The sequence below is a fragment of the Pseudomonas koreensis genome, assembly GCF_036668835.1.
GTDB lineage: Bacteria > Pseudomonadota > Gammaproteobacteria > Pseudomonadales > Pseudomonadaceae > Aquipseudomonas > Aquipseudomonas koreensis_I.
Map to the genome: position 1 here is coordinate 1 of NZ_JAZEVW010000002.1, position 56444 is coordinate 56444.

Genomic DNA, 56444 nt, shown 5'->3' on the forward strand with positions numbered 1-56444 from the left:
GCCAGGACACAGGTCATCTCCTTGATGATGAGCAATGTGCCTATTAAAAAGTGTCCACCATGTCTCCGAACACCTGTCCACCATGTGTCCGGTACATACAGGGAGAGGGCTAGGGTGAGGGGCTTTTTTGATATTGATTGCTTAAATTTTCTCCTCCTGCTTCGTTTCTTCGAAAGGCTCATTGCGCGTGGGCGCGTGGGTATTGCAGAGCGGGGCCTCTTTGCGCGGTGTTTTGCGCACGGTGCTTGATCCGCTCTTTGGCATGTCGATCAGGAGCGAGCGTGATTATTTCCAGACAGTTAACCGGGCTGACGTTGGCTGGCGTGTTGCTGGGCTTGAGTTGTTCAGTCCATGCGTTGAGCCCGCCAGTTGAGGCGAGTGCGGATATTCGCCGGACCGCTTTTGGTGTGCCGCATATTCGCGCGCAGGACGAGCGGGGGCTCGGGTTCGGGATTGGTTATGCGTATGCGCAGGACAATCTATGTCTGCTGGCCAATGAGATCGTTACAGTCAATGGTCAGCGTTCGAAGTATTTCGGGCCGGATCAGTTCACGGTCGAGCAACGGGAAAACCGGGTCAGCGATGTGTTTTTCACTTGGCTGAATACGCCACAGGCGGTTGAACGCTTCTGGCAGGCGCAACCTGCGACAGTGCGTGATCTGGTCGAGGGCTATGCCGCCGGCTACAACCGCTATCTGGCCGAACGTCGCAAGCAGGGTTTGCCGCCGCAGTGTCAGGGGGAATGGGTGCGGGATATCGCGCCGCAGGATCTGGTCAAGCTCACCCGGCGGCTGTTGGTCGAGGGCGGGGTCGGGCAGTTTGCCGAAGCCCTGGCCGGCGCCACCGCGCCGCAAGCGACGGCTGACATTCGCCAGGACTTGCAGGCTTATCGCCTGGCCGAAGCCCGTCAGCAACGTTTCGCCCTGGATCGCGGCAGTAACGCCGTGGCCGTGGGCAGTGAGCGCTCGTTCAACGGCCGTGGGATGCTGCTGGCCAACCCGCATTTCCCGTGGGTCGGCGGCATGCGTTTTTATCAGATGCACCTGACCATTCCCGGCAAGCTCGACGTCATGGGCGCAGCGTTACCGGGGCTGCCGATGATCAATATTGGATTCAACCAGCATCTGGCCTGGACGCACACGGTCGACTCGTCGAAACACTTCACGCTGTACCGTCTGCAGCTTGACCCAAAGGATCCGACGCGTTATCTGCTGGATGGCCAGTCGGTGCCGATGCACAAGCAGGCCGTGACCGTGCAGGTCAAACAGGCCGACGGCCAGGTCGTACCGGTTGCCAAGGATATCTACAGCTCACAGTTCGGGCCGGTCGTGCAGTGGCCGGGCAAGCTGGATTGGGACCATCAATACGCCTATAGCTTGCGCGATGCCAACCTCGAGAATGATCGCGTACTGAAACAATGGTATGCGATGAATCAAGCCTCGACGCTGCGGCAGTTGCAGGATTCGGTGCACAAGATTCAGGGCATCCCTTGGGTCAACACGCTGGCCGTCGATGACCAGGGCCAGACGCTGTACATGAATCTGTCGGTGGTGCCCAACGTCAACGCCGAGAAACTGGCCAAGTGCAGTGATCCTCGAATCGGCACGCAAATGATCGTGCTCGACGGTTCCAGCAGTGACTGTGCCTGGGACATCGATCCGCGAGCCGCGCAGCAGGGTATCTACGCGGCCAGCCAATTGCCGCAACTGCTGCGCAAGGACTTCGTTCAGCACTCCAACGACTCGGCGTGGCTGGCCAATCCAGCGCAACCGCTCACCGGTTTCTCGCCGCTGATCAGTCAGGACGGTCAACCGTTGGGCTTGCGCTCGCGTTTCGCCCTCGACCGCCTGGGTGTGCTGAGCAAAGGTCCGCTGGCAATCAAGGATCTGCAACAGATGGTGATGGATGACCAGGTGTATCTGGCGACTCAGGTCCTGCCGGATCTGCTCAAGTTCTGCAGCGCTGACGTTGGCGCCGACGCGCAGGCAGTGAAACCGGTCTGTGCCAGCCTCAAGGCGTGGGACGGCCGGGCGAATCTGGACTCGGGCGTGGGGCTGGTGCACTTCCAGAACATCATGCAGACGTTGCAGTCCATGCCGGATGTCTGGCGCGTCGGCTTCGATCCGAAGAACCCGTTACAGACGCCGCGCGGTCTGGCGGTCGATCAACCGGCAGTGGCCAAGGCACTGCGCGAGGCGATGCTGGCGTCGCTGGAAACGAGCACGAAAATGGGCCTCGATGCGAAAACCCGCTGGGGTGATATCCAGGTGGTCAGCAGCGGCGGGCGGCAAACGCCGATTCATGGCGGGCCGGGTACGCTGGGTATTTACAACGCGATGCAGAGCGTGCCGCGCGATGACGGCAAACTCGAAGTGGTCAGTGGCACCAGCTATCTGCAAGTGGTGAGCTTCGATGACAAGGGACCGCACGCTCAAGGGCTGCTGGCGTTCTCGTTGTCGAGCGATCCGGCCTCGAAGTACTCACGGGACCAGACTGAAGCGTTTTCGAAGAAGCAGTGGAGCGTGTTGCCGTTCACTGAACAGCAAATCCAGGCAGACCCGCAATATCAGGTGCAGACCGTTCGCGAGACGCTGGACAAGGCAGGGAAGGTGGCCGCTCAGTAATCCGCAATTCGAAGTGCTGCAAATGGAGGCCGCATCCCGCAAGGGACGCGGCCTTCAGCTTTTCGGCGGTTGTTGCGGTATCGAGTTGATCACCGGATTGCCTTCCTTGTTGCGCGTCAGGTAGACGGGCAGTACCTTGGGCAGGCTGTCGGGCAAGTTGTTCAGCGCTTTGATGCTATAGATGCCACCCACGCGAATGGAGCCGGTTCGCGTGTCAGCCAGTTCCAGTGGCTTGTTCAGATAGCGGTTGATCATTGGTAACGCTTCGCTCAACGCGAGATTGTCCAGCACCAGCCTGCCATCGCGCCAGGTCAACGAGGTGTCGCTGGGGTAGGTCTGGCTGATCTGCGGCATGTAATCGCCGTGCTGGTAACGCGCCTGCATCGACGGGCCAAGGCGCAAACCGTCGCCCGGTAATGATCGATTGCTGGTGACCAGCACCGAACCTTCGACGAGGTTCACGCGCACCTGATCCTGATACATCCAGACATTGAAGCGCGTGCCGGTGACGCGAATCTCGCCTTCGCCTGCACGCACCACAAACGGGTGCGATACATCGTGGCTGACGGTAAAGAACGCCTCACCGTGTTTGAGGGTGACGCGCCGCTCGTCCTTATAATTGCTGAACGTCAGGTCGGTGTTCAGGTTGAGTTCCAACTGACTGCCGTCGCTGAGGGTGACCTGGCGGATTTCGTCCGTAGCGACGAAGTGCTGATAGCTGTTGGGCAGCCAGCCCAGATTCCAGCCCGAATACGCCGCCAGCGGCAGCGCGAGGGCACAGACACCTGCGGCAACCGCGAATTGGCGCCACGGCCGCGAAGTTTTCGCCACAGGCCTGACCGGCACAGATTCCGGGCGCGGCAGGTGTCCGGCCACGTCCCAGATTTCCAGCATGGCTTGGTATTCGAACGCATGCAGAGGGTGCGCGTCATGCCATTGCTGGAAGTCGCGCTGCTCTTCGGCTGTGCAGTCGGCAGCGTGCACGCGCATGCACCAATGCGCGGCGGCATCGGTGATCGCATCGTATTCGGCTTCCGAAAAGGTGTCTTGGGTCATGGACTCGTCCTGATTTCGCACATTCTAACCTTCTCGGGAAGTGGCCGAGAACTGCGGTCATGGCATTTACCCATCAAAGTGGAACTTATTTTTCGCCCAGGCACCCAAAAAACAGGACGCCAATGACCACTATCCATAAATGGAGTGAAAAAATGATCAAACACACATTTGCCGCATTGATTGCCACTGCCGCTTTGCTCAGCACAGGGGCAGCAATGGCCGACAAGCCGGGAGCGGGCTGGATTACCATCGAAAAAGCCATCGAGATTGCCAGGACCAAAGCAGGCTACGTCGAAGTCTACGAGATCGGCGCCGACAATGACGGGTACTGGGAAGGGGAAGGGCGCAAGGCGGACGGCGTCGTCTACGAGTTCCGCATCGACGGCGCCTCGGGCAATGTATTGCGCGATCAAAAAGACTGAATCCGACTGCCGCCGATTATGCCGAAGGCCAGTTGGTCTGGCTTGAGGTTGGCGCGGGCGACGGGATGGGCGTCGGCAACGGGTCGAGTTGCCGGCCCATTTCGCTGATCAGCCAGGCGATCGAATCGGCATTGGCCATCATTACTTCAATTCGGGCATCTGCCGACACTCTACTTCTAAACGCATTGCGCGCATCAGCGAGGTTTTGGGTTTTCGTCAGAGCAAAGAGTTTGTCCAGTACCTTGACTCGCTTGGGCAGTGTGTCCAGATCGACCCAGGCCCCGTTGTCATCGATATCCAGGAACAATTGCGCGGCCGGCGTGGAGCGGGAAAAGGTTCTGCGCAAGCGATCCATTGTGGCTTTGAGTAATTGTCCGTTTGCGGTGGTTGTATTGATCAGATCAGGAAACGGTGCCAATGCTTCCACCGAACCATAGTCCTCGGTTTTGAACAGCAGATGCGAAAGTTCGTGAATCAGTGTTACCGCGCGGGCGTGTGAATCCACGTTGAACCGCGCAGGCAAGTAAGGCGTGTATGCGTCCAGGCCAGGATTGAAGAACAGCTCGGTCAGGTGGACAATTTTGCGCTTGTCCTCATTGAAAACGAAGGCGACCGTATTGTCGCCGTACTTCGCATTCAAACCCGCGAAAAAGCGCTCTGTGTAGAGCAGGTCATCTTTGGGATCGGTCAACTCACGGCACAGCGGGATAATCACCTCCTCGATTTTTCTTAACAACGATGGCGTTATCTGTGTGACCTCGAACACATCCCTGAATATGCGTTCCAGCCGGGTGCCACCCAGGTTTTCGCGATGAATGACGTAGTTATGCAGGCAATTGAGCGCGTAAGTGCGTGCGCGCACGACCGCTTGCTGAATGACGAACGCGCGGGCGGGATAACGTTTGTTGATCTGCGCCATTCCCTTGGCCTGAATACGCATGACATATGAGCGGCTGCGTTCGACATCGGCTTGCTCGCGGTCGCGTTGCTTTGATCGACAGCGATGAACACGCGTGCTGCGACGGGCAACCACCAGTCTGTCGTTTTTTTGCTCAAGCTCCGGTCCTTGTCCGTCTTCCTTATGGTGCAAGTACCAGGTTGTTTCGGATTGACTGACCGGGTAGACCTTGCCGGCGATCGCCGCGTATTTTTCTGTGCCGGAAGCATTTCGATACACCAGTTTGTTGGCTTCAAGGGTCAAGTCTTTTAGCGCGGTGCTGGATTCAAACGACTGCAAATGCAGCCGGGAAGGCGTGACGGGAGAAACCTTGTTCCAGCGCGGTGCAGCTTTGACCGTGGTTTTGCTGGAGGTCGAGGTCGTCGGTGTCACGGACTCGGAGGCAAATTCCTCGGTGGCTTCTTCAACGTCGGTTTCCCACGACAACTGGCCGAGACTGAACAGGGAAATCGCCCCGCTGATAAAACTTTTCAACGCGTTCGACCAATGGTGCTGCTGCAAGTCTTCGGCGGAGTCCTTGAAGTCGTTGTAGCTTTGCCACAGATAAAACAACGAGGCGAGTCTGCCCGGTAACAAATGGGGGACGAGTTGCACACCGTGGCTGAACAGGAATTTCGCCGCTTCCCAGTCCGATTGCGCGTCGATTTGAGCCTGGCAACCGAGCAGTCGCGGCACCAGGCCGAGGGTGTCCTTATGCAGTTGCTCCAGCAAATTGCCACCGATGGGTGTGCTTTGCAGGGTGATTTCGCTGACGGTCCCAAGGGTGGTTTGCAGCAGGTTCCTGAACACGGCCTGATGTGCGGAGGGCAAGCGGCGGATCAGCAAATCCTGAAAATACCCAGGCGAATTCAACTCTGCGATCAACTGCGCTTGATCTTCGAACTCACGAAAGACGAACCGCGAGTAAGGCGCGTAGAGCACACAGGGCCCTGTCTGTCCGACGCCGGGGCCGATGACATACAGGCCGAGTGCATCGACGGCGTCGGTTCCGGTGGTCTTGATCAACGACAGCGGACTGACCACGGCGTGCGCCTGCGCCACAGTGGCGCGTGCGATGGCGTCGGGCATGTCCAGAACCTGACTGATCAAGTCGTAGCCAGTGTCGGAGAGTTGCTGTTGCAACTTCAGTGAGTGCGCTTGCTGCATCAAGTGCCAGGGCAACTGGCGCAGAAAGCGTTCTTTACTGACACGCGCCGACGCTGTGTCAGCGCTCAGTGCATCGCTGACTTTGCGTGTGTAAGTGGTCGTTATTTCCAGCGATTGCAGCAATTGCTCGACCGCCGACTGATCGAATTTCGCCGGTAACGGCGTGGCGCTGAGCGAGGCGACCTTGAACCCGGTGCCTTGCCCGACGTTGTAATGTCGCAAGGCAAAATCGAGCAGATGGCAGGCGGGCCCGGCCAATGTCAGATTCGGCGTGACCAGGATGTCCTCTGGCTTGAGCCCGTTGTCGGGGTATCGGGTGTCGAGTAGCGTCTTCAGCATCTGCGCTACGTAAGTGGGCAAGGCGGGCACGTCGTCAAGAAAGTCCTTGCCATCGATAAAGCTGCAACGCAGTTCATCAAGCAGCGCAATATGCGTGGTCTGCTCTGCGACCGGTGCCATGTGTAACCAATCGGGATAGTCCCGCTGACGGGCCAGGGCCTTGGCGAGCTCGATGGCTCGACCGAGGTTGGTGTTGATGCCAGTATTTTTCATGTGGTCGAGAAAACGATCAAGCGTGTCCCTGTCCGTGATGCACTTGCGCAGAGTCTGGCAATGGTCGAGGAAATGCCCGATGGCCGAACTCATGCGATCGCTCGCCACGCTGCCGTCAATCAACTGGAAGCTGCCGAGCGTGCAAGACTCGTCCAGCCTCTGCTGCGCGATAGGCAGGTTCTCCAGCAGCGACTGGCACTGGTTGTTGTCGTTGAGGCGGTCCTGCAGGGTTTTTTGCGCAAAGGCGATATCGTCGAACGTCTCCAGGCCGGTGGCCGGCGTCCACAAAATTGCGCGACCGGAATGCGCAACGTCCAGGCCGCCGCGTTCGGTCAACAGAACGCAGTGGGCGAGCGCCATCGTGGTCTGGTCGGGACCGGTCAGTGTGAGCGACCATGCATCGGGACGGAAACCGTTGAGCGATTGGCGCTCCATACGTGTCGGGCGCCTGGGGTCGAACACCGTGTCGACAATGGCCCGCTCGACTGCCAGCCAGCTACCGCTGAGCTGGTTGATATGGGCCTCGGCGCGAATACCGTCTTCAAACGCCTTCGCCAGTTTCCACAGAATGCTTCGCAGAAACTCCGCTTGTTTGGCGTTGTTATCGCTTGGCTGAGCGCGAAAATTGCTGCTGAGGTTGTCCTCCTCACGCTCGAGCTTCAACACCAGTTGCGCGACTCTGTCAGCCTGGACAACTGAAGAAGGCGGCGTGCTGGAAAACAGCGGTCGGGTGCTCCAGCGCTCGTTGACCTCGAGCTTGAGCAAGCGCTCATGAAGCATCGAGCGGATATCCAGCGCTTTGTCGAACAGCGCATGAATGTCGGTGGAGGACTCGCTCTGTCGAAAACACAGCAGGGCGAATTCGACGTTCTGGCGTTGCTTGGTCAGGATCGCTTCGAACAGCGTCGCGATGATATCGCCGCCGATGTGTTCGCCGAATACCTGGGGGGCGACGAAACCCAGATAGCGGTTACGTTCTTCAAGACTCATGAGGCCGTACAGCTCGTCTTCATGGCCGCTGGCATCGAGCTTGGCGGTCAGCGTTCGTTTGAGGTGAGCGTAATCGTCGAGTACTTGCAGGCCTTGGGTGGGGGTGTAGAGGTAGGCATTGTCGTGTTTGATCATCAATGAGCCGGCCAATTCCACCGAGGCCGCCCCATCGCGCACGCATACCGTTTCGAACGTGGGCCGGCGCACCGCCGTGTCCAGCTCGCGGATCAAACTGTGCACGGCCTCGAACTCCTTGGCACTGAGAATGTTTGTTTCACGCTTGATCATCAGCTCCGCACGTGTCTGATCCTTCAGCGTCTGGCGCAAGAATGCGCGTCTTGGCGAGCCTTCGAAGGAGGGCGCATTCCAGTAAGCCTCCAGCTGTCGAAACAGCAGCATGGTCAGCTTTCCCGATGCGTAATTGAGCGCGTCTGCCCAGGCCTTCTGGTCGTTATCGTCACTGGAGCGGGCGGGGTGCGAGAATTCGGCTGACTGACCACGCGGCCAGCCCTGACGACGAAAATGCACCAGCAGTGCCTCACTCAACGACAGTGAATGTGTCCGTTGCCGGCGATTGCCGGCGGTGGCGGAATACAGGCTGACGCGGGTCTGCGACTGCTGCAGCCCGGCAAAATGCGCGGCCAGCAGTTCGGCGAGAATCTTGTCCAGCAGCGTCGTCAGGGACGGCAGTCGTTTAAGCTCATCAAGCACATCGCGCATGCAAGTATTGCGGGCGTTGTCGATTGCGGATTGCTGATCCAGGAAAACGTCGCCGTCGATCGTTTCGCGGGTAAAGGTGATATCGCGTTTCTCCACCAACTCTTTGCGCAGGGATACGCTGATGAAGGCCAGCAGATCATCGTGTTCATCTGCCTCGTCGAGCCGCGTTTGCAAGGCCTCGGTCAGTGCGTCTTCATCGCTGTACTTTTTCAGGCCGTCATAAGGTGTATAGAGAAACACGCCGCCGTCATCCGGGCCGGCGCTCAGGATAAAGCTCCCGGCCAGGGGTACGGCCAATTGCTTGTCGGCGTTGAGCAGAATGCGTTTAGCGAGCATCGGGGGCGTCTGTTCCTTGCGCAGGGCGTGTGTCGCCAACTGCACATGGGCAAGCCAATCGAAGTCTTTGCTGTTCAAACCGTGCGTTTTGCCAAGTTCGGCATGCAGACCGGTGGATTGCAGAATTTCGGGAAAAAGCAGGGGGGCTGTGGTGCTGGACATCGTCATAGCTCTAAGCGGAAGCCGTGGGCAGGGACCTCACGATAAGTACGCCACTCGACGCATTGGCGGTACAGGGTTACCGCACCCACCGCGTTGAAACCTGTCACGCACGTGCGCGCGTCATCGCTGAATCAGCCAAGGGTTGACAGCCGACCGCTGCGCCATGGTTAATCGCTGGGCAAGTCGTCCGTACGCTGTTGTTCCCTCCAATAATCATTCTGGAGCTTCAGATGTCTGCGCCACACGATCATGTGTCCTCCGCTGTCTCGTCGTCTTCGTCGTTGTCGCTCGAAGCGCTGACGCAATTGCTTGAAACGATTTTTTTGCGCCACGGCACCTCCGTTGACGTCGCCCGGGTGCTCGCCGCCAACTGTGCAGCGGCCGAGCGCGACGGCGCGCACAGTCATGGCGTGTTCAGGATTCCCGGATACGTGTCGACGCTGCAAAGCGGCTGGGTCAATGGCCACGCCGTGCCTGAAGTTGAAGACGTCGCCGCCGGGTTCGTTCGCGTCGACGCCGGCAACGGGTTCGCCCAGCCGGCATTGGCAGCGGCGCGCCCATTGCTGGTGGAGAAGGCCCGCCACGCCGGGATCGCCGTGCTGGCGATCCGTAACTCGCACCACTTCGCCGCGTTGTGGCCGGATGTCGAACCCTTCGCCGATGAAGGGCTGGTGGCGCTCAGCGTGGTCAACAGCATGACCTGCGTCGTCCCCCACGGCGCCGACCGCCCACTGTTCGGCACCAACCCGATCGCCTTCGCCGCCCCCCGCGTTGGCGCCGCACCGATCGTCTTCGACATGGCCACCAGCGCCATCGCTCATGGCGACGTGCAGATCGCCGCCCGCAAAGGCGAACGCCTGCCACCCGGCATGGGCGTCGACAGCCTCGGCCAACCAACCCAAGACCCCAAAGCCATCCTCGAAGGCGGAGCGCTCCTGCCATTTGGCGGCCACAAAGGCTCGGCATTGTCGATGATGGTCGAACTGCTGGCAGCGGCACTGACTGGCGGCAACTTCTCCTTCGAATTCGACTGGTCCAACCACCCCGGCGCAAAAACTCCGTGGACCGGCCAACTGCTCATCGTCATCGACCCCAGCAAAGCCGCCGGCCAGAGCTTCGCCGAACGCAGCGGCGAACTGGTCCGCCAGATGCACAGCGTCGGCCTCAAACGCCTGCCGGGCGACCGCCGGCATGGGCAGCGCAGCCGCTCACTGGCTGAAGGCATCGTGATGGATGCGCAGACGCTGGAGCAATTGCGCGAATTGGCCACAGAGTAAGTCAAGATCAAAAGCCCCTCACCCTAGCCCTCTCCCGGAGGGAGAGGGAACTGACCGTGGTGAATGAGAAAGGTACGCCGACCTGAAATACCGAGTCGTACACAAATATCGAAGCCAACGCAGATCGGCTCCCTCTCCAGGGCAGAGGGCTGGGGTGAGGGGCGAATCCATCGAAAATTTCAAGCCATGCGGCGCTTCTAACCCACTCAACAATGAGCGTTAGCTCGAGTGCCCTTGATCTTGATCTTGCCTAACCAGCGACATCGGAAGGAACCCGAGCCTGCGAGGGCCGTATGCAGGAGCAAGCCTTTTCGGTTACCTTTTCGGCGTCTGGAAAAGGTGACTCGCCGTAAGGGCGAAACAACCTGGTCGGCCCAGAGGCCGCCAAATCCAAAAACCAAACACAAAAAAAAGCGAACCCAAAGGTCCGCTTTTTTCCAAATCAAAAAAACCTCAACGTCGGCCAAGCAACAACCCCACCACCAAGCCGAACCCTGCCGAAATCGCCACCGTCTGCCAAGGATGCCCGCCAATATACGTCTCGGTCGCCTCGACCGCCGGCTTGGTCCGATCCCGCACACTCGACACCGAATCCAGCGCCTGCTGCAATTTCAGCGCGATTTGACCACGCAGCGTCTCCGCTTCCTCGCCCACCAGTGAAGCACTGCTCTTGAGCAGCTTGTCCGACTCTTCAATCAGCGCCTGAAGTTCGCTGAACGCCTGATCCTTGATTTGCTCTTCAGCGGCTTGCACGGCAGATTTGCGGGCCATGGGTGACTCCTTGCAGATGAATGGACAGTGAGCAATGGAGTATGGCGCAACGCAAAAAGTTGCACGCCAACGCTCCACAAAGAAAATCCTGCGCCGGAGTTTTCGGTCGAGCGTGTAAGATGTCGCCATTTTACGCAGCAGGATAATTCCCCATGAGTTTCAATCTGGCCGACAAATCACTCGCAGAGCGCGCCGCGCTGGAAGATGAGAAATCCCGTCTGTTCGAACTCTGGCAGAACAATCTGGGCAAAGCCAAAGGCGAGGCTGCGCGGTTGTTCGGCGAGCGCGCCAAGCGCAAGGGCAAGTGGGCCGAGTGGGTCCGCGCGGAACTCGACGGCATGTCGCCGCCTGAATTCGCCAACATGGTCCGTAGTGAAGTCAACCGATTGATGGCCGCGAACAAGTAACGTTCAGTTGAAGGCCGCGGCAATCACCTCGCGAACCTTGACCAACAGCGGATCGATCTGCGTGCTGGTACGCCAGCCCAGTTCGATCGGGTAACGTGGCAATGGCAGCGGGCAGGGCAGCAACGCCAGGCCGCTGAGCGCCGCGATACTTTCGGCGGCATGCGCCGGGATCGTCGCCACCGCACGGCTGCCCTTGAGCAGCCAGGGCAGCGCGGCGAAATGCGTGGTCGACGCGCAGACCCGGCGACTCAAGCCCACGGCCGCCAGCCCTTCATCGGTGATGCCGATAAAACCGCCGGACGACACCAGAATGTGCTCACGGGCGACAAACTCTTCCAGCCCGATCTGCGCCTGACCGGGCGCAAGGCTCGACGGGTCGACCAGGCACGCATAAGCTCCTTCGCCCAGCACTTGCCGGCTGAGCAGGCGCTCGGCAAAACCGCCAGCGGTGATCGCCAGATCGATGCTGCGCTCCATCAGCGCACGGGCGACGATCTGGCTGTGGGTCTGGCGGAATATCAGGCGCAACTTCGGCAGGCTGCGGGCAACTTCTTCGATCAGACGCCGACCGTAGGCAATCTCGAAATCATCGGAAAGCCCGATTGTCACCGAGCGTCCGTCGTATTGATTGGCCGCCGGGTCGACCATCGCCAGGCTTTGCCGACATTTATTCAACGCTTCGCTGACCACCGGTTTCAATTGATTGGCCTTAAGGGTTGGGGCGAGGCCGCGCCCGGTGCGCACGAACAATTGATCGCCATACACCTCGCGTAACCGGCGCAGCGCTGCACTCACGGCTGATTGGGTGACGCCCAGACGCAGCGCGGCGCGGCTGGCGCTGGATTCTTCGTGCAGCGCTTCGAAGACTTTCAGCAGATTGAGGTCGACGTTGGCGATATTCATTTGGCTCATATCATTCAGCAGTGATCGGGGCTTTATTGATGATCGCGTGGCGCCGCAGAATCGGCAACTACTGAACCTGACGGAGTTACTTCAATGCCCAAATCCATTGTCGCTGCGCTGCAAATCGGCTCATTGCCCGCCGGCAAACAAGCCACCCTTGATCAGATTCTGAGTTGGGAAGCCGCGATCAGCGAATCTGGCGCGGCGCTGGTGGTCATGCCCGAAGCGTTGCTCGGCGGTTACCCGAAAGGTGAGGGCTTCGGCACGCAACTGGGCTATCGCCTGCCCGAGGGCCGCGAAGCCTACGCCCGCTACTTCGCCAATGCGATTGACGTGCCGGGCGCAGAAACCGAGGCGCTCGCCGGACTGTCCGCGCGCACCGGGGCCAATCTGGTGATCGGCGTGATCGAGCGCGCGGGCAGCACCTTGTATTGCACCGCCCTGTATTTCGACCCGCAGGCCGGGCTGCTCGGCAAGCACCGCAAACTGATGCCGACCGGCACTGAACGGCTGATCTGGGGCAAGGGCGACGGCTCGACCTTACCAGTGTTCGACACCCAGGTCGGCAAGCTCGGCGCGGTGGTGTGCTGGGAAAACATGATGCCGCTGCTGCGCACGGCCATGTACGCCAAAGGCATCGAGGTCTGGTGCGCGCCGACGGTGGACGAGCGCGAGATGTGGCAAGTGAGCATGCGCCACATCGCCCATGAAGGCCGATGCTTTGTGGTCAGCGCCTGCCAGGTCCAGGCCTCGCCGTACGAACTGGGCGTGGACATCGCCAACTGGCCGGCGGACCGCCCGCTGATTGCCGGCGGCAGCGTGATTGTCGGGCCGATGGGTGATGTGCTGGCAGGACCGTTACGCGGCGAAGCGGGGCTGCTCACCGCAGAAATCGATACCGATGAACTGATTCGCGCACGTTACGACTACGACGTGGTCGGCCACTATGCACGGCCGGATGTGTTCGAGTTATCCGTCGATGAACGCGCCAAACCCGGAGTGCGCTTCAACAATTGACTGCCGGCATACTCAAAATCCGGTGGGAGCGAGCCTGCTCGCGAATGCGTCAGCACATCCAACACATACGTTGCCTGACACCCCGCTTTCGCGAGCAGGCTCGCTCCCACAGGCGTTGGGGCTTTCGTTACCACGTTGCGGCACTCGCCTTGGGTAAGCTCAACGTGCCGCTGTCCACAAAACGCAGGGTGCCGAACAGCCCCCCGGCAAGTTTCCCGCGCAGGATGTAAGGCAGGTTATCCAGGGTTTGGGTCTGGCTCAGGCCCAGGGTCTGGCGCAGGACCGAGAAAGCGGAAATGCTCACCGGCACGCTGACGATGGTTTCGGAAAAGCGCGGGATCGAACCGCTTTGATCGCTCACGCCGGAGGCCAGTGAATGGCCGTTGACGTCCAGATCGAGGGCGATGCCGTTGTAGTCGATGGCGGTTTCGTTGGGATTCTGTACGCGCAGTTTGATCGCGAAGCGTACTTCCAGATCCTGGCTCGGCAACGGTTCGAGGCCGACCACGTTGATATTGACCGGATCTCGATTGGGGAACAGCGCACAGGCGCTCAGAGATAACAGCAGCAGCGACAGAATCAGGGCGTGAAGGCGGCGCATAAACGGTCTCTCGAAAAAAGGGCTGAACCGGCCTGTCGGTTCAGCCCTTTTTTCAAGGCCGGACGTCAGCGGTTCTCTTGTGCGACAGCCACCGCTGGGCCAGGTTCAGCTTTGGCTGGCACGTCCGGGTTTTCCATGACCTGAAGAATAGAAGCTTCGGGGTCAAAGTCGTCTTCTTCCAGCTCGATGAATTCCTCCGGCAGGAAGATATTCAGCACGATCGCGCACAGCGCGCCGATGGTGATTGGTGATTCGAAGATGTTGCGCAATGCCTGCGGCAGTTCGCGCAGCACTTCCGGCACCGCCGCAATGCCCAGGCCCATGCCCAGCGAGATTGCGACGATCAGCATATTGCGCCGATGCAGGCCGGCTTCGGCGAGGATCTTGATCCCGGCCACGGCGACGGTGCCGAACATCACCAGTTCGGCGCCGCCGAGCACCGGTTTCGGCATCAACTGCAACACCGCACCGATCATCGGGAACAAACCGAGGATCACCAGCAACCCGGCAATGAAGAAAGCAACGTAGCGGCTGGCCACGCCGGTGAGCTGAATCACCCCGTTGTTCTGCGCGAACGTGACCATCGGCATGCTGTTGAACACCGCAGCCATGGCCGAGTTGAGACCGTCAGCGAGCAGGCCGGATTTGATCCGGCGAATGTACAGCGGACCTTTGACCGGCTGCCGCGAAATCATCGAGTTGGCGGTCAGATCGCCGGCCGCTTCCAGTGGCGAGACGAGGAAAATCACCGCCACCGGCACGAACGCCACCCAGTCGAAATTGAAGCCGTACTTGAACGGCACCGGCACACTGACCAGTGGCACAGCCGGCATCGTGGTGAAATCCACCGTGCCCATCAGCCAGGCGACGACGTAGCCGAGGGTCAGGCCGATGACGATCGCGCCCAAGCGCAGGAACGGTACGTCGACCCGGTTCAGCACGACGATGGTGCCGATCACCAGCGCCGCCAGAAACACATGGCTGGCCGCGCCGAGGTCCGCCGCGCCAAAGCCGCCGGCAATGTCGGTCATCGCCACTTTGATCAGCGACAGGCCCATCAGCGTGATGATCGTGCCGGTGACTACCGGGGTGATCAGCATGCGCAATTTGCCGATGAACTGGCTCAGGACTACCTCGATGAACGCAGCGAAAAAGCACACGCCGAAGATCGTCGAAAGGATTTCATCGGTGCCGCCACCGCGCGCCTTGACCATGAACCCGGCGCTGAGAATCACGCTGATAAAGGAAAAACTCGTACCTTGCAGGCACAGCAGCCCGGAACCGACCGGGCCGAAGCGCTTGGCCTGGACGAACGTGCCGAGCCCGGAGACGAACAGCGCCATGCTGATCAGGTAAGGGATTTCACTTTGCAGGCCGAGGGCGCCGCCCATGATCAGGGTCGGTGTGATGATCCCGACGAAACTCGCCAATACGTGTTGCAGCGCGGCAAACACGGTGGCGGTCAGATGCGGGCGGTCGTTGAGGCCGTAGATCAGGTCGTTGTTGCGCGGAGCGTTTTCAGAGGCGGTCATGGTGTTTTTGCGCGCTGCGAGGCGGGGCCGGGTCAGAAAATGGAGGCGCAGGATGCCGCAAGCGGGCGGCGAGGGCAACGAGCAATAACTGCCCGAAAGGTCAGCTTTTAAGGGGCGCTGCCGGCTAAATCAATTCATGCGAACGGGCGGCCCGCACTGATCGTTCCCACGCAGGAACGCGGGAAACGATCTTGCTGCACCTCAAGCTCCTGCCATTTTCTGACGTCAACCTCTGCTAATCTCCGACATCTTTCCGACCAGAGCCCGCCCATCGTGTCGCGTACCACCCGACTGTTGACCCGACTGACCGGATCAGCGCTGCAAACCCACAGGGCGAGGCTTATCCGGGCCGGCGTAGCGATCTGTTGCGTATCTGGCGCAAGCAGATGCAACTGGACGAGGATGGCCGTTTCACTCCTGACAAAAACTGACACAACGCTGTTTTAGGATAGTCGCAGAACTACACAACAAGGAGCTGCCACCATGTCCCATCCCGCCTCAACACTGGCCCCGGCGATTGCTGCGTATATTGATGCGGCCAACGCACGCGACACGTCGCAGGTCGCCAGTTTTTTCGCCGAGGATGCCAACGTGTTCGATGAAGGCCTGCATCAGGTCGGCCCGCAAGCCATCGCCCAATGGATGCGCGATACCGGGCAACGCTCTCAGCCTCGTGTTGAAGTGCTCGACGTGCAGCAGCGCACCGGGAAAGTGCTGGTACAAGGGCTGATCTCCGGCACGTTCTCCGGCAGCCCGGCACAGCTGCGCTATACGTTCCGGTTGAACGAACAGGGGAAAATTGCCCGGTTGGATATTTCCCTGTAGCCATCGTGGCATACTGCAGCGCATGACTTTCGACTCCCCCTTAAGCGCCTGGCAACACGCCGTTCAACGCAACGGCTTCGTCCAGGATGAAGCCCAGGAACACGCGGTCTGGGCCCTGCAAAAATGTCACGAAGCCCTGCACGCCGGTGCCCGTTCGGTTACCGGCGTTTATCTGTGGGGCCCGGTCGGGCGCGGCAAGACCTGGCTCATGGACCAGTTCTACCAAAGCCTGCGGGTGCCGGCGCGCCGGCAGCATTTCCATCATTTCATGGGCTGGGTGCATCAGCGCTCGTTCCAGTTGACCGGAATCGCCGATCCGCTGCGGGCGCTGGCCAAAGAGCTGGCGGCAGAAGTCAAAGTGCTGTGTTTTGATGAGTTGTTCGTCAACGACATCGGTGACGCGATCATTCTCGGGCGGCTATTTCAGGTGATGTTCGATGAGGGCGTGGTGATCGTCTGCACCTCCAACCTGCCGCCGGTCGAGCTCTACGCCGATGGTTTCAACCGTGACCGTTTCGTTCCGGCGATTGCCGCGATCAAGGCGCATATGCGGGTGGTTGCGGTGAATGGCGCTGAGGATCATCGCCTGCATCCGGGGGTGGGCCTGCAGCGTTACTTTGTGGCCTCGTTATCGGTCAGTGCGCTGGACGATGTCTTCTACGCGGTGGCCGCCGGTGAGCCGGCCACCGCCGAACCGGTGTCAGTCGGTCATCGCCAACTGAACGTAGTGCGGGCCAGCGAATCGGTGTTGTGGTGTCGTTACGCCGACCTGTGCGAGCAACCGTTCGCCGCCATGGACTTCATCGCGCTCTGCGATCGCTATCGGGCTATTCTGTTGAGCGATGTGCCAAACCTCAGCGCACGCAAACGCGAAGGGCGCATTGCCCGTGGCACCGAGGATGGCGCCGAGCGCGTGGTCGCGGGCGACCGTGAACTGCCGCAGTTGTCCGTCCACGATGACGGCGTGCGGCGCTTCATCGCGCTGGTCGACGAGTGCTACGACCGCAAGGTGCCGCTGTACATCGAGGCCGAAGTGCCGATGGACGCGCTGTACACCGAGGGTTATCTGGAATTCCCGTTTCGCCGCACCTTGAGTCGTTTGCAGGAGATGCAATTGCAGCGCTTTGCCGAAGCTTGAGCGAGGAGGGGGCCGAGATGAGCCAACCGTTGTCCCATCATTTACTGACCATGGCCTATCAGAATGCCTGGGCCAATCATCGTCTGGCCAAAGCCTGGAGCCAACTTGACGTGGCAGATCTGTCGGCATCGCGGGTGAGTTTCTTTCCGAGCATACGTTTAACCCTCAATCACATCCTGACGTGCGACTGGTTTTACGTCGATGCACTGGAGCGCGAACTGCGTGGGGCTGAACCGCATCCTGACTGCTATGTTTTTTTCAATGCAGACGAACCGTTTACTGACGCCGTTCAACTGCGTGAAGAACAGGCTCACGTTGACCGTCGGCTGATCGCCTACTCCGAGCAATTGCGCGATGCCGATCTGAACCGCATCGTCACCATCGCCCGCGACACTCCCCAGCACGACAGCCGCCTGCGCGTGCTGTCGCACCTGTTCGAACATCAGATCCATCACCGCGGCCAGGTGCACGCCATGCTCAGCGATACGTCGGTGAAGCCGCCGCAACTGGACGAGTTTTTCTGCGCCGGTGAAAGCGCTTTACGTGCCGCCGACTTCGCCGAACTCGGCTGGACCGAGGAATTGATCTGGGGCCACGCCTGATCCTGCAGATTTGCCGGTTGCTCACCGGTATGTGGCCGCGTTAAGGTCAGGCAGCCTATCTGCGCGTACCTTGCGCGCCGGGGCTTTTGTCTGTTTGGGGATGGAAATGGATTCCGCAGAAATTCTGGTACTTCAGGCCAGCTACACTAACCCAACGCACGCCGAAGCCCTCGGCCTTGTGCTCAACCACTACGCAGAAGACCCTATGGGCGGCGGTCACTCGCTCGACCCGGACCTGCTGCGCCGACTGCCCGAAGAACTCGCCCGCCGCCCACACGCCTTCAGCGTACTGGCCTTCGTCGGCGGCGAGCCGGCGGGGCTGGTCAACTGCTTCGAAGGCTTCTCGACCTTCGCCTGCAAACCGCTGGTCAACGTCCACGACGTGGTGGTCATGAGCCAGTTCCGCGGCTTGGGCCTGAGTCAGAAAATGCTGCAGAAAGTCGAAGAAATCTCGCGCCAGCGCGGCTGCTGCAAAATTACCCTTGAAGTGCTGGAAGGCAATGCCATCGCGCAGCAGTCGTACCGCAAGTTCGGCTTCGCGCCGGGCATGTTTGATCCGGATCATGGGCGGATGTTGTTCTGGATCAAGAATCTGCAGGCCTGAAAAGCCTGAAAAGACCCTCACCCTAACCCTCTCCCGGAGGGAGAGGGGACTGACCAAGTTGACTGCAGTAGCTACGCTGACAAGAAATATCGAGTCGATCTCAGGTTCTGAATACCACGCAAATCTGCCCCCTCTCCCTTTGGGAGAGGGCTGGGCGGGCGGCGTTCCGATGAGGGGAAGATTCACCACACATCTCAAGCCGAACAAGCAACCACCCAACCAAAAAAAAGGCGCCCCAAAAAGGGCGCCTCAACTGTCATCTCCCGGGCCAGAGCGGAGCCACGGAAGGTCCATCGGTTGCTCGGTCAATTCCGGTCGCGATACGTCTCGGTCACTTGCGCGGTCTGGTCGGCGGGAACGCGAATTTCTTTCGCGCTGGCGTCGCTCTGTTGCGCGCTCGGGCTCTGGTGAACCGGGAAGTTGTCGTAGTAATAGCGCATGCGCTCAGCGCCGCCTTCGGCGAAGACGCTGGCAGAACCCAGGGCAAACAGCCCGGCAACGATTAGGGTAGAGATTTTCATGGTGCCTCCTACTGAACAAGTGGGAGCCGTTTCATCCATGAAGCAAAACTCGAAAGGAGTTTCTGCCGTGCGAATTAACGCGAGGTTAACGCCTGCTCAGGGTGAGTTTTGCAGCATGTTGCAGAGTGCTGGATACACACAGCGCCAGAGCATGATCGTTCCCACGCTTCCGCGTGGGAATGCCTCAAGGGACGCTCCGCGTTCCAGCTTCCCGAAGGAACGCGGAGCGTCCCGGGCTGAATTCCCACGCAGAGCGTGGGAACGATCAGTGGGAGCGGGTCAGAGCTTCCAGTCGAGGCTCAGAGTCAGTGACCTGGGCGGTGACGCTTGTGGACGCCAGTTCAAGCGCCGATCCGGCCGGCGAAGGTTGCTCTTCAGTCTGGTTTTGCGCCAGCAGATCGGAACTGATCGCCGCGCCGCAAAGGCCGAGCGTGAGGGTCATGGAACGGGTAATGGGCGCGAACATCGCAGCCGACTCCTTGTCTTCGAAGGGAAAAATTCCGTTGGTTCAAAGACGAAGGGTGGGGCGGGGATTTAGGGTTAAACGAGAAATATTGTTATTTGCAAATGTATCAGAGACGGAAAAAAGGGGCCGCTGAGGCCCCTTCGGTTTTATTGCTCTGCCGCTTGTGCAACATTCGCATCGGGCTTTTTCGGCTTCATCAGACTGAAGTCGATCAAGGCGCGTTGCGTGGTCTGGTACGGGTCGCCGATCAACAACGGCCGTTCCTTGAAGCTGTCGCTGACCAGGCTCTTGCTGCGGTCGAGTTCGTCAAAGCTCAACCCGGCCATGTCGGCCCAGGTGTGGATCAGGTGCGAACTGCTGTAAGGGCGGTCAAGGTCGCCGGCGAAGTTCCAGTCGTGGTTTTCCTTCCACTTCGGCGAGGCCCAGGCCATGAACGGGATGGTGTACATCGGCGCGGTCGGTTTGTTTTCGTTACGACCGAGGGTCTTGTGGCCGACCGAGTCGAACACGTCTTCACCGTGGTCGGAGAGGTACAGCAAAAAGCCGTTCGGATCGGATTTGGCGTAATCCTTGATCAGGCTCGAAACGACGAAGTCGTTGTACAGCACCGCGTTGTCGTAACTGTTGTAGGTCGGCACCTGATCGTCACGCACGCCGGCCGGCACGCCGTCGCGGTCCTTGAACTTGTCGAAGGTTGGCGGATAACGGTACTGGTAGCTCATGTGCGTACCGAGCAGATGCACGACGATCAATTTGCGCGGAGCGGCGTCGGCCAGGGCCTTGTTGAACGGCTCGATCACGTCGCCGTCGTATTGCGCGGCGTTCTGGTTACGGTTGTTGTTGAGGTACACCTGCTCGTCGGCCTGTTCGGAAAAGGTCGTAAGCATGGTGTTGCGCTTGGTCATGGTCTGCTGGTTGGTGATCCAGAACGTCTTGTAGCCGGCCTGTTTCATCACGCTGACCAGCGATGGCGTCGACAGGTACAGATCCGGATGCAGTTCGTCAGCAAAGGTCAATACCTGTTGCAACGCCTCGATGGTGTACGGGCGCGGGGTGACGACGTTGTCGAACACCGCGAGTTGATCCTTGAGCTTGTCCAGTTCCGGCGTGGTGTTGCGCGGATAGCCGTAGAGGCTCATGCGCTGACGGTTGGTCGATTCGCCGATCACCAGCACCAGGGTCTTGGGCTGATCGCCCGAGGCATCCTGCAGGTTTTTCAACGGTGGGATCTTGCTGACGTTGTGCAGCATGCCCTGCATGTCGGCGAGGGTTTCCTGATAGCGGTGATAAGCCACGACCATCTGCCACGGCACGGCCGGCTCGATGCGGGTTTCAAACTTTTCGAAGCCTTGTTCAAAGGTACCCATGCGCAAGGTCTGTTTGACCAGCGGGTAACCGATCACGGCAATCAGGATCGCCATCGCTGCGACGAAGGCGCGGCCGCGCGGCATGTACACCGGGCGCAGGCGGGTCCACAGGAAATAGGCAAACGCGGTATGTGCAAGGAACGCCGGTACCATCCACCAGGCGAAGTACTGCGTCATGTATTCGCCGGCTTCGGACACGTTTGACTCGAACATGATGAAGATGACGCTTTGCGAGAATTCCTGCTCGTAAATGAAGAAATAGCCAAGGCTGGCCATTGAGCAGGCCCACAGCACCACACCGATGATCGCCGCGAGCAATTTGGTGCGCTTGGGGAACAGCAGCATCGGCGCCAGCCAGATCGCGCTCATGACGAAGGCCTGACGGAACCCGGTGAAGCCCGAGGTGCCAGTCAGTTGAATCAGCAGTTGAGTGATACCCGAGAAGTACCAGAAGAATACGAACAGCCAGAGAAGTCCGGCCCAATCAAAACCTGTCGCAGTCGTTGTGCTGCGTTTGAACAATGCCATTCGGCGCTCCAGCTCTGGTTACAACCACCGCCGGGACATCCGTGAAACCGACGAACGGAGGCCGTACGCGCAGGTACGGCCAGAATGCGGCGCAGTATCACCAAGCTGTTGTGAAAAGTTTGTTATTTGACGCGCGTTCAGCCCGTTGATGGGCAGGGGCATCATGTCGGGAACCGCGGCTGCCGTTCCCGAATCAGGCGGGGATCAGGCGTGGGGATGACGCTGAACGACCGGCAACGGCTGTGGCTGCGAGCCCTGGGTCAACAGGCGCATCTGCGCCAGCTCTTGCTTCAACTGGTCGCGTTCGTCTTTCAACTGACGCAACTCATCGCGACGGATCGTGACATACAGGGTTTGTGGCGGCATTGCTGTGTGTACTGTGCCCATTGCTCACCTCGCAAATGGCGTGCATCAACTGTAAGCCACCCCTGATCTGAGGTGGTGACTTGCTATCGGCGCCAATTTTGATTTCTTTTGCCCATTTATGGAACTTTTTTATTTTTCATGGTCGGTGTGTCTTCGGCGTGATTTGCGGCGTTATCAGTCTGGATCGGGCACAATGCCCGGAAACTTCATCGCAACGCTCTGGACTAACCTCCATCAGTCGCGTTGGGCTATAACCAATGACACATATTTATTTGTAGTAAGGAGCATCAGCACATGCAACTCGGGATTATTGGACTGGGCCGCATGGGCGGCAATATTGCGCGACGTCTGATGCTCAACGGTCACACCACCGTTGTTTACGACCGCAATACCGCTTTCATCGATAACCTGGTCGCCGAGGGCTCCACTGGCGTCGCCGATCTGCCGGCACTGGTTGCCGGGCTGGCCAAGCCTCGTGCGGTCTGGGTCATGCTGCCGGCCGGCGCACCGACCGAAGACACCATCAACACCCTGAGCGATCTGCTCGAAGCCGGCGACACCATCATCGACGGCGGCAACACCAACTATAAGGATGATATTCGCCGGGCCAAAACGCTGGCCGAGAAGGGCTTGCACTATATCGACGTCGGCACTTCCGGCGGCGTCTGGGGCCTGGAGCGTGGTTATTGCATGATGATCGGTGGCGATGCCGAAACCGTGCAGCGCCTCGACCCGCTGTTTGCCGCACTGGCGCCGGGCATGGGTGACATCCCACGCACCAGGGACCGCAAGTCCGACGATCCGCGCGCCGAGCACGGTTACATCCATGCCGGTCCTGCCGGTGCCGGGCATTTCGTGAAGATGATTCACAACGGTATCGAGTACGGCATGATGGCCGCGTTCGCCGAAGGCTTCGACATTCTCAAGACCAAATCCAGTGAACGCCTGCCGGAAGATCAGCGTTTCGATCTGAACGTGGCCGACATTGCCGAAGTCTGGCGCCGCGGCAGCGTGGTCTCGTCGTGGTTGCTCGACTTGACTGCGGATGCGCTGGCCAGCGACCCGAAGCTCGACGGTTTCTCCGGTTCCGTAGCGGACAGCGGCGAAGGTCAATGGACCATCGAGGCAGCCATGGAGCAAGCGGTGCCGGTACCGGTGCTGTCGAACTCGCTGTTCTCTCGTTACCGTTCGCGCGGGCAGGGCACGTTCGGCGACAAGATTCTTTCCGCGCAGCGCTTCGGCTTCGGCGGCCACGTGGAGACGCCGAAAAAATGACCCGAACGATCCGTAGAAAGTCCAAGGCAGAACCCGCACCACCGACCACGCTGTTTCTGTTCGGTGCCCACGGCGACCTGGTCAAGCGCTTGCTGATGCCGGCGCTGTACAACCTCAGTCGCGACGGCTTGCTTGACGACAATCTGCGGATCGTCGGCGTTGACCACAACGCAATCACCGATGAAGCCTTCGCGCAAAAGCTCGAAGACTTCATTCGCAGTGAAGCGGCGGCCAAGTTCGGCAAGGGCGGTCAGATGCTTGATCCGGCCTTGTGGGCCAAGCTCGCCAAAGGCATCAGCTACGTCCAGGGCGATTTTCTGGACGACAGCACCTATTCGGCGCTGGCGGCGAAAATCGCCGACAGCGGCACCGGCAATGCGGTGTTCTATCTGGCCACCGCGCCGCGTTTCTTCAGCGAAGTCGTCCGCCGCCTTGGCGCTGCCAGATTGCTTGAAGAAACCCCCGAGGCATTCAGAAGGGTGGTGATCGAGAAGCCGTTCGGCTCCGATCTGCAAACCGCTGAAGCGCTGAACGCCTGTTTGCTCAAGGTGATGTCCGAGAAGCAGATCTATCGGATCGATCATTATCTGGGCAAGGAAACCGTGCAGAACATTCTCGTCAGCCGGTTCTCCAACAGCCTGTTCGAAGCGTTCTGGAACAATCACTACATCGACCACGTGCAGATCACCGCCGCCGAAACCGTCGGTGTCGAGACTCGTGGCAGTTTTTACGAACACACCGGCGCGTTGCGCGACATGGTGCCCAATCACTTGTTCCAGTTGCTGGCGATGGTCGCCATGGAGCCACCGGCCGCCTTTGGCGCCGATGCGGTGCGCGGCGAGAAGGCCAAGGTGGTGGGCGCGATTCGTCCCTGGTCGGTCGAGGAGGCGCGGGCCAACTCGGTACGCGGCCAGTACAGCGCCGGCGAGATCGACGGCAAACCGTTGAGCGCTTACCGCGAGGAGCCCAACGTTTCGCCGGACAGCACCACGGAAACCTACGTCGCGCTGAAAGTGATGATCGACAACTGGCGCTGGGTCGGCGTGCCGTTCTACCTGCGCACCGGCAAGCGCATGAGCGTGCGCGACACCGAGATCGTCATTTGCTTCAAACCGGCACCGTATGCGCAGTTCCGCGACACCGAAGTCGATGAGTTGCAGCCGACCTACCTGCGCATCCAGATCCAGCCCAACGAAGGCATGTGGTTCGATCTGCTGGCCAAGCGGCCAGGGCCGGCGCTGAACATGGCCAACATCGAGCTGGGGTTTGCCTACAAGGACTTTTTCGAAATGCAGGCCTCGACCGGCTACGAAACCCTGATCTATGACTGCCTGACCGGCGACCAGACACTGTTCCAGCGCGCCGACAACATCGAGAACGGCTGGCGCGCCGTGCAACCGTTCCTCGATGCCTGGCAACAGGACGCCAGCGTGCAGCATTACGCTGCCGGTGAAGACGGCCCGCAGGCCGCTGAAGATCTGCTGGCTCGCGATGGTCGCGTCTGGCATGGCCTCGGATGAGTGACTTGCCGAAACAACCCATCCGTTTTCTGCTCAGCGACATGGACGGCACGCTGTTGTTGCCCGATCACACGCTGAGCCAGCGCACCATTGATGCGGTGCGGTCGCTGCGTGAGGCGGGCGTGCTGTTCAGCCTCGCCACCGGCCGCCCGCCCAGAGCCATGTTGCAACAGATCGAAGCCTTGGGCGTGGACCTGCCGACAGCGGCTTTCAATGGCGGGACTATCGTCAAGCCGGACGGCACGCTGTTGGCTGCGCATTATTTGCCGGCAACCACAGCGCTTATCGCACTGGCACTGTTTGCCGATCAGCCGGACGTCGAAGTCTGGGTATTCAGCGGCGGCGACTGGCTGCTAAAGGATCCGCACGGGCCGATGGTCCCGCGCGAGCAGCACGGCCTTGGTTATCCGCCGGTAGTGGTCGAGAGTTTCGAACCGTACTTGCAGCGTATCGACAAGATCGTTGCCACCAGCAACAACACGCAATTGCTGATCGAACTGGAGGCGCAACTGCTGCCCAAGGTCAACGGCATGGCTCAGGTGTCGCGCTCGCAGCCGGTGTATCTGGACGTGACCGCGCTGGAGGCCAACAAAGGCACGGCGCTGGCGACGATTGCCGAATACCTTGGCGTGCCGCTGGAGCAAACGGCGGCAATCGGCGATGGTGGCAATGACCCGGCGATGTTCAATTGCGCAGGCCTGTCAATTGCCATGGGCCAGGCGGAGGAGGCGGTGAAGCGTCAGGCCGATGTGGTTACCGCGGCCAACACCGAAGACGGCGTAGCTCAGGCGATCGAGAAGTACATTCTTCCTCGCTGAGCCAACCCAAAAACCAATGCAGGAGTGAGCCTGCTCGCGATAGCGGAGTATCCGTCCCATTTACGGGCCTGACACACCGCTATCGCGAGCAGGCTCACGCCTGCAGGGGTCTGCGTCAAAACCAGATATGGGAGCCAGCAGCGTGACTCCCATACCGTGCAGGTCAGAGCCAGTAGCTCACCGCATACCAGCCCAGCCCACCCATCACCACGGTGTACGGCACCGCCATCCACACCATCCGCCCGTACGACAAACGCACCAGCGGTGCAATCGCCGAAGTCAGCAGGAACAGAAACGCGGCCTGACCGTTCGGCGTTGCCACGCTTGGCAGGTTGGTGCCGGTATTGATGGCGATGGCCAGCGTCTCGAAATGCTCACGGCTCATGTGCCCGGCAAGGAATGCCTGTTTCACTTCAGTGATGTAAATCGTCGCGACGAACACGTTGTCACTGATCGCCGACAGCAAGCCGTTGGCAATGAAAAGCATGCCCGGCTGCTGCTCGACCGGCAGCGCCAGCACCCATTGAATCAACGGTGCGAAAAGCTGCTGATCGTGGATCACCGCCACCACCGCGAAAAACACCACCAGCAACGCGGTGAACGGCATGGCGTCCTTGAACGCGCTGCCCAGACGATGCTCGTCGGTGATGCCGGTAAACGCGGTGATCAACACAATCACCATCAAGCCAATCAACCCGACTTCAGCGACGTGCATGGCCAGGCAGGCGATCAGGATCAATGCCGCAGCGCCTTGCACCAGCAGTGCTGCACGTTGGCGGGGCGTGCGTTCAGCGTTGTCTTCGGCGGCGTAGTTAGCCAGAACGCCACGCACGTTGTCCGGCAGCAACGTGCCGTAGCCGAACCAGCGCAGCTTTTCCAGCAACACACAAGTAACCAGTCCGGCTCCCAGCACTGGCAGCGAAACCGGGGCAACCTTGGTGAAGAACTCGCCGAAGTGCCAGCCCATTTCATGACCGATCAACAGATTCTGCGGCTCGCCGACCAGCGTGCAGACGCCGCCCAAAGCGGTACCCACTGCACCGTGCATCAACAGGCTGCGCAGGAACGCGCGGAATTGCTCAAGATCGTCATGGTGCAGTTTCGGCAGATTCTCGTCGTCAGCGATTTCACTGTCCTGGCGCGGATCGTTGCCGGACGCGACGCGGTGATAGACCGAATAGAAGCCTACACCGGCGCTGATGATGACCGCCGTTACCGTCAGCGCATCAAGAAACGCCGAGAGAAATGCCGAAAGAAAGCAGAACATCAACGCCAGCACCGCTTTAGAACGCACACCCAGCAGCAACCGCGAAAAGAGAAACAGCAGCAAGTCCTTCATGAAATAGATGCCGGCCACCATGAACATCAGCAGCAGGATCACCGGGAAGTTGTGCACCAGCTCATCATAGAGCGCCTGCGGCGTGGTCATCTTCAGCAGCAGCGCTTCAATTAGCAGCAAGCCGCCTGGCATCAGCGGGTAACACTTGAGCGCCATGGCGAGGGTAAAGATGAACTCGATCACCAACAACCAGCCGGCCGCCACCGGGCCGATGCTGAACAGCACCACGGCATTGAGGATCAGGAAGCCGACGATGGTCGCCTTGTACCAGCGTGGCGAATGCCCGAGAAAATTTTGCGCGAACGCCTGGGTCATCGAACCGGACATCGGTTGCTCCTTTTTTATAGAAGCGCGCAAGTTGCCGGATACGTTCGGGAAGATCAAGTACAGCCAGTACTTTTCACCGGTCGAGATACCGCACAACCACCGCCCGATAGTTGCCGTCCAGCGAATACCCACCCACCAGAATCCCGCCATCCGCCTGCACGGCCAGTGAACTGGCCGAGTCCAGGCTGCGTCCCAACCGCGTGCGCAGCCAGCCATGGCCATCGCCGAACGCGGGATCGAGGTTGCCGTCGTTCAAATAGCGCGCAACGATAAAATCCGCCTCGACGCCGCCGATGGTTGCGCCGACCGCGATCATCCGACCGTCTGGCAAATGCTGAGCGGTGCTCCACTGGCAACCGCTGTGGCCGATTTGTAGAAGCTGCGGCTGGCCATCATGAATGTGGATATCCGGTCGACCGTTCGGGTGCAGGCTGAAGGCCAGGCAGCGAATCGGATCGCGGCTGCTGCCGAAACAGTGCAGTGCATCGTGCGCATCGAGAACGCGACTGACCTGAACACTTTTATTATCAGCCTTGAACGCCATAAAGCCGTCCACGGCAAAACACTCATCGAGACAGCCGTCGGGCAGATAACGCGCGAGCAAGCCTTCCTGTGGAAGATCAATGGAACCGGCAACCACGATTCGCCCGTCCTTTTGCAACAACAGGCTGCTCAGCCAGGTGTTGAGCAATAAATGACGGATCATCACAAAGCCGCGGCCGTTGAAGGTGTCGTCGAGGCTGCCGTCAGGCGTGAGGCGAATCAGCATGCCGGCATGGTCGGCCAGTTCGAAATGATGGTTGGCGATCAACAGAATTCGCCCGTCGTCCTGCACCGCGACGTCGCAGGCTTCCGCCCCCGGCACGCCCGGTGGCAGCCAGGCATCGCGGCTGCCCATGGACAGATTGCCCGGCAGACGTATCACCTGTCGGCCGTTGTCGCCAAAGGACAAATCCGGTTCGCCATCAACGTCGAACAAGGCCAGCGCGGGCAGGGTGCGATGGGTGTTTTCGTAATGCAGGCCGGCCAGCAGAATGCGCCCGTCCGGCAGCACTTTGACTTTGCCGCCGGTGGCTTCGTACCCGTGGGCGAAAGTGTCGATCACGCTGCCCTGCGCGCCAAAGGTCAGGTCTGCGGAGCCGTCGGCGAGCATGCGCGCCAGGCCAAACCGGCTGCCGCGCGCGTCGCAGACTTTCGCTGCGACCAGAATTCGGCCCTGTGCATCAAGGGCGATGTCTTCGCTCAGGCTGGACACGCTGCCCGCGAAGTACGCCTGGGCGACGCCCTGAGTGCCAAAGGTTCTGTCGAGCTGCCCGGATCGAGGCGTAAACGACGGTGAGACGGTCGCTGGTAACGCCGGCAAAGCAAAAGTGTTCAGGGTGGACATGCACGCATCTCCTTGCGAGTTGACCATGACCGCGAACCGGATGGGTAACTGCACGAGCGGAACATTCAATCCCTGAACCGGAAGAAGTACAACTGTAAGAACTAACAGGCGGAGGGTCGTACTGTGCCAGAACAGTGTCTTTTTGAACCAAAAGAAAGCCGACCAAGCAGTTGAGCCTGGTCGGCTTGAAACGAGTTATACAAGCAGGTGAAAGTTTACAAGGTTGCAACTAAGCGCAGAGGCGAATGACTTCGAAGTCACCTGCACGAACTGCTTCTCAGTGTGGCATCGACCACGACTGCAGGCTGTAACCTTCTTCGCTGAGTTCAGCGCGAGCCTGCTGCAGCAGTTGCTCGAGTTGTGCCGGATCGGAGTAGGCGCTGCTTGGAATCTGTTTGCGGCCGATATGCGAGTTGGTCCGGTCGACGACGGTCAGGCTCAGTTCGCCGTTGCCGTCTTGCGGCGCCCAGGCCACGCAATGGAAAGGTTTGAAGGCGTGGTTGGCAATCAGAAGAGCTTCGTTGATACGGAGCGGGGCGGTCATGGGGTCTTCTCTCTGTCGTGCCCAATCAAATGATGTGCCGTCGGTTGGGCTTACCGTTCGGCTGGTTACTTGTACTGATGCACGCAACCCTCGAGCGGGTCACACATGAAACAAAGAAATTTCAAAGTTTCTTTCAAGTTCCGCTTTAAAGCGCTTTTTTGAAAGCCTGGCGAAAGCTTCGAATTGCCAACTAAGTCGATAGCTAACTAACAACTGCTTTTCTTATAACTGATTTAACGAGGCGCCTATAAGCAATCGGTACAAGGCCCTGTCAAAATCTTGCTAGTGTTACAGTCGGGTCTGCCAAATGACTGTTTTTACAATCATTTCCTTTATTTGGCGCCAAGGAACAGTCATGAGCGAAGCGCCTGCGTTACGACGTTTACTGGTGGTCGATCCGTGCGACGACTGTCACCGCTTATTGCCCGGTTTACGCGCCGTCGGCTGGGATGTCGACAGTTGTTCATTGGAGAACGCCGCCGAGCGCAGTTGTGACATTGGCTTGCTGCGATTACAGCCGTTTCACCTCGAACGACCCGACGCAGTCAAGGAACTGATCAGCCGCAGCGGCACCGAATGGATCGCCGTGCTCAATCAGGAAGTCCTGCGTCTGCAGAATGTCGGGGACTTCGTCTGTGAATGGTTTTTCGACTTCCACACCTTGCCGTTCGACGTCTCGCGGGTGCAGGTTACCCTCGGGCGCGCGTTCGGCATGGCGCGATTGCGCGGGCAGGGCACCATTCATGTTGATCAGCCAGAACATGAACTGCTGGGGGACAGCAAACCGATCCGCGAGCTGCGCAAATTGCTCAGCAAACTCGCGCCCACCGAATCACCTGTTCTGATTCGCGGTGAAAGCGGCACCGGCAAAGAACTGGTCGCGCGCACGCTGCACCGTCAGTCCCAGCGCCACAGCAAGCCCTTCGTGGCGATCAACTGCGGGGCCATCCCTGAGCATCTGATTCAATCGGAATTGTTCGGCCACGAAAAAGGCGCTTTCACCGGCGCGCATCAACGCAAGATCGGGCGCATCGAAGCGGCGAATGGCGGCACGCTGTTTCTCGATGAGATCGGCGATCTGCCGCTGGAGCTGCAAGCCAATCTGTTGCGTTTTCTCCAGGAGAAGCACATCGAGCGCGTCGGCGGCAGCCAGCCGATTCCGGTGGATGTGCGGGTGCTGGCGGCGACTCACGTCGACCTTGAAGCCGCGATCGAGAAAAAACGTTTTCGCGAAGATCTGTATTACCGCCTCAACGTCCTGCAAGTGGTGACCGCACCGTTGCGCGAACGGCATGGCGACCTGTCGATGCTGGCCAATCATTTCTCACACTTTTACAGCCACGAAACCGGACGCCGTCCGCGCAGCTTCAGCGAAGACGCGCTGATCGCCATGGGCAAGCACGACTGGCCGGGCAATGTGCGTGAACTGGCCAACCGTGTGCGCCGAGGTCTGGTCTTGGCCGAAGGCCGGCAGATCGAGGCGCGTGATCTGGGGCTGATCAGTCAGCACTCGATCGCCACGCCAATGGGCACCCTGGAAGACTACAAGACCCGCGCCGAACGCCAGGCGCTGTGCGACGTGTTGAATCGGCACAGCGATAACCTCAGCGTTGCAGCAAAAGTGCTCGGCGTATCGCGGCCGACATTTTATCGGTTGTTGCACAAGCATCAGATCCGCTAGGGCGGGAAAACAGCAAAGGCCCGTTGCGAGGTGATCGCAACGGGCCTTTGCTGTTTAACGCACGCTTAGAAGTAATACGGGAATTTCAGGCTGAAGGAAAAGTCTGGCGCGTCGTCGGTCATGCCGATCGACAGGTTGGGCACGATGGTCAGGTTGTCCGTGGCGGCAATGGTCATGCCGACGTTGAAGTAACCGGCGTTGGCGTCGCTGGAGACCACCGATTCCCAATCGCCGCCGTCCTGTTTCAGCTTGCTCTTGCGCTGCACCAGATCGGACACCGAGAACGACATGCTCATCTTCTCGTTCAGCGCGAAGGCGATACCGGCGCCGATCTGGAAGCTGTCGCCGATGCGCACCTTGCCCGGGGTTTTCTGGTTGACGGTGGAGCTGATGTCGTCGAACGATTCCTCCAGGTTGTGGGTGTACGACAGGCTGCCGAACAGCACGGCCGGGTCGAACGTCTTGACCAGCGAAATACCGGGGGTGATCGACCAGACGCCGTTGCCGGTGGGCAGGGTATCGGGCACGAACAGGTTCGAGTTGGCATCGGTCTGGCGCAGTTTGATGCCGAACGGGTCCTTGCCGGTCGGCGCCTTGACGCGCAGGGTCACGACCGCATCCGGGGTGTTGACTGACTCGTCGAGAAACTTGTAGGCGATGCCGAAGTTGACGTCGCCAATCGTTGGATCCTTGGTCACGGTTTCTTCGGTGGTGACCCCGGCCGCGCCCTGATTGCCGCCGCCGGACTGGTAGGTCGACTCGCGGTATACCACCGGCACGTTCAGGTCGAACTGCCAGCGGTTGTCGAAGTTGTAGCGGCCGGTGAGGTCGAGGGTCCAGGTGTCGGCCTTGATCCGGTCAAGGTTGATGTTGCCGAGAAAGATCGAATCCAGCGCCAGGAAGCCGTTGAGGATCAACTGACGGGTGTCATAGCGCGAATAGGTGACGCCGGTTTCGAAACTGAATTTGCCGCCACCGAAAAAGCCGCTGGCTTCGTCGTACAGGTTGGAAACGCTTTGCGCCGGTTGCGAGTCGTCAGCCAGCGATTGCCCGTAGGATGCGCCACTGCCCCCGGCAGCGCCTCCCGATGCAGCGGCCGCACCGGTGCCGGTGGCGGCCCCCGTGGCGACGCGATTGCCTTTCATGTCCGATGGCGATTTGGCCAAGCGTTTTGGTGGTGGGGCGGCGGGTTGCTCTTCGACCTGGCGAACCCTTTGTTCAAGTACTGCCAGGGCCTGTTGTTGTACTTCGTATCGTTGTTTCAGTTCCAGAAGTTCCCGTTTCAGGGCTTCTACATCGGCATCCGGCGCTGCTTGCAGCATCGCCGCCGGGAGAAGGGTACTCAAACACACTGCGGCACGCAGTGATACTGATCGATACATGAATAAGCCGTCCCTTTAAGCTCAATGATCGAGACTCAGCGTAGTTCAATATCCGATATTGCGTAGGGCCCCGAGTTGGGTCAGATTGCAGTCCAGTGCACCGGCGCTTCTGCCGTTATTGTTAAGTACGACGTTGAGTTGCGTAAGGTTATTGACCACATTGGCGCTACCCAGCAAACGGGTGTTCTGCAGCAGCCCGCCCTGGGCGACTTGTTGCAGTGCCGTGCCTTGATTGCCGCTGGCCTGAATGGCCATTTGCACGCCGCCACCATTGGCCGACACCGCTACGCTGCCGGCGCCGTTGCTGCCGGTGATGGTCTGCCCGGCGACGAGGGCCTGGCCCTGCGACGGCACCAGCGCCGGCGCCTGACTGGCTTCGCTGACATTGATGGCAACGTTGTTGTTGGCGGTGTTGCCATCGCCCGCAGCGCGCACGCTTTGCGTCACGCCTTGCGTGCTGTTGAGGCCGGCGCCACCGATTACAGTGCCCGTTCCCAGTGTTGGTGCGCTCCCATTGCCCGACTCCTTGATGGTCGAGACATAGAACTGCGGTTTGACGGTTGCTGCCTGGACCTGCATCGAGGTGGCCGCGCCGATCAGGTCGCCGCTGGCGTTGCGCCAGGTGCTGCTCATGACAATGCCGAAGCTGATGATCCGCCCCGGCATGACGTACCGACCACGCAGCTCGGCGAGCTCCTGGTCCTTGATTTCGATGGGTTTGAATCCGGCATGGGCAAAGCCTGACGCACCCGCTGCCAGGCAGGCGGCGGCCAGCCAGTATGAGGTTTTCATCTGCTGCTCCCGGGACATCCAGTCCCATTCTCTAACTCGGCGATTAAAAGAAGTCGCTCTGAATGAACCCGAAATCCATCAATTCCGCATCTTTGACCGGGTTGAAACCGTCCAGCGAATTCTTCGCCGTCAGCGGCACGGGAGGGCTGCGCAAGGCGTTGGCCTTGTCGTAACCGGGGCCGACGATGGCAAAGACAATGCCGTTCCAACCTTTTACAAAGTCATCATGCTTGTAGCGTTTGTGGCCGAGAACCGGGTCACCGATGTAGACCCAATCCTTGTCCGAACGCTGCAGCACGACGAAATGCTTGTAGCCGCGAATATCCATCAGAACCACCACCGGAATGGTCACCGCTTCGAGTTTTTCGGGCGGGATCCGGTAACCACGGGCACGCATGCCGATGCTTTCTACGTAGCGCTTCATGTCGAGCATGGAGAAACCTTGCGTACGCACAAGGTCCTGGTCAGCGTTGACCAGCATGCCTTTGATGATGTGCTCCTCATCGACGTCGAGCCAATAGGCCTGGCGCAATACCGTCGCCAGTGCAGCAGCGCCGCAACTGAAATCGGTTTTCTGTTCGACGATGTCGGCAAACTTGCGCTCACGAATGCTTTGCACGTCCTTGTAGACCAGTACACCGCCAGGCAGGGCAGCGACGGGCATCTGCGCCGCCTGAGTCAGGCCACACAGACAAAGCAAAGCGAGGAGGGCAGGAGTCCGCATGATCGAATACGCCTTGTGGAACCTGGGAAAAAGCCCCGTTGCCGGGGCTTTCGTTTCGATCGCGCTTACATGCAGGCTTTGCAACCTGCGGCGATGGACAGCGAGTTGCTTTGTTGGTTGCCCACACCCGCCGAGACGTTGGCTCCGCCGTTGCCAGAGAAGTTGTTCATCGAGTTGGTCATGTTGGCATTGTTGACGACCGGGGTTTTCCAGCCATCTTTGGTCAACACTTGTTGGGTGGTGACGCCAGCGAGGCCAAAACTGCCCACGGCTTCGAACTTGGCTTTCTGATCATCGTTACCGCCGTGGCCGCCGCCACGGTTACCCCAACCGCCATGGTTATCATCTTCGATGGTCGCAGTGCCTTTGGCTTTGAACACGCCAGCAGCTGCATAGGTACCGGTAAGGGTGTCGGTTTTGTAAGCCTGCACGCCTTTGTTTTCTACGACCAGGCCAGTGGACGACTGGTTGGCAGCCGCGGCAGCAGTGGCTACACGGCCACCCGATACGGCGATCGCCAGGTTGTTTTTCTGCTGGTTGAAGTTGCCGGCGCTCACGTTGATGCCGATGTTGCCGGAACCATTGTTGCCGGCGTTGTTGAGCGTGGCGTTGTTGAACGTGGAAGAGTTTTTCACGTAGTTGTTGTTGTTGACCTGAGTCGCGCTCGAGGCCGCAACAGCGTTGCCGAAAATGAAGCTTTCGTCAGCGGTGGCCAGCGCCGCAGCGTTGTCCTGCTGGTTGCCGTCGCCGGCGGCCACGTTGGCGCCCATGTTGCCGTTGGAGCCGTTGAGCGAGTCGCTGGCGTTGGCGTTGTTCAGCGTGCCCTGGTTTTTCACCACGTTGCCGTCGCTGTCTTGCGAGTCGAGGACAGCGGCGCCGGCGCCAGCGGTGATTTGCAGCAGTTGTTCAAGGTTTGGACCTTGTGGCTGGCCGTGTCCATTGCCATGTCCATTGCCATGTCCGTTACCATGACCGTTGTTGTCATCACGGCCGCCTGCCTGTGCTGCGATTGCCATCACTGCTGCGAGTGCGAAAACCAGTGGTTTGAGAGCCATTGTAGGTTTCATGGTGTTTCTCCATCGTGCTTATTAGTTGGGTTAAGTGTTGTTACTTTTCCACTTGCACTTTGTATGGGTCAGTCTGCGACCCGGATGCTCAGGGTGTTGGCCATTCGGTTCCCCACCCCGGCACTCTGGTTCACCTGGATAACCCCGCGGCTGCCGGTGAAGGCCTGATCACTTGTCGTGACCTGGCGACTGCCGGGTGAGGTGCCAGTTGCTCCTGAGTTCGGTAAAAACGCCACGTTCTGTTGCGAAAGGGCGCTGTCGTCAACGCTTTGCGGGGCAGCACTGATGCTGATCCGCGTGACGTTGGCCATTTGATTGTTGGCCCCGGCGCCCTGGTTCACACCGAGGATGCCGTTGCCGTTGCTGAAAGCGTGGCCGCCGATGTTGGCGCTCGCGTCGATGGCGCGGCTGGCGGGCGTATCGATTTTCTGCATGACCTGCGTGGTCGCGTGGGATTCGGTGCCGATGGCGATCGCCTTGGTGTTGGCTTGCTGAATCTGGTCACCGGCGGCCTGGTTGACGTTGAAATTGCCACGATACTGCGCGCCGGAATCCTGAATGTTCGCGCGGTTGACCGTGTTCGAATCAGCCATGGCACTGGAGCAGCCGAGCAGGGCGAGAAGCAGCAGGGTGCGATTCATTTCATTGGCCTCCGGCCATGCGGGTCAGAGGCGCCAGACCGGTGCTCATGGCACGGTTGACCGTATTGGAAATCGAGCCACCGGCACCGCCGCCGCTGCCCACGCGCATGCCGGGCAGACCGTTCTGGTTGGTCAGGGTGTTCATGCCGGGCAAGTTGGAATTGGGCGTGGTGATGTTGCCGCGAATCGAGGAACCGCTGGCGACACTGGCGAAATCGCCGTCGCTGAGTTCAGTGCTGTTGACAGTCTGATTGATGCGTGCCGAAGGGTTGGCGTTAACGGTAGTCGGGTAGGGGTCTTGGCCGCCATTGCGCCCGATCGGGATTGGCTGAACGTCGCGCTGGAGGACGATCACGCCATTGCCTTGGGCCTGTACGCTGAGGCTGATCACCGCGCTGGCTGCCGATCCGATCAGCACAAGACAGGTCAATCCGGTTTTGAGAGTCCCCACGGCTGCAATTCCTTCTTCAACGGGCTGCCCTTGGTCAGCGTTGTGAAGGAGAGAGCGAAAGCTGTGCCGCTTTTGAAATCAGCTTTGATTTCAGAGGGTTGGTGAAACTATTCGGGTAGGTTTTGCGAGATCTGTTTCATTTTTGAAACGGGCAGGTTGGTGCCCAGCTGTCGACTGGCTGTGCAACGCTTCGGAACAGGCCGGGTGCGCTGGTGTTTCACCGCTGAAACAACCCGCATGACAAAGCTGTGAACCGTGTTGAAGTCGGCCTTCTTCGGGAGAGAGGGTGTTTCAGGAATGGACACTTGGCCCGTGTTCGGGTCATTCAGCCAGCAATCGCGCAACGGCGGCGAAAGCCTGCGCCTGGCGCTCAGCCCAGCTACCGGAAATAATTTGCAGGGGTTGTCGATGCTGTTCGAGCCACTGGCGAGTCGCCTGATAAAACGCCTGTCGCTCGACAAGATCCGGTTGGCAGCGCTGGCCATCGTCGGTCCAGTCGACCTGTTCCGGTGACAGCAGCAAATGCAGGTCGTAATGCCGCGCCAGCAATTCGCGCTCCAGCCACGCCGGGCACGCGCCGAACAGCGTCTGGCTCCAGAGCATGTTGCTCAGCAGGTGGGTGTCGAGAATCAGCAACTCAGGCCGCTGCGCCCGCGCTTCGTCCTCCCATTGCAACTGGCCGCGAGCGATCTCGGGGATGTCGCCCAGGCAGGTATCGCGGGGATTGAGCTCGATAAAGCGGCGCACGTATTCATCTATGCGCAAGCCGCCAAAGCGCTGTTGCAGACCCGCCGCCAGCCAACTCTTGCCGCTGGACTCCGGACCGGTCAATACCACCACTTTCATGTGCGCAACGCCGGGTCTGCGCGCCATTCGCGAAAGCCTTGCACCGCCAGCAAGGTGAACAGCCCGTACAACGCGGCGGTGAGGTAAAGCCCTTTATAGATGAACAACCCGACGAAGATCACATCCAGTACAAACCACAACGCCCAGCATTGCAGACGCTTCTGCGCCATCCATAACTGCGCGACCAGGCTGAAACCGGTGAGCGCCGCGTCGAGCCATGGTTGCGCAGCGTCGGTCCAGTGCGCCATCGCCGCGCCGAGCAGCACACTGCCGAGCGCGCCGACGCCAAGGCCAAGGGCGATGGCGCGCGCATCCAGCCGCGTCACCGCACGCCCGTCATGCATCGTCCCGGCGCGGGTCCATTGCCACCAGCCGTAGAGTTGCAGCGCGGCGTAGATCACTTGCAGCAACATGTCCGAATACAGCTTCACTTCAAAGAAGATCCAGCTGTAGAGCAACACCATGACCAGCCCGATCGGCCAGCACCACGGATTCTGTTTGACCGTCAGCCAGACGGCGATCACACCGAGGGCGGCGGCAAACAGTTCGAGCCCGGACATTGAGGATCCTTGGGGGAGTGGAGGAGGGGGCGGATTGTACTGCATTCGAAACGCGCCCTCACCCTAACCCTCTCCCGGAGGGAGAGGGGACTGACCGTGGGGGATGTGTGAGTTACGCCGACCTGGGATAGCGAGTCGAACTCAAATTCTGAAAAGCTCAGCGATCAGCGCCCTCTCCCTCGGGAGAGGGCTGGGCGGGCGGCGTTCCGATGAGGGGCGGCCTCACCTCGGTACCAAGGCTTAAACGCGAAACTGGCGCAGCAACCCGTTGAGCTGTTCGCTCAGTTGCCCAAGCCGCAAACTCGCCGCGCTCGACTGTTCGGCAGCTATTGCCGTGCTGTGCGAAAGCCCCGCCGCCTGCGTCACGTTCTGATTGATATCCTCGACCACATGCGCCTGCTGCAACGTCGCGCTGGCAATCGACGCATTCAGGCCGTTGAGATTGCGCAGCGCCTGGCCGATCGCGTTGAGGCTGACGCCGGCAAGCCCCGCCTGTTCGATAGTCAATTGCGAGGCTTTGCTGCTGTCGCCGATCACCTTCACGGCGGCCTCGGAATGATTCTGCAGACGCTCGATCATCGACTGGATTTCCGCCGTCGACTTCTGCGTACGCTGCGCCAGCAGGCGCACTTCGTCCGCCACCACGGCAAACCCGCGACCTTGCTCACCGGCGCGCGCGGCTTCGATGGCGGCGTTGAGCGCGAGCAGGTTGGTCTGCTCGGCAATCGAGCGGATCACTTCCAGTACGCTGCCGATCTGCGTGCTTTCGGCCGCCAGCGTACGAATCACTTCCACCGCTTGATCGATGGTGCCGGACAGCTTGTCAATCTGTTGCAGGCTGCCGTCGATGTTGATCTGGCCCTGTTGCGCCTGCGCTTCGGCATCACGCATTTCGGCGGCGGCGTGCTCGGCGTTTTTTGCCACGTCCTGCACGCCATAGGTCACTTCGTTGATCGCTGTGGCCACCAGTTCCATCTGCTGCGACTGCTGCTGACTGCGTTGCTGCGCCTGCGACGCGTCGTTGCCCAGCTCGCTGGAGGATTGACCCAGGGCACTGGCCGAGACCTGCAAGTCGCCGATGACCCGGCGCAACTTGGCGGTAAACGCGTTGAAGTGGTGGGCCAGTTCGGTGACTTCGTCTTTGCCGTGGGTATCGAGGCTGCGGGTCAGGTCGCTTTCGCCGCTGGCGATGTTGGCCATGGCATTCACGGTTTCCTGCAACGGCCGGACGATGCTGCGCGCGATCAGAATCACCAGCAGCACCATGATCAGGGCGATCGCCAGGCCGATCGCGGAGGCCTTGATCATTTGGCCCTGGAATTCGGCCTGGACATCGTCGACGTACACGCCGGAGCCGATCACCCAGCCCCACGGCTCGAACAGTTTGACGTAGGAGGTCTTCGCCACCGGGTCGGTGGCGCCGGGTTTCGGCCAGCGATAGTTGACCATGCCAGCGCCTTTGGCCTTGGCGATGGCGACCATCTCGTTGAACACCGCAAACCCGTCCGGGTCGCGGATGGCCGAGAGATTCTGGCCTTCAAGCTTGGGATTGGTCGGGTGCATGACCATCACGGGCGTGAGGTCGTTGATCCAGAAGTAATCGCTCTGGTCGTAGCGCAAGCCGCGAATCGCCGTCAGCGCCTGTTGCTGCGCCGCTTCCTTGCTCAAGGTGCCGGCGGTCTGCAGGCCATGGTAATAGGTCAGCAGGCCGCTGGCGGTCTGCACCACATGCTGGGTTTTCTGGGCCTTGGCGTGATAGAGGTCGTCATGGATCTGCTTGAGCATCAGCACGCCCAAGGTCAGTAACATCACCACCGCCACAATCAAGATGAGCCACAAGCGTCGGCTGATCGACACACTGCGCAAGCTGTTCATAACGCTGTCACTCCGGATTCTTGTTCTTGTAATGATCGATCGCCAGCATCCAACCACGATTACGTGGACAGGCATACGCGACCCAAGTCGTATAACGCGGCAGGCGCTATTGGGGCTTGTCTGTTAGGATTTCGGCCCCGCGCGTGAAAACCTGAATCCATTTTGAAATTTCACGGAATTTTTACCGTTTCGTGTGGATTCTGTGCGCGCGGAATCGGTACAGCCATAAACAGCTACGCTGATCGCAGTGAACTTAAAAAAATACTATCGGGGCATGCCGCTGCGCATCGCTCTTTGGGGGTTTGATGGATCTTTGGACGGCCTTGCAGGCACTGATACTAGGAGTTGTAGAGGGGCTGACGGAGTTTTTGCCCATTTCCAGTACCGGACACCAGATCATCGTTGCCGACTTGCTCGATTTCGGCGGCGAACGAGCCATGGCGTTCAATATCATCATCCAGCTCGGCGCGATTCTCGCGGTGGTCTGGGAGTTTCGCCGCAAGATTTTCGATGTGGTCGTCGGCTTGCCGACTCAGCCGAGTGCGCGGCGTTTCACCGCCAACCTGCTGATTGCGTTCTTGCCGGCAGTAGTGTTGGGGGTGATTTTTGCCGACCTGATCCACGAATACCTGTTCAATCCGATCACGGTCGCGGCCGCGCTGGTGGTGGGCGGTGTGATCATGCTCTGGGCGGAAAAGCGTCAGCACCAAGTGCACGCCGAAACGGTTGACGAGATCACTTGGAAGGACGCGCTGAAAGTCGGTTTTGCGCAATGCCTGGCGATGATCCCCGGCACCTCGCGCTCCGGCTCGACGATCATCGGCGGCCTGTTGTTCGGTCTGTCGCGCAAAACCGCCACCGAGTTTTCGTTCTTTCTGGCGATGCCAACCATGGTCGGCGCGGCGGTCTACTCGGGTTATAAATATCGCGAGCTGTTTGTGCCGGCGGATTTTCCGGTGTTTGCCATCGGTTTCGTCACCGCGTTCATCTTCGCCATGATCGCCGTGCGCGGCCTGCTCAAGTTCATTGCCAGCCACAGCTACGCGGCGTTCGCCTGGTATCGGATCGTGTTCGGCCTGGTGATTCTGGCGACCTGGCAGTTCGGCTGGGTCGACTGGGCGGCGGCCAAGCCATGAACGATACCCGCGCACGCCGTGCCGAAGGTCGACCTTCGGGCGGCGTTATCCAGAATCTGAAACTCAAATTGCTGGTGCTGCTGGTGGTATGCGCGCTGCCGCTGTTCGGCTCTGTGTCGATGTGGCTGCGCGGGATTTCCCTGGTGCCGCTGGCGGCGTACGGGATTGTCAGCGTGCTGGCGTTCTTCATGTACTGGGCCGACAAGCGCAAGGCCCGCACCGATGCCTGGCGCACCCCGGAAAACATCCTCCACGCCGTGGAACTGGCCGGCGGCTGGCCGGGCGCACTGATCGCCCAGCAAGTGTTCCGGCACAAGACGCGCAAGGTGTCGTTTCAGGTTCTGTTCTGGGTGATTATCGCGCTGCATCAGATGTTCTGGATTGACCAGCTGTTCCTCGGCTCGAACCTGCTGACACTGTCTTAAGACCACCTCCTACAGGGGACCGCGTTTATAGCAGAAGACCGATCTGGGTCTTTTTCGGCAGCTTTCCCACCACCAGCTGATGCGAGCGCTGCAACAGCCCCTGCAACTCCTCGGCGCCCAGCGGGTAGGGCGGGTGCATGATGATCCACTGCGCCCGCGCCAGATACGGCGCCGGGTGAATGCCCGGGCGGTCGCAATGGCCGAGGAACAGATCCTTGTCGACCTTGAAGGCCAATGAGTCGCCGCGCAGTCCCTGCAAGGCAAACATCTTGTTGCCGGCAATCGAAAACACGCGCACGCCGCCCCACTTGTAATCTTCCCGAGCGCCCGGCAATGCCAGGCAGAACGCCGCCACTTGGGCTTCGCTCATTTTTCCCTTGCTCATAACGGTCGCTCCCCACAGGCATTGAACGATTCGACCAGATGATCGATCCACGCACGCACCGCCGGCATCACCCCGCGTCGATGCGGATACACCGCCTGCAGCCAGCCGCCGGGCAATGACCACTCCGGCAGCATCTGCACCAGCGTGCCGTTGCGCAGTTCTTCTTCGCAATACATCATCGGCAGCAGGGTGAAACCCTGGCCGGCCAGCACGCAGGCTTTGCGCACAATAAAGTCATCGATGCCCAGGCGCGCTTCCATGTTCAGCTCGAAACTCTTGCCCTGAGCGTCAAGCAGACGCACATGGACCAGACGATCAGCCTCAAGCGCGCCGAGCACCGGCAGGTTCTTCAGGTCTTCTGGATGATTGACCGAGTGGCCCGCGATGAATGCCGGGCTGGCGACCACGACCATTTGCGCCTGCCGCAGACGCCGAGTGACCAGCAGCGGGTCCTCATCGCCGTGCTCGCGCACGCGCAGCGCCACATCGAAGCCTTCGCCCACCAGATCGACGCGGCGATTGAGCAGGACGACTTCCAGTTGCACCTGGGGAAATTTGCCAAGGAATTCGCTGATCACCCAAGGCAGCATTTCCCGCGCCAACCCGGTCGGGCAAGAAACGCGCAAGCGACCGCGCGGCTCGCTGGACATGCTTGCCACTGCTTCATCAGCCATTTCCGCTTCCAGCAGCATCGCCTGACAATGACGCAAGTAGCGCTCGCCGACCGCCGTCAGATTGAGCTGGCGCGTAGTGCGTTGCAGCAGACGTGCGCCGAGGCGATCTTCCAGTTCGGCGATGCGCCGCGACAGCCGCGACTTGGGAATGCCCAGCAAACGCCCGGCCGCGGCGAACCCGCCAGCCTCGACGACTTTGGCGAAATAGTAGAGATCGTTGAGGTCTTGCATTCGAGTCATCCGACTGTTCTATCAATAGGACAAACTATCGCATTGCAGGCGGCTAATCATCCATTGGTTTCTTGCGTAGGATTGTCTCCATTCCGTCGCCACCGGCGATCACTTAAGGAGCATCCACATGAAACTGCTGCACATCGATTCGAGCATTCTGGGCGACAACTCGGCATCCCGTCAGCTGAGCAGCCAGGTCGTCAACGCCTGGCAGGCCGCTGAGCCGAGCGCCGTGGTGACTTACCGTGATTTGGCGGCTGATGCGATCAGCCACTTTTCCTCGACTACCTTGGTCGCCGCTGGCACCACTGCTGAACTGCGCGACGCCGCGCAACAGCACGAAGCCGAACTGAGCGCCAGCACCCTGGCCGAGTTCATCGCTGCCGACGCCGTGGTCATCGCCGCGCCGATGTACAACTTCACTGTACCCACCCAACTCAAGGCGTGGATTGACCGTGTTGCCGTCGCCGGCCAGACCTTCCGTTACACCGAAGCCGGCCCTGAAGGCCTGTGCGGCGGCAAGAAAGTGGTGATCGTTTCTACTTCCGGTGGCATTCATGCCGGTCAGGCCAGCGGCATCGCTCACGAAGAATATCTGAAGCTGGTGTTGGGTTTCCTGGGCATCACCGACATCGAAATCGTCCGCGCTGAAGGTCTGGCCTATGGCGAGGAAGTGCGCAACAACGCCATGACCGCAGCCCAGGCGAAGATCAGCGAGCAACTGTTCGCCGCCGCGTAAGGCTTGCGTAAAGCACAGCTGAGGTTCAGGCAGCACTCAAAAAACTCTGTATTCTGGTTCCGCAAGGGGCGAATACGGAGTTTTTTGTTTCTGGCTGTTACATAATCTGGCCCGGGTTATGCAGTTCATCGTTCAGCATTCGCGCGCCGATCCACACAGGCAGCGAATCATTGGGTTCAGTCAAAACAGGGTGGGGCATCCATGGTGCGTCTTTGTGCAGTGTTACTGATAGGCCTGCTGGTCAGCCTCGATTCAGTGCAAGCGGCGCCCGGGCGACACCCTGTGTGGAGCGTCGGCTACCACGAAATGACCTTTCTTGATCCGCTCGATCTGCAACCGATGCGCGCGATCGCGTTCTATCCCTCCAGCGACCGCGAACACCATAGCCTGCTCGAGGGCTATTCGGTCGAGGCCGGTGAAGACACCAAAGTCGCCATCGGCCGCTTTCCGATGCTCATGCTCTCGCACGGCAACACCGGCACACCGCTGGCCTTGCACGACCTTGCGACTTCGCTGGCGCGCAAAGGCTTTGTGGTGGTCGCGGTGATTCACCCCGGCGACAATTCCAAGGACCACAGTCGACTGGGCACCCTGAGCAATCTCTACGGGCGGCCGATCCAGATTTCCCAGGCGATCACCGCAACACTCGGCGACGGCATGCTCGCGCCTTATGTGAATGCCGAGCAGGTCGGCGTGATCGGTTATTCCGCGGGTGGCGAGACCGCGTTGATCCTCTCCGGCGCGCAGCCGGATCTGGATCGCCTGCGGCGCTATTGCCAGGAACGCCCGGACGATCACGATGCCTGCAATACTCAGGGCGAATTGATCGTCGACCGCGATGATCTGCAACCGGTGCCCGACCCGCGCGTCCATGCCTTGCTGCTGATGGCGCCGCTGAGCCTGAAGTTCGGCCGCCACACCCTGGCCGATGTGCACGTGCCGGTACTGCTCTACAGCGGCGACGGCGACAAACTGGTGGCCTTCGACAAGAACGCCGCCGCGCTGGCGCGCAAACTGCCGACCGCGCCGGACTTCAAATTACTCGCCGGGGCAGGGCACTTCGTGTTCCTGGCGCCGTGCAATGAAGAGCAGATCCGTGCGATGCCGGCGCTGTGCACCGATGCCGATGGCGTCGACCGCGAGGATATTCACCGCAACCTGATCTCCGAGGCTGGCCGGTTTTTCTCCCATGCGCTGGGCAAACCGACACGGGCCGGAATGCAGACGGCCGATCAATGAACCCGACCTGTCAAACACCACCAATCCCCTGTAGGAGTGAGCCTGCTCGCGATAGCGATGTATCAGGCAAGAAGATGTCGACTGACACTCCGCTATCGCGAGCAGGCTCACTCCTACAGGGGACCGCGGCGGGATCAGGTTGTTGTCCGGCGCTTGAGCAGCAACGTCAGCCCCAGGCCGATCACTGACAACATCGCGGCACTGAAGAATATCCACCCATAGCCCAGATTCAGCGCCACCGCGCCCATCAACGGTCCGGCGATCGCCAGCGCCAGATCGAAAAATACCGCATACGCGCCCAGCCCTGATCCGCGGCTGGAACTGGGGACTTGCTTGATCGCCTCGACGCCCAGCGCCGGGTACACCAGCGACAGGCCGAACCCCGCCAGCCCGGCGCCGATCAAGGCGAACGCGGTGGACGGCGCCAGCCACAACAACACCAGGCCCAGGGTTTCGACGCTCATGCAGGCGATGGCCGAAGTGAACCCGCCAAAACGCGCAATCGCCGATATGAACAGCAGCCGCGACACAATGAAACACACGCCGAAAATGGTCAGGCAATACGCCGCTCCGGTCCAGCCACGATCCAGGTAATAAAGGGTGATGAAAGTGGTCAGCGTGCCATAACCGATCGAGGCCAGGGTCAGGCTGATGCCGTACGGGGCGATTCGCCCGAATACCGCCCAGAACGGCAGGCGTTCACCGCGGATCACCGGCACCGAGGGTTTGTTGCGAATCAACAGCAGCGCGCCCGCTGCCAGCGCCGCGAGCGCAATGCCGAGGCTGGTGAAGCCGTAATCGGCGACCATCACCACACCCAGTGGCGCGCCGATGGCAATGGCACCGTACGAGGCGATGCCGTTCCAGCCGATGGATTTGGCCGTGTGTTCGACACCGACCGCGCCCATGCACCAACTGATCGTGCCCACACCGATCAACCCTTGGGCCACGCCCAGCAGCAAGCGGCCGATGATCAGAATGATCAGGCTGGTCAGGGCAAAGTCTTGCAGTAACGTCGAAACCAGCGTCAGCACACCACTGAGCACAATCCCCCACAAACCGTAAATGATCGCCCGTTTGGTCCCGAGGGTATCGGACATGCGCCCGGCCATCGGCCGGCTGAGCAGGGTGGCCAGGTACTGCGACCCAATCACCAGCCCGGCGATCACCGCGCTGAAACCTAATTGCTCGTGCACATAACCGGGCAACACCGCAATCGGCAGGCCGATGCAGAGGAAGGCAATAAAGGTATAGAAGACGATGGAGACGATCTTCAGCGTGATCGCCAGGGAGCTTTGCGGGGGTTGAGGCTGTGCAGACATGGGAACTCGATCGCAGGCGGCGGTGGGAGCGTTGCCGTCATCATGGCGCGGGCATGAATGAAAAGAAAGCAGGCTAACTATTTTTCCCCGAATGAATGTCGCGGCTGATGGACTCTTCGCGAGCAAGCTCGCTCCCACAGGTTTTCGGGTGTGGTCCACACCGCCCCCTGTATAAGGTGATCGTTCCCACGCTCCGCGTGGTAACGATCAGTGGCGAAAGGGGAGCAGATTTGAAATACGTTCCCCTGTGGGAGCGAGCTTGCTCGCGAAGGTAACCGCACCAGCGACCTGCCACCCTTGGAATGCAAAAAGCCCCGTCACACGGACAGGGCTTTTAACTTGTAGCTTGCAGCTAAAAACTAGCAGCTGCCTTTAGAAAACCACACCCTGGCTACGCAGGTAGTCATCATAGGTGCCGCTGAAGTCGGTCACGCCATCCGGGCTCAGCTCGATGATGCGCGTGGCCAGCGACGAGACGAACTCGCGGTCGTGGCTGACGAAGATCAGCGTGCCCGGGTAGTTTTCCAATGCCAGGTTCAACGCTTCGATCGATTCCATGTCGAGGTGGTTGGTCGGTTCGTCCATGATCAGCACGTTCGGCTTTTGCAGGATCAGCTTGCCGAACAGCATGCGGCCCTGCTCACCACCGGAGATGACCTTGACCGACTTGAGGATCTCGTCGTTGGAGAACAGCATCCGGCCCAAGGTGCCACGGATCATCTGCTCGCCTTGAGTCCACTGGCCCATCCAGTCGAACAGGGTCACGTCGTCTTCGAAATCGTGCGCGTGGTCCTGAGCGTAATAGCCCAGCTCCGCAGCGTCGGTCCACTTGACGGTACCGGCATCCGGGGTCAGTTCGTTGACCAGGGTGCGCAGCAGGGTGGTTTTACCGATGCCGTTCGGGCCGATGATCGCCACGCGCTCGCCGGCTTCAACCTGGAAGCTGAAATCCTTGAACAACGGCTTGCCGTCGAAACCTTTGGCCATCTTCTCGACCATGACCGCCTGACGGTGCAGCTTCTTGTTCTGTTCGAAACGAATGAACGGGCTGACACGGCTCGAAGGCTTGACCTCGGCCAGCTGGATCTTGTCGATCGCCTTGGCGCGCGAGGTGGCTTGCTTGGCTTTCGAGGCGTTGGCCGAGAAGCGGCTGACGAACGATTGCAGCTCGGAAATCTGCGCTTTCTTCTTGGCGTTGTCCGACAGCAGCTGCTCGCGGGACTGGGTCGCCACGGTCATGTACTCGTCGTAGTTGCCCGGGAACAGACGCAGCTCGCCGTAATCCAGGTCAGCCATGTGCGTGCACACGCTGTTCAGGAAGTGACGGTCGTGGGAGATGATGATCATCAGGCTGTTACGCTGGGTCAGGATGTTTTCCAGCCAGCGGATGGTGTTGATGTCCAGGTGGTTGGTCGGTTCGTCGAGCAACAGCACTTCCGGATCGGAGAACAGCGCCTGCGCCAGCAATACGCGCAGTTTCCAGCCTGGCGAAACTTCGCTCATCGGGCCGAAATGCTGTTCCAGCGGAATGCCCAGACCCAGCAGCAGTTCACCGGCACGGGATTCGGCGGTGTAGCCGTCCATCTCGGCGAACTCGGTTTCCAGCTCGGCGACGGCCATGCCGTCTTCTTCGGTCATTTCCGCCATCGAATAGATGCGGTCGCGCTCGGCCTTGACCTTCCACAGCTCTTCGTGACCCATGATCACGGTGTCGATCACGGTGAATTCTTCGTAGGCGAACTGATCCTGGCGCAGCTTGCCCAGACGCACGTTCGGTTCGAGCATGACCTGACCGCCGGACGGGTCGAGGTCGCCGCCGAGGATTTTCATGAAGGTCGACTTGCCGCAACCGTTGGCGCCAATCAGACCGTAGCGATTGCCCGCGCCGAACTTGACCGAAACGTTTTCGAAGAGCGGCTTGGCGCCGAACTGCATCGTGATGTTAGCTGTGGAGATCAATTACCTTACCTATCAATGGTTTGGAGCGGGTCATGTGTGCCTGATACCGACTTGATACCAATCTGGAGCTTTGCCGGCTCCGCCCGATCCGAGCTTGAGTTGCGCCAACGCGCATGCTTCGCCAGCAACCATTGGCCGGGGTGGCCAGGCTGCTGAGCGATGCATGCGGGGGTCATATGTTGGACATTGCGCGCATTGTCGCATAATCAACAAGGCAGTTGTATGGCGACGCGACCAGCCAACGCACATTGCTGTGATCTGCTTTGGCGGATGCTGCAGGTTTCAATTGGCCTCTCTGATCCATTCGGTTTCAAGTTGACTGCATTGCCAGCGCCACGCATCGGTCAGCATGTCTTGCAATGAACGACTGGCCCGCCAGCCCAGTTCGTCAGTGGCTTTTTGCGGATCGGCCCAGCAGCACGTGACATCGCCCGGGCGCCGGGCCTTGAACTGCAACGCAATCGGTACGCCGCTGACCTGTTCAAAAGTCTTGACCAGCTCCAGCACCGAGTAACCTCGTCCGGTGCCCAGGTTCCAGATGTTCACGCCGCTGCGCTCGCGTAATGCGTCGAGCGCGCAAAGGTGTCCCTGCGCCAGGTCGACGATATGAATGTAATCGCGCACCCCGGTGCCATCCGCAGTCGGGTAATCGTTGCCGAACACCGAGAGGTATTCACGTTGCCCGCTGGCAACTTGAAGTAGAAAGGGCAGGAGATTGTTCGGCATGTTCAGCGGCGCTTCCCCCAGCAAGCCGGAAGGGTGCGCGCCGATCGGGTTGAAGTAGCGCAGCAAGCCTATCGACCAGCGCGGGTCGGAGCTGGCAACACTCTGCATGATGTTTTCCGCAATCAGCTTTGACATGCCATAAGGGTTGGTCGGTTGCCCGGTGGTGCATGACTCGTTGATCGGCATCGTGCAGCAGTCGCCATACACCGTGGCCGATGAGCTGAACACCAGGGTGAACACCCCGGCCTGCGCCATCGCCTGACACAGGGTCAGGCTGCCGCCGACATTGTTGTCGTAGTAACGCAACGGCTCATGCACGCTCTCGCCGACCGCTTTCAACCCGGCGCAATGCACCACGGCATCGATCGGATAATCGCGCAGCAGCGTGTCGAGCAAACGCCGGTTGCGCACATCGCCCTGAATGAATCCCGGTCGCCGTCCGGCCAGCGCACTGATGCGCTCGATCGCCGAGCGCTGGCTGTTGCACAGATTGTCCAGAATCAGCACGTCCTCGTTTCTGGCCATCAATTCCAGCGCGACGTGCGCACCGATGTAGCCCGCACCACCTGTTATTAAAATCATGCGCCCGCCCTCAATCATCAGCATCTCTCGATGGCATCAGCCGCGCTCGCAGTGATGCCTGTAGAAAGGTAGGGAGCATTTTTTGGGCGGAGTTCAAGCCGGTTTGCCAGCCGGTATGTGCAGTTCATCGGCTGTGATCATGGTTGGTATGAACGCCTCATGAACGCCGTGTTTCCAACGATCAAGAGCCGTACGGACTCATCGAGAGAAGCCGGGAACCTGCTGTTTCACAGGTGTTACGGCCCGATGGCTCGACCCTGAGTCGTCTTTCCTTCTCTTGATAAGGACCTTGCCATGAACCTTGCCGAACAACCTGGACAGTCGCCGATTCTGAATGCGCAAAAGCTCGTCGAGCTGGCGCCGCAAACCCGCCCCACCCTGGTGTGCCTGTCGCATCTGCGCTGGGGATTTGTTTTTCAGCGACCGCAGCATGTGATGTCGCGTCTGGCACAGAACTACGATGTGATTTTTTTTGAAGAACCGCTGGTGTCCGCTAGTGAGAGTCCTTGGCTGGAAACCTCGACGCCCGTCGCAGGCATTCAAGTGGCGGTCCCGCATGTACCCGAAGGCCTCGACCACGAAGCCATGGTGTCAGCGCAACGCGCGTTGCTCGACCAACTGCTTGCCGGGCGTGAGCAGGGCGATCTGCTGCTCTGGTATTTCACCCCGATGAGCCTGGCGTTTACCGATCACCTCGATGCGCAAGTCACGATCTACGACTGCATGGACGAGCTGTCGGCGTTCATGGGCGCGCCGGCGCAATTGATCGACATGGAGCGCTTGCTGATGGGCCGGGCGGACGTGGTGTTCACCGGCGGCGTCAGTCTGTGGGAGGTCAAGCAACGCCAGCATGGCAACGCCTACCCGGTGCCGAGCAGCGTCGATATCGCGCACTTCGCAGTGGCGCGCCAGGATTTGCCGGAGCCAGCGGATCAGGCCTCGATCGCGCGGCCACGCCTGGGGTTTTTTGGTGTCATCGATGAGCGCTTCGATATCGATCTGATCGACCAGGTCGCGCAGCAACGTGCCGACTGGCAAATCATGCTGGTCGGGCCAGTGGTCAAGATCGATCCGCAGACGCTGCCACGCCGGCCGAACATTCATTACCTGGGCGCGAAGCAATACGCCGAGCTGCCAGCCTATCTCAGCGGTTGGGATGTGGCGCTGATGCCGTTCGCCCTCAACGCCTCCACGCGTTTTATCAGTCCGACCAAGACCCCGGAATATCTGGCTGGCGGCTGTCCGGTGGTGTCGACGCCGATCCACGATGTAATCAGCGGCTACGGGGAGAGCGGGGCGGTGTTCATTGCCGATACCGCCGAGACTTTCATCAAAGCGATCGAGCGCGCGCTGCCGCTCAAAGGTACCGATGAATTCGTACAACGCGCCGACGCCGCCATCGCGGGGATGTCGTGGGACAACACTTGCCGCTTCATGAAGGAGCAGATCGAATGCCTCAGATAACCCTTGAAGCGGCCAGATCCGGGCCCGGTCAGACCGAAAATAATGTCTATGACTATTTGATCGTCGGCGCCGGGTTTGCCGGCAGTGTCATCGCCGAACGCTTGGCCGAAGGCCTCGGCCTCCGGGTGCTGCTGATCGATCGGCGCGACCATATCGCCGGCAATGCCTACGATCACTACGATGCGGCGGGCGTATTGGTGCACCGCTACGGTCCGCACATTTTTCACACCAACGCCCAGCGCATCGTCGATTACCTGTCGCGTTTTACCGAGTGGCGTCCCTACGAACACCGAGTGCTTGCCAGGGTTGACGGCCAGTTGGTGCCGATCCCGATCAACCTGAGCACACTCAATGCGCTCTACGGTTTGTCGATGAACTCGGTCGAGGCGCAGCAGTTTCTGGCCGAGCGCGCCGAACCGGTGGCGACGATTCGCACCTCCGAAGACGTCGTGGTCAACCAGATCGGCCGTGAGCTGTATGAAAAATTCTTTCGCGGCTATACCCGAAAACAGTGGGGGCTCGATCCCTCGGCGCTGGACAAATCGGTCACCTCACGGGTGCCGACGCGCACCAACGAAGACGACCGCTACTTCACCGACACCTTCCAGATCATGCCGCTGCACGGCTACACGCAACTGTTCGAACGGATGCTCGATCACCCGCGAATCGATCTGTTGCTGAGCACCGACTTCAAGCACGTGCGCGATGCGGTGAAGTACCGGCACGTTATTTACTGCGGGCCGATCGATGAGTATTTCGACTTTCAGTTGGGGCGTTTGCCGTACCGCTCCTTGCGCTTTGAGCATCAGACGCTGGAGCAGGAGCGTTATCAACCGGTCGCCGTGGTGAATTTTCCCGACCCCGAGGTGCCGTACACGCGGATCACCGAGTACAAACATCTCACCGGTCAGACGCACCCGAGCACCAGCATCAGCTATGAGTTTCCCTGTGACGACGGCGACCCGTATTACCCGGTGCCACGCCCGGAAAACGCCGAGTTGTACAAACGCTATCGGGCACTCGCCGAGCAAACCCCGAACGTGACGTTTCTTGGGCGCCTGGGTACTTACAAGTACTACAACATGGACCAGGTCGTCGGGCAGGCGTTGGCGTTGTACCGCGATATCGAAGCGCAGAGCCAGACGCTACCCGCCGAAGCGAGGCTGGATGCCTGATGATCGCGCAGCCGAAGGGTGACGGACTCGAGCCCGGTGCGCTGTTCGACAGCTTTGTGATGGCCGGTTACGAATGTTCCAGCCAGCGCCGCCGCGATGGGCGACGGCTGGATCTGCTCAGCAGCACCGGTCACGCGCAGTGGGCAGCCAAGGATTATCGGCAACTGGCCGATCTGCGCATCCGCTGCGCACGGGACGGGTTGCGCTGGCATCTGATCGAACGCAGCCCCGGTCGTTATGACTGGGGCAGTTTTCTGCCGATGCTCAAAGCGGCACAAGGCGCGCAGCTGCAAGTGATCTGGGACCTGTGCCATTACGGCTACCCGGATGATCTGGATATCTGGCAGCCGGCGTTTGTCGAGCGCTTCGCCCGTTTTGCCGGTGCCGTGGCGCGACTGATGAGCGATGAAGGGGTCAGCGTGCCGTTCTATTCGCCGATAAATGAAATCTCTTTCTGGAGTTGGGCCGGCGGTGATGTCGGCTATTTCAACCCCAGTGCCCACGGGCGTGGGCAAGAGCTCAAACATCAGTTGGTTCGAGCGAGCATCGCGGCGATCGAGGCGATTCGCGAACAGGCGCCGGCGGCGCGTTTCGTCCAGTGCGACCCGCTGATCAATGTCATCTCCGGCTCGCGACGCAGCGACGAACTGGAAAACGCCGAGCGATATCGCCTGGCGCAGTTCGAAGCCTGGGATTTGCTGGCCGGCCGCCAATGGCCCGGACTGGGCGGGCAGGAACATTACCTGGACATCATCGGTGCGAACTTTTACCCGCATAACCAATGGTATTTCCAAGGTGCGCGAATTCAGCGCGGTGATCCGGATTACCGACCGCTGGCCGGCATGCTCAAAGAGCTGCATCAGCGCTATCAGCGACCGCTGCTGATCTCGGAAACCGGGGCGGAGGACACCGAGCGCGTGCCGTGGCTGCGCTACATCGTCGAGCAGGTGCAAATCGCGCTCGCGCGTGGCGTGCCGGTGCAGGGTATTTGCTGGTACCCGTTCCTCGATTACCCCGGCTGGGATGACGATCGTTATTGTCCGACCGGTGTTTTTGGCTACCCCGATGGCGAGGGCGAGCGTGCGGGTTTCCATCCATTGTGCGTTGAGCTTGCGCAAGTGTCCGAGCGCATCGGCAAGTGCCTGCACAGGGCTGATGAGCGGTGGCAGCGATGAATTTCCAGCATTTGCGTGATGAGCCATTGCCGGCCTCGGCGAGTGCCTTCTTGTGGCGTTACGTCAGGGTGCGGCCGTTTCACTTCGGCGCCATGTTGTCGCTGGTGGTCGGCGCTGCGTGTTGTGCGGTGGCGGTGCAGTACGGCATGAAACTGCTGGTCGATGCGATGGCCGGTGAGTCACAGGCCGGGCAAGTGTGGCGCGCGTTCAGTCTGTTCATCGCGCTGATCGTGCTGGAAAACGTGTTGTGGCGACTCGGCGGCTGGGTCGGCTGTTACACCGTGGTCGGCAGTTGTGCGGATCTGCGTGTGGATCTGTTTCATCACCTGACCGGCCACCCGATGCGCTATTTCAAGCGGCACTTCAGCGGCTCGCTGGCCAACCGGGTGGCGGCGGCCGGTGGCGCCGCCGATGTCGTCTACGGCGGACTGGCATGGCGCATCGTGCCGCCCTGCGTGGATTTTCTCGGCGCGGTGGTAGTGCTGTTTTCTGTTCGCGATTCGATGGCGTTGGCACTGATCGTCTGCGTGTTGCTGGTGGCGGCGTTGCTGACGATGGTCGGGGTGCGTGGCAGGCACCGACACATCGCGTTCGCCTCGCAGTCGGCGCGGGTCGGCGGCGAGATCGTCGATCTGGTCTCCAACGTCTGGACCATCAAGGCGTTTTCCGGACGCGAGCGTGAACGCCAGCGACTTGAGCGCGAAATCGGCATCGAGGCCGCTGCCCATCGACGCAGCTGGATCTATCTGGAAAAGGCCCGTGTGCTGCACGATGTCTGCCTGTCGGTCATGGCCGGGGCGATGTTGGGCTGGGCCATCCTGTTGTGGCGGCAGGGCCAGGTGACGGCCGGCGACGTGGTGATGGTCAGCGCATTGACCTTTCGCATTCTTCACGGTTCGCGCGATCTGGCCCTGGCGCTGGTCGACGCCAGCCAGCAAATGGGCGTGATTGCCGAAACCCTGAGCATCATCGCGCAACCCCACGAACTCAGCGACACGCCGGAGGAACTGGCACCGACGCGCGGCGGCATCAAATTGCTCGACGTCAGCTATGCCTATCCGGACGGTAGTCAGGTGTTCAAGCACCTGTTTCTGGAAATACCGCCGGGGCAGAGTGTTGGCATCGCCGGCACCTCGGGTTCCGGCAAATCGACTTTGCTCAGCCTGTTGCAACGTCTGGATGACGTGCAAAGCGGCGTGATCCTCATTGATGACCGGGACATTCGTTCGGTCAGCCAGGACAGCCTGCGCCGGCAGATCGCCGTCGTGCCGCAGGAGCCTGCGTTGTTCAATCGCAGCATTCTGGAAAACATCGGCTACGGCCAGCCTCACGCCACCGAGGAGCAGATCATCAATGCCGCCCGACAGGCTTTCTGCGACGAGTTCGCGCAAGCCTTGCCCGAGGGCTATCACACGCTGGTCGGTGAGCGCGGCGTCACGCTTTCCGGTGGCCAGCGTCAGCGCCTCGGGCTGGCGCGTGCGTTTCTGAAGAACGCGCCGATCCTGATTCTGGACGAGGCCACCTCGGCGCTGGATTCCGATTCCGAAGCGATCATCCAGCGCGCGTTAGCCAACCTGATGCGTGGCAGAACCGTGCTCGCCGTGGCGCACCGGCTCTCGACCATTGCCGGCTTCGACCGCGTGCTGGTGCTGGAACAAGGCGAGATCGTGCAAGACGGCCCGCCAGATGAATTGCGCTTGCGCCAGGGCCGTTTTCGCACGCTCTGGCAGATGCAGGCGATGCTGCACGAGCGTTGAGCATTGTGCGGGTTTTGCCAGCCTCGCTGCGCTTGATGCCTGAGCGCGGTACTGCGCCGCTCATCGGGTTTCAGCGCAAGAAATCGATGTTTTTCCTCGGTTTGCTGGTCATCTCCATGAGACCGCAAGCCTTTCAATACGGCCGTTGCGCTGTAGAACGCCATCCGTCGAAACAGAGGAATGGGCGCATGACTGGCGCAGTCGATTTTTCACAGCGTGCCTCGCGAGGCGTTGCGTGTTGACTGATTGAGGAGAGCAACGGATGACAAAAATTGACAACCTGCTGGACAACAAAGGCACGCCGTTGGACAAGCAGACGTTTACCTGGCGCGAGCTGGCCGGCAAACCGATCAGCAAGCTCGATGACGACGCGTTTACCCGTGTGCGGGTGATTTTGATGAACGGGGTGGAGTCCGACGCGCTGCGCCTCAAGCACTTTGGCGCACGCTTTCACAAGGAGCTGCAACTGCCGCTCGCACAGATTCGCCGCGCCGAGCAGCACCAGATGACTTCGATCAACTGGCTGCTCTCGGCGGACCATTCGCCACTGGAAACCACGGTGGCCTACGAGCAAGTGGCGATCGAGGTCACCGCTGCCGTCGCGCAGAACGAGCCCGACCCGTATCAGGCGCAGACCTACCGGTTTGGCCTGCTCGAAGACTTCGATCATCTGTATCGCTACGCCGCCATGCTCGATCGGCTCGAAGGCAAGGACGCCAACAACATCCTCCAGGGCTACACCGATCTGGTGCCCGGTCGGCCGACCAGCGAGCACCACCGCGCTCCCGGTGACGACCTGCGCGACAACTACGAAAAAGACAACGCCGCGCTGATCACCAAGATCCACGCGGCGCTGATCACCGGCGCCGAATACCAGACGCACGATTACTACATGAACATCGGCCCGCTGTTTGCCGATCCGGTGGCCCGCGCGCTGTATGCGGAAATCGCCTCGGTCGAGGAACAGCACGTCACCCAGTACGGCTCGCTGCAGGACCCCGCCGAAACGTTCATGGAGAAGTGGCTGGTCCACGAAGCGATGGAGGTCTACACCTACGCCAGTTGCGCCGAGCAGGAAGAAAATCCGCGCCTCAAAGCGCTGTGGGAACGCTACGTCGACTACGAGCTGGGGCACCTCAACCTGGCCTGCGAATTGTTCAAGAAGTACGAACGACGCGACCCCGCCGAAGTGCTCGCCGGGCCATTGCCACGGATGATCGAGTTCAAGAGTCAGCGTGATTTCGTCCGCGAAACCCTGTCGCGAGAAGTCGATCTGCGCGCGCACGGCATCGACTATGTGCCCAAGGAGCGCGAAGCACGACCCTCGCTCGATTACCGCGCGCAACTCAACAGCGAAGGCGTGCCCGCCAACATCGCCTCGGCCGGCTACACCTTCAAGCCGGGCACCGAGCTCAACGAAGTGGGAGAGCAGCAATGAGCGAACCTCAAGTCACCATCGGCACCAATCGCACCGGCATTCAGACCTCGCCGGAAGATACCGCTCGCCAGCTTGAGGCGACGCGCATGTTCCCGGCCGATGTTCCGGGCGACATGAGCGACTACACCGCTGAACGTGAACGGGCGATTCGTGAGGCTGACCTGATCGGCTCGGTGCCGGCGCCGGGCACCACCAAAGGCATGCTCAAGACCGCGCTGGACAAAACCATCGGCAAGGCCCCGGAAGTGCTGATCGACAAACTCGGCGAGCGCCTGGCCTTCGAACGCACCGGCGTACGCCTGTATGAGGCGATGGTTGCCAAGGCAACGTCGGCGCCCGGTGCCGATCCGGCGCTGGTCGAGACGTTGCGGCAGATCCAGGCCGAAGAACTCGAGCACATGAATATCGTGCGCGAAGCCATCGAAACCCTCGGCGGCGATCCCACCGCCATGACGCCGTGCGCGGACGTGGCCGGCGTCAAGGCGATGGGCGTGCTGCAAGTGTTGACCGACCCGCGCACCACGGTATCGCAGTCGATGAGTGCGATTCTGACCATTGAGCTGGAAGACAACGCCGCTTGGGAATTGCTGATCGAGCTGGCGCAGAAGGGCGGTCATCCGCTGATCGCCAAGCGCTTCAAACATGCGCTGGAGCAAGAAGAAACCCACTTGGCCACGGTCCGCGAGTTCATCCGCAAAGACCTGCTCGCGCAAGTGAGCTGAGCGATAGGCAATGCGTGGTTTACCTTGCCTGGCGAGGTAAACCACTGACCCGAGAAGGACACCATCGTGAGTGAGACCGATCTTGAAATGGAACTGAAAGCGTGGCGTCTGTTGCTGGAGGACGACGCTTATCGGCTGGATTTTCCCGAGGATTATCACCACACATTGATCCAGC

General features: G+C 60.1%; 51 protein-coding genes and 1 pseudogene (1 of these 52 running past the window's edge). 25 read left to right on the top strand and 27 right to left on the bottom strand.

The annotated features are described in order from the left end of the window. Positions 1 to 281 precede the first annotated feature (281 nt). Complete coding sequence (locus tag V6F91_RS05180) at positions 282 to 2624, top strand: acylase (protein ID WP_332762886.1); 2343 nt, start codon at positions 282 to 284, stop codon at positions 2622 to 2624. 54 nt (positions 2625 to 2678) lie between these two features. On the opposite strand, the gene V6F91_RS05185 is transcribed toward V6F91_RS05180, so the two are convergent. Continuing rightward, positions 2679 to 3680 (bottom strand): FecR family protein, encoded by a 1002-nt coding sequence (locus tag V6F91_RS05185; protein ID WP_332762887.1) that lies wholly within the window; start codon positions 3678 to 3680, stop codon positions 2679 to 2681. Between the two features lie 152 nt (positions 3681 to 3832). Between V6F91_RS05185 and V6F91_RS05190 the strand changes: the two genes are divergently transcribed. Further along, positions 3833 to 4102: a PepSY domain-containing protein gene (locus tag V6F91_RS05190; RefSeq protein WP_332762888.1), complete on the top strand. Its 270-nt coding sequence runs from the start codon at positions 3833 to 3835 to the stop codon at positions 4100 to 4102. A gap of 16 nt (positions 4103 to 4118) precedes the next feature. Here V6F91_RS05190 and V6F91_RS05195 read toward each other — a convergent pair whose 3' ends face one another. After that, positions 4119 to 8966, bottom strand: a complete 4848-nt coding sequence (locus V6F91_RS05195; protein WP_332762889.1) for a dermonecrotic toxin domain-containing protein — start codon at positions 8964 to 8966, stop codon at positions 4119 to 4121. 230 nt (positions 8967 to 9196) lie between these two features. Between V6F91_RS05195 and V6F91_RS05200 the strand changes: the two genes are divergently transcribed. Continuing rightward, positions 9197 to 10243: an Ldh family oxidoreductase gene (locus tag V6F91_RS05200; RefSeq protein ID WP_332762890.1), complete on the top strand. Its 1047-nt coding sequence runs from the start codon at positions 9197 to 9199 to the stop codon at positions 10241 to 10243. Between the two features lie 453 nt (positions 10244 to 10696). Here V6F91_RS05200 and V6F91_RS05205 read toward each other — a convergent pair whose 3' ends face one another. Next, on the bottom strand, positions 10697 to 11014 hold the full coding sequence (locus V6F91_RS05205; protein ID WP_093101352.1) for a DUF883 family protein: 318 nt from the start codon (positions 11012 to 11014) through the stop codon (positions 10697 to 10699). A gap of 152 nt (positions 11015 to 11166) precedes the next feature. Here V6F91_RS05205 and V6F91_RS05210 point away from each other — a divergent pair, with 152 nt between their 5' ends. Then, a complete protein-coding gene (locus V6F91_RS05210; RefSeq protein ID WP_038363082.1) occupies positions 11167 to 11421 on the top strand; it encodes a hypothetical protein in 255 nt (84 codons plus the stop codon). 3 nt (positions 11422 to 11424) lie between these two features. Here V6F91_RS05210 and V6F91_RS05215 read toward each other — a convergent pair whose 3' ends face one another. Continuing rightward, a complete protein-coding gene (locus V6F91_RS05215; RefSeq protein ID WP_332762891.1) occupies positions 11425 to 12333 on the bottom strand; it encodes a LysR family transcriptional regulator in 909 nt (302 codons plus the stop codon). A gap of 84 nt (positions 12334 to 12417) precedes the next feature. On the opposite strand from V6F91_RS05215, the gene V6F91_RS05220 reads away from it, so the two are divergent. After that, positions 12418 to 13341 (top strand): carbon-nitrogen hydrolase family protein, encoded by a 924-nt coding sequence (locus V6F91_RS05220; protein ID WP_332762892.1) that lies wholly within the window; start codon positions 12418 to 12420, stop codon positions 13339 to 13341. Between the two features lie 127 nt (positions 13342 to 13468). Here the strand turns inward: V6F91_RS05220 and V6F91_RS05225 are convergent, their stop codons facing one another. Together V6F91_RS05225 and V6F91_RS05230 are read right to left on the bottom strand one after the other, a co-directional pair. After that, positions 13469 to 13942, bottom strand: coding sequence for an LEA type 2 family protein (locus tag V6F91_RS05225; RefSeq protein ID WP_332762893.1), 474 nt, complete (start codon positions 13940 to 13942; stop codon positions 13469 to 13471). Positions 13943 to 14007: 65 nt separating this feature from the next. Further along, positions 14008 to 15474 carry a nucleobase:cation symporter-2 family protein gene (locus V6F91_RS05230; protein WP_332762894.1) on the bottom strand — a complete coding sequence of 489 codons (1467 nt, stop codon included), beginning with the start codon at positions 15472 to 15474 and terminating at the stop codon, positions 14008 to 14010. 302 nt (positions 15475 to 15776) lie between these two features. Between V6F91_RS05230 and V6F91_RS05235 the strand changes: the two are divergent. From V6F91_RS05235 to V6F91_RS05255, 5 genes and pseudogenes are all read left to right on the top strand, one after another. Further along, positions 15777 to 15905 (top strand): annotated as a pseudogene (locus tag V6F91_RS05235) (transcriptional regulator); the annotation flags it as partial. Positions 15906 to 15957: 52 nt separating this feature from the next. Continuing rightward, complete coding sequence (locus V6F91_RS05240) at positions 15958 to 16299, top strand: nuclear transport factor 2 family protein (RefSeq protein WP_332762895.1); 342 nt, start codon at positions 15958 to 15960, stop codon at positions 16297 to 16299. Between the two features lie 22 nt (positions 16300 to 16321). Further along, a complete protein-coding gene (gene zapE, locus V6F91_RS05245; RefSeq protein ID WP_332762896.1) occupies positions 16322 to 17437 on the top strand; it encodes a cell division protein ZapE in 1116 nt (371 codons plus the stop codon). Between the two features lie 17 nt (positions 17438 to 17454). Further along, the gene (locus V6F91_RS05250) at positions 17455 to 18039 is read left to right on the top strand and encodes a DinB family protein (RefSeq protein ID WP_332762897.1); all 585 of its coding nucleotides are present in this window, start codon (positions 17455 to 17457) and stop codon (positions 18037 to 18039) included. Positions 18040 to 18145: 106 nt separating this feature from the next. Beyond that, positions 18146 to 18643: a GNAT family N-acetyltransferase gene (locus V6F91_RS05255; protein ID WP_332762898.1), complete on the top strand. Its 498-nt coding sequence runs from the start codon at positions 18146 to 18148 to the stop codon at positions 18641 to 18643. 305 nt (positions 18644 to 18948) lie between these two features. On the opposite strand, the gene V6F91_RS05260 is transcribed toward V6F91_RS05255, so the two are convergent. The 4 genes from V6F91_RS05260 to V6F91_RS05275 form a co-directional block, all read right to left on the bottom strand. After that, the gene (locus V6F91_RS05260; protein ID WP_332762899.1) at positions 18949 to 19164 is read right to left on the bottom strand and encodes a hypothetical protein; all 216 of its coding nucleotides are present in this window, start codon (positions 19162 to 19164) and stop codon (positions 18949 to 18951) included. A gap of 265 nt (positions 19165 to 19429) precedes the next feature. Beyond that, entirely contained in the window at positions 19430 to 19630 is a 201-nt protein-coding gene (locus V6F91_RS05265; RefSeq protein ID WP_332763639.1) for a hypothetical protein, read from the bottom strand. A gap of 146 nt (positions 19631 to 19776) precedes the next feature. Continuing rightward, positions 19777 to 21525: a phosphoethanolamine transferase CptA gene (locus V6F91_RS05270; RefSeq protein WP_332762900.1), complete on the bottom strand. Its 1749-nt coding sequence runs from the start codon at positions 21523 to 21525 to the stop codon at positions 19777 to 19779. 204 nt (positions 21526 to 21729) lie between these two features. Next, on the bottom strand, positions 21730 to 21912 hold the full coding sequence (locus tag V6F91_RS05275; protein WP_332762901.1) for a DUF6026 family protein: 183 nt from the start codon (positions 21910 to 21912) through the stop codon (positions 21730 to 21732). A 273-nt stretch (positions 21913 to 22185) separates the two neighbouring features. Between V6F91_RS05275 and gnd the strand changes: the two genes are divergently transcribed. Genes gnd through V6F91_RS05290 form a run of 3 tightly spaced genes read left to right on the top strand, consistent with a single transcriptional unit; the run spans position 22186 to position 25504 of the window. Further along, positions 22186 to 23166, top strand: a complete 981-nt coding sequence (gnd, locus tag V6F91_RS05280) for a phosphogluconate dehydrogenase (NAD(+)-dependent, decarboxylating) (RefSeq protein WP_093101378.1) — start codon at positions 22186 to 22188, stop codon at positions 23164 to 23166. Beyond that, entirely contained in the window at positions 23163 to 24686 is a 1524-nt protein-coding gene (zwf, locus tag V6F91_RS05285) for a glucose-6-phosphate dehydrogenase (protein ID WP_332762902.1), read from the top strand. The genes gnd and zwf overlap by 4 nt, the downstream gene beginning before the upstream one ends. Then, on the top strand, positions 24683 to 25504 hold the full coding sequence (locus tag V6F91_RS05290; RefSeq protein WP_332762903.1) for an HAD family hydrolase: 822 nt from the start codon (positions 24683 to 24685) through the stop codon (positions 25502 to 25504). Before zwf ends, V6F91_RS05290 begins: the two co-directional genes overlap by 4 nt. Before the next feature lie 163 nt (positions 25505 to 25667). On the opposite strand, the gene nhaB is transcribed toward V6F91_RS05290, so the two are convergent. From nhaB to V6F91_RS05305, 3 genes are all read right to left on the bottom strand, one after another. Next, complete coding sequence (nhaB, locus tag V6F91_RS05295) at positions 25668 to 27170, bottom strand: sodium/proton antiporter NhaB (RefSeq protein WP_332762904.1); 1503 nt, start codon at positions 27168 to 27170, stop codon at positions 25668 to 25670. Between the two features lie 73 nt (positions 27171 to 27243). Continuing rightward, on the bottom strand, positions 27244 to 28557 hold the full coding sequence (locus V6F91_RS05300; protein ID WP_332762905.1) for a hypothetical protein: 1314 nt from the start codon (positions 28555 to 28557) through the stop codon (positions 27244 to 27246). Positions 28558 to 28834: 277 nt separating this feature from the next. Further along, positions 28835 to 29101 (bottom strand): hypothetical protein, encoded by a 267-nt coding sequence (locus V6F91_RS05305; RefSeq protein WP_208937421.1) that lies wholly within the window; start codon positions 29099 to 29101, stop codon positions 28835 to 28837. Positions 29102 to 29456: 355 nt separating this feature from the next. Here V6F91_RS05305 and V6F91_RS05310 point away from each other — a divergent pair, with 355 nt between their 5' ends. Beyond that, positions 29457 to 30782, top strand: coding sequence for a sigma-54 dependent transcriptional regulator (locus tag V6F91_RS05310; protein WP_332762906.1), 1326 nt, complete (start codon positions 29457 to 29459; stop codon positions 30780 to 30782). Between the two features lie 65 nt (positions 30783 to 30847). On the opposite strand, the gene V6F91_RS05315 is transcribed toward V6F91_RS05310, so the two are convergent. From V6F91_RS05315 to V6F91_RS05355, 9 genes are all read right to left on the bottom strand, one after another. Further along, positions 30848 to 32164, bottom strand: coding sequence for a transporter (locus V6F91_RS05315; RefSeq protein WP_039760554.1), 1317 nt, complete (start codon positions 32162 to 32164; stop codon positions 30848 to 30850). A 45-nt stretch (positions 32165 to 32209) separates the two neighbouring features. After that, the gene (locus tag V6F91_RS05320) at positions 32210 to 32956 is read right to left on the bottom strand and encodes a hypothetical protein (protein ID WP_332762907.1); all 747 of its coding nucleotides are present in this window, start codon (positions 32954 to 32956) and stop codon (positions 32210 to 32212) included. 43 nt (positions 32957 to 32999) lie between these two features. Further along, the gene (locus V6F91_RS05325; protein ID WP_039760558.1) at positions 33000 to 33680 is read right to left on the bottom strand and encodes a C39 family peptidase; all 681 of its coding nucleotides are present in this window, start codon (positions 33678 to 33680) and stop codon (positions 33000 to 33002) included. 65 nt (positions 33681 to 33745) lie between these two features. Then, positions 33746 to 34747 (bottom strand): heme utilization protein, encoded by a 1002-nt coding sequence (locus V6F91_RS05330; RefSeq protein ID WP_332762908.1) that lies wholly within the window; start codon positions 34745 to 34747, stop codon positions 33746 to 33748. A 68-nt stretch (positions 34748 to 34815) separates the two neighbouring features. Continuing rightward, positions 34816 to 35388: an adhesin gene (locus tag V6F91_RS05335; RefSeq protein WP_332762909.1), complete on the bottom strand. Its 573-nt coding sequence runs from the start codon at positions 35386 to 35388 to the stop codon at positions 34816 to 34818. A 1-nt stretch (position 35389) separates the two neighbouring features. Continuing rightward, positions 35390 to 35839, bottom strand: coding sequence for a hypothetical protein (locus V6F91_RS05340; protein WP_332762910.1), 450 nt, complete (start codon positions 35837 to 35839; stop codon positions 35390 to 35392). Positions 35840 to 36160: 321 nt separating this feature from the next. Continuing rightward, on the bottom strand, positions 36161 to 36685 hold the full coding sequence (locus V6F91_RS05345) for an AAA family ATPase (protein ID WP_332763580.1): 525 nt from the start codon (positions 36683 to 36685) through the stop codon (positions 36161 to 36163). After that, positions 36682 to 37245: a nicotinamide riboside transporter PnuC gene (gene pnuC, locus V6F91_RS05350; RefSeq protein WP_332762911.1), complete on the bottom strand. Its 564-nt coding sequence runs from the start codon at positions 37243 to 37245 to the stop codon at positions 36682 to 36684. Before pnuC ends, V6F91_RS05345 begins: the two co-directional genes overlap by 4 nt. Before the next feature lie 240 nt (positions 37246 to 37485). Continuing rightward, on the bottom strand, positions 37486 to 39120 hold the full coding sequence (locus V6F91_RS05355; RefSeq protein WP_332762912.1) for a methyl-accepting chemotaxis protein: 1635 nt from the start codon (positions 39118 to 39120) through the stop codon (positions 37486 to 37488). 305 nt (positions 39121 to 39425) lie between these two features. On the opposite strand from V6F91_RS05355, the gene V6F91_RS05360 reads away from it, so the two are divergent. Together V6F91_RS05360 and V6F91_RS05365 are read left to right on the top strand one after the other, a co-directional pair. Next, a complete protein-coding gene (locus V6F91_RS05360; RefSeq protein ID WP_332762913.1) occupies positions 39426 to 40256 on the top strand; it encodes an undecaprenyl-diphosphate phosphatase in 831 nt (276 codons plus the stop codon). After that, entirely contained in the window at positions 40253 to 40681 is a 429-nt protein-coding gene (locus V6F91_RS05365; RefSeq protein WP_332762914.1) for a DUF1294 domain-containing protein, read from the top strand. Before V6F91_RS05360 ends, V6F91_RS05365 begins: the two co-directional genes overlap by 4 nt. A gap of 25 nt (positions 40682 to 40706) precedes the next feature. Here V6F91_RS05365 and V6F91_RS05370 read toward each other — a convergent pair whose 3' ends face one another. Further along, positions 40707 to 41066, bottom strand: a complete 360-nt coding sequence (locus V6F91_RS05370; protein ID WP_332762915.1) for an MmcQ/YjbR family DNA-binding protein — start codon at positions 41064 to 41066, stop codon at positions 40707 to 40709. Then, positions 41063 to 41971 carry a LysR substrate-binding domain-containing protein gene (locus V6F91_RS05375; RefSeq protein ID WP_332763582.1) on the bottom strand — a complete coding sequence of 303 codons (909 nt, stop codon included), beginning with the start codon at positions 41969 to 41971 and terminating at the stop codon, positions 41063 to 41065. The genes V6F91_RS05370 and V6F91_RS05375 overlap by 4 nt, the downstream gene beginning before the upstream one ends. A gap of 127 nt (positions 41972 to 42098) precedes the next feature. Here V6F91_RS05375 and V6F91_RS05380 point away from each other — a divergent pair, with 127 nt between their 5' ends. Further along, on the top strand, positions 42099 to 42710 hold the full coding sequence (locus V6F91_RS05380) for an FMN-dependent NADH-azoreductase (RefSeq protein WP_332762916.1): 612 nt from the start codon (positions 42099 to 42101) through the stop codon (positions 42708 to 42710). A gap of 201 nt (positions 42711 to 42911) precedes the next feature. Further along, complete coding sequence (locus V6F91_RS05385; RefSeq protein ID WP_332762917.1) at positions 42912 to 43949, top strand: dienelactone hydrolase; 1038 nt, start codon at positions 42912 to 42914, stop codon at positions 43947 to 43949. 134 nt (positions 43950 to 44083) lie between these two features. Here V6F91_RS05385 and V6F91_RS05390 read toward each other — a convergent pair whose 3' ends face one another. From V6F91_RS05390 to galE, 3 genes are all read right to left on the bottom strand, one after another. Continuing rightward, positions 44084 to 45271: an MFS transporter gene (locus tag V6F91_RS05390; RefSeq protein WP_332762918.1), complete on the bottom strand. Its 1188-nt coding sequence runs from the start codon at positions 45269 to 45271 to the stop codon at positions 44084 to 44086. A 372-nt stretch (positions 45272 to 45643) separates the two neighbouring features. After that, on the bottom strand, positions 45644 to 47230 hold the full coding sequence (locus tag V6F91_RS05395) for an ABC-F family ATPase (protein WP_090283621.1): 1587 nt from the start codon (positions 47228 to 47230) through the stop codon (positions 45644 to 45646). A gap of 282 nt (positions 47231 to 47512) precedes the next feature. Then, positions 47513 to 48538 (bottom strand): UDP-glucose 4-epimerase GalE, encoded by a 1026-nt coding sequence (gene galE, locus V6F91_RS05400; protein ID WP_332762919.1) that lies wholly within the window; start codon positions 48536 to 48538, stop codon positions 47513 to 47515. Positions 48539 to 48832: 294 nt separating this feature from the next. Here galE and V6F91_RS05405 point away from each other — a divergent pair, with 294 nt between their 5' ends. From V6F91_RS05405 to V6F91_RS05435, 7 genes are all read left to right on the top strand, one after another. Further along, a complete protein-coding gene (locus V6F91_RS05405) occupies positions 48833 to 50002 on the top strand; it encodes a glycosyltransferase family 1 protein (RefSeq protein WP_332762920.1) in 1170 nt (389 codons plus the stop codon). Then, positions 49990 to 51177 carry a UDP-galactopyranose mutase gene (glf, locus tag V6F91_RS05410; protein WP_332762921.1) on the top strand — a complete coding sequence of 396 codons (1188 nt, stop codon included), beginning with the start codon at positions 49990 to 49992 and terminating at the stop codon, positions 51175 to 51177. The genes V6F91_RS05405 and glf overlap by 13 nt, the downstream gene beginning before the upstream one ends. Then, the gene (locus tag V6F91_RS05415) at positions 51177 to 52352 is read left to right on the top strand and encodes a beta-glucosidase (protein ID WP_332762922.1); all 1176 of its coding nucleotides are present in this window, start codon (positions 51177 to 51179) and stop codon (positions 52350 to 52352) included. The genes glf and V6F91_RS05415 overlap by 1 nt, the downstream gene beginning before the upstream one ends. Further along, a complete protein-coding gene (locus V6F91_RS05420) occupies positions 52349 to 54109 on the top strand; it encodes an ABC transporter ATP-binding protein (protein ID WP_332762923.1) in 1761 nt (586 codons plus the stop codon). The genes V6F91_RS05415 and V6F91_RS05420 overlap by 4 nt, the downstream gene beginning before the upstream one ends. Before the next feature lie 262 nt (positions 54110 to 54371). Beyond that, the gene (locus tag V6F91_RS05425) at positions 54372 to 55547 is read left to right on the top strand and encodes a hypothetical protein (protein ID WP_090283611.1); all 1176 of its coding nucleotides are present in this window, start codon (positions 54372 to 54374) and stop codon (positions 55545 to 55547) included. Further along, positions 55544 to 56269 (top strand): ferritin-like domain-containing protein, encoded by a 726-nt coding sequence (locus V6F91_RS05430; RefSeq protein WP_332762924.1) that lies wholly within the window; start codon positions 55544 to 55546, stop codon positions 56267 to 56269. The genes V6F91_RS05425 and V6F91_RS05430 overlap by 4 nt, the downstream gene beginning before the upstream one ends. A gap of 66 nt (positions 56270 to 56335) precedes the next feature. Then, on the top strand, positions 56336 to 56444 hold the start of the coding sequence (locus V6F91_RS05435) for a hypothetical protein (protein ID WP_332763641.1). Its footprint extends 359 nt past the window's final position; only the first 109 of its 468 coding nucleotides appear in the window; its start codon is at positions 56336 to 56338; the stop codon falls past the right edge of the window.

What these genes read in the sequence shown, in the direction of transcription:
- V6F91_RS05405 (WP_332762920.1), top strand. Translation starts at nt 48,833, where the DNA reads ATGAACCTTGCCGAACAACCTGGACAGTCGCCGATTCTGAATGCGCAA.
- V6F91_RS05225 (WP_332762893.1), bottom strand. Translation starts at nt 13,942, where the DNA reads ATGCGCCGCCTTCACGCCCTGATTCTGTCGCTGCTGCTGTTATCTCTG.
- V6F91_RS05355 (WP_332762912.1), bottom strand. Translation starts at nt 39,120, where the DNA reads ATGAACAGCTTGCGCAGTGTGTCGATCAGCCGACGCTTGTGGCTCATC.
- V6F91_RS05205 (WP_093101352.1), bottom strand. Translation starts at nt 11,014, where the DNA reads ATGGCCCGCAAATCTGCCGTGCAAGCCGCTGAAGAGCAAATCAAGGAT.
- V6F91_RS05305 (WP_208937421.1), bottom strand. Translation starts at nt 29,101, where the DNA reads ATGACCGCCCCGCTCCGTATCAACGAAGCTCTTCTGATTGCCAACCAC.
- V6F91_RS05250 (WP_332762897.1), top strand. Translation starts at nt 17,455, where the DNA reads ATGAGCCAACCGTTGTCCCATCATTTACTGACCATGGCCTATCAGAAT.
- V6F91_RS05325 (WP_039760558.1), bottom strand. Translation starts at nt 33,680, where the DNA reads ATGCGGACTCCTGCCCTCCTCGCTTTGCTTTGTCTGTGTGGCCTGACT.
- V6F91_RS05415 (WP_332762922.1), top strand. Translation starts at nt 51,177, where the DNA reads ATGATCGCGCAGCCGAAGGGTGACGGACTCGAGCCCGGTGCGCTGTTC.
- V6F91_RS05330 (WP_332762908.1), bottom strand. Translation starts at nt 34,747, where the DNA reads ATGAAACCTACAATGGCTCTCAAACCACTGGTTTTCGCACTCGCAGCA.
- V6F91_RS05360 (WP_332762913.1), top strand. Translation starts at nt 39,426, where the DNA reads ATGGATCTTTGGACGGCCTTGCAGGCACTGATACTAGGAGTTGTAGAG.
- V6F91_RS05190 (WP_332762888.1), top strand. Translation starts at nt 3,833, where the DNA reads ATGATCAAACACACATTTGCCGCATTGATTGCCACTGCCGCTTTGCTC.
- V6F91_RS05290 (WP_332762903.1), top strand. Translation starts at nt 24,683, where the DNA reads ATGAGTGACTTGCCGAAACAACCCATCCGTTTTCTGCTCAGCGACATG.
- V6F91_RS05375 (WP_332763582.1), bottom strand. Translation starts at nt 41,971, where the DNA reads ATGCAAGACCTCAACGATCTCTACTATTTCGCCAAAGTCGTCGAGGCT.
- nhaB (WP_332762904.1), bottom strand. Translation starts at nt 27,170, where the DNA reads ATGTCCGGTTCGATGACCCAGGCGTTCGCGCAAAATTTTCTCGGGCAT.
- gnd (WP_093101378.1), top strand. Translation starts at nt 22,186, where the DNA reads ATGCAACTCGGGATTATTGGACTGGGCCGCATGGGCGGCAATATTGCG.
- V6F91_RS05365 (WP_332762914.1), top strand. Translation starts at nt 40,253, where the DNA reads ATGAACGATACCCGCGCACGCCGTGCCGAAGGTCGACCTTCGGGCGGC.
- V6F91_RS05255 (WP_332762898.1), top strand. Translation starts at nt 18,146, where the DNA reads ATGGATTCCGCAGAAATTCTGGTACTTCAGGCCAGCTACACTAACCCA.
- V6F91_RS05385 (WP_332762917.1), top strand. Translation starts at nt 42,912, where the DNA reads ATGGTGCGTCTTTGTGCAGTGTTACTGATAGGCCTGCTGGTCAGCCTC.
- V6F91_RS05320 (WP_332762907.1), bottom strand. Translation starts at nt 32,956, where the DNA reads ATGAAAACCTCATACTGGCTGGCCGCCGCCTGCCTGGCAGCGGGTGCG.
- V6F91_RS05430 (WP_332762924.1), top strand. Translation starts at nt 55,544, where the DNA reads ATGAGCGAACCTCAAGTCACCATCGGCACCAATCGCACCGGCATTCAG.
- V6F91_RS05270 (WP_332762900.1), bottom strand. Translation starts at nt 21,525, where the DNA reads ATGGCATTGTTCAAACGCAGCACAACGACTGCGACAGGTTTTGATTGG.
- galE (WP_332762919.1), bottom strand. Translation starts at nt 48,538, where the DNA reads ATGATTTTAATAACAGGTGGTGCGGGCTACATCGGTGCGCACGTCGCG.
- V6F91_RS05380 (WP_332762916.1), top strand. Translation starts at nt 42,099, where the DNA reads ATGAAACTGCTGCACATCGATTCGAGCATTCTGGGCGACAACTCGGCA.
- V6F91_RS05195 (WP_332762889.1), bottom strand. Translation starts at nt 8,966, where the DNA reads ATGTCCAGCACCACAGCCCCCCTGCTTTTTCCCGAAATTCTGCAATCC.
- V6F91_RS05425 (WP_090283611.1), top strand. Translation starts at nt 54,372, where the DNA reads ATGACAAAAATTGACAACCTGCTGGACAACAAAGGCACGCCGTTGGAC.
- V6F91_RS05260 (WP_332762899.1), bottom strand. Translation starts at nt 19,164, where the DNA reads ATGAAAATCTCTACCCTAATCGTTGCCGGGCTGTTTGCCCTGGGTTCT.
- V6F91_RS05220 (WP_332762892.1), top strand. Translation starts at nt 12,418, where the DNA reads ATGCCCAAATCCATTGTCGCTGCGCTGCAAATCGGCTCATTGCCCGCC.
- V6F91_RS05240 (WP_332762895.1), top strand. Translation starts at nt 15,958, where the DNA reads ATGTCCCATCCCGCCTCAACACTGGCCCCGGCGATTGCTGCGTATATT.
- V6F91_RS05420 (WP_332762923.1), top strand. Translation starts at nt 52,349, where the DNA reads ATGAATTTCCAGCATTTGCGTGATGAGCCATTGCCGGCCTCGGCGAGT.
- V6F91_RS05210 (WP_038363082.1), top strand. Translation starts at nt 11,167, where the DNA reads ATGAGTTTCAATCTGGCCGACAAATCACTCGCAGAGCGCGCCGCGCTG.
- V6F91_RS05335 (WP_332762909.1), bottom strand. Translation starts at nt 35,388, where the DNA reads ATGAATCGCACCCTGCTGCTTCTCGCCCTGCTCGGCTGCTCCAGTGCC.
- V6F91_RS05370 (WP_332762915.1), bottom strand. Translation starts at nt 41,066, where the DNA reads ATGAGCAAGGGAAAAATGAGCGAAGCCCAAGTGGCGGCGTTCTGCCTG.
- V6F91_RS05230 (WP_332762894.1), bottom strand. Translation starts at nt 15,474, where the DNA reads ATGACCGCCTCTGAAAACGCTCCGCGCAACAACGACCTGATCTACGGC.
- V6F91_RS05275 (WP_332762901.1), bottom strand. Translation starts at nt 21,912, where the DNA reads ATGGGCACAGTACACACAGCAATGCCGCCACAAACCCTGTATGTCACG.
- glf (WP_332762921.1), top strand. Translation starts at nt 49,990, where the DNA reads ATGCCTCAGATAACCCTTGAAGCGGCCAGATCCGGGCCCGGTCAGACC.
- V6F91_RS05200 (WP_332762890.1), top strand. Translation starts at nt 9,197, where the DNA reads ATGTCTGCGCCACACGATCATGTGTCCTCCGCTGTCTCGTCGTCTTCG.
- pnuC (WP_332762911.1), bottom strand. Translation starts at nt 37,245, where the DNA reads ATGTCCGGGCTCGAACTGTTTGCCGCCGCCCTCGGTGTGATCGCCGTC.
- V6F91_RS05345 (WP_332763580.1), bottom strand. Translation starts at nt 36,685, where the DNA reads ATGAAAGTGGTGGTATTGACCGGTCCGGAGTCCAGCGGCAAGAGTTGG.
- zwf (WP_332762902.1), top strand. Translation starts at nt 23,163, where the DNA reads ATGACCCGAACGATCCGTAGAAAGTCCAAGGCAGAACCCGCACCACCG.
- V6F91_RS05310 (WP_332762906.1), top strand. Translation starts at nt 29,457, where the DNA reads ATGAGCGAAGCGCCTGCGTTACGACGTTTACTGGTGGTCGATCCGTGC.
- V6F91_RS05215 (WP_332762891.1), bottom strand. Translation starts at nt 12,333, where the DNA reads ATGAGCCAAATGAATATCGCCAACGTCGACCTCAATCTGCTGAAAGTC.
- V6F91_RS05315 (WP_039760554.1), bottom strand. Translation starts at nt 32,164, where the DNA reads ATGTATCGATCAGTATCACTGCGTGCCGCAGTGTGTTTGAGTACCCTT.
- V6F91_RS05265 (WP_332763639.1), bottom strand. Translation starts at nt 19,630, where the DNA reads ATGTTCGCGCCCATTACCCGTTCCATGACCCTCACGCTCGGCCTTTGC.
- V6F91_RS05390 (WP_332762918.1), bottom strand. Translation starts at nt 45,271, where the DNA reads ATGTCTGCACAGCCTCAACCCCCGCAAAGCTCCCTGGCGATCACGCTG.
- zapE (WP_332762896.1), top strand. Translation starts at nt 16,322, where the DNA reads ATGACTTTCGACTCCCCCTTAAGCGCCTGGCAACACGCCGTTCAACGC.
- V6F91_RS05300 (WP_332762905.1), bottom strand. Translation starts at nt 28,557, where the DNA reads ATGTCCACCCTGAACACTTTTGCTTTGCCGGCGTTACCAGCGACCGTC.
- V6F91_RS05185 (WP_332762887.1), bottom strand. Translation starts at nt 3,680, where the DNA reads ATGACCCAAGACACCTTTTCGGAAGCCGAATACGATGCGATCACCGAT.